The sequence below is a fragment of the Vibrio sp. 10N.261.55.A7 genome, assembly GCF_002877365.1.
Lineage (GTDB): Bacteria > Pseudomonadota > Gammaproteobacteria > Enterobacterales > Vibrionaceae > Vibrio.
Genome location: NZ_MCWZ01000268.1, coordinates 1 through 57,671, shown reverse-complemented (window position 1 = coordinate 57,671; position 57,671 = coordinate 1). Strand labels below are relative to the sequence as shown.

The window sequence follows — 57,671 nt, the reverse complement described above, 5'->3', positions numbered from 1 at the left end:
CGACGCTAGATTTAACGATGAAATCTTTACCAAGGTATTTATTGATTGTTTTTGCCTTGGCTGGTGATTCCACTATAACGAGTGATTTACCCATAATTGACTCAAATGTCCTTTATCGCTGAGCGAATTTATCGCATGACATACTCAAATGCGTGTTCTTTTTTTACTATCGAGCGAGATTACAAGAAGATCAATATCTTTTTTTAAAAAATAAATTCAACTGGTCGACAATTCAACAAAATCGCGAGTTACTCAACTGGAAAGAAAAGACTCATGTCTCAATAAGTTAGCCCATACTAAACGTGCAAGTGATTGTGTTTCTAGTACTTCACATAAAACTTAGTCGTAAATCACAAAATGCAAAGTCACAATTCTGATTGAATTTCCTTTTTTCTGACATAAACTAGGCCTAACTTTGATTTAGCGAAAGAACGAACCATGTCGACTAAAAAGCCAATTGCAAAATTTGAGCTGTTGTTAATTGCCAACCAATTGATTCAAGACCACAAAGACTACATTGAAGGAATGAGAGCCACTTCAGTAGAAGAAAAAGACGAAGTTTTAGTCTTTAAAGGCGAGTACTTTCTGAATGAAGACGGGCTTCCCACCGCCAACACAACCGCAGTATTTAATATGTTTAAATACCTTGCACTCCATCTATCAAAAGAGTTTACCCTGCTAGACTAAAAAGCTTGCCTAAATGGCAAGCTTTCGTTCAGTGTTTATACTTCATAGCTGTGATTAAGAACTTAATTCAGCCAGCTTTTCGAAATAGCCTGGGAAGGTTTTTGAAGTACACTTAGGATCATTTATGGTAACGGGTGTATTACTCAAAGCAACGAGTGAGAAACACATAGCCATACGGTGATCATCATAAGTATCAATTGCGGCATGCTTCAACTCAGGCGTCGGCTTAACAATAATGTAATCTTCACCCTCTTCCACTTCAGCACCAACCTTGCGTAATTCCGTTGCCATTGCAGCCAATCGGTCAGTCTCTTTTACGCGCCAGTTATACACGTTGCGAATTGCCGTGGTCCCTTTAGCAAAGAGCGCTGTAGTGGCAATCGTCATCGCAGCATCAGGGATATGATTGTAATCCATGTCGATACCAACTAACTCACCACAACGAGAGATAACATAGTCGTCACCCCACTCAATTTCTGCACCCATTTTCTCAAGCGCATCAGCAAACTGTACGTCACCTTGAATGCTATTCTTACCAATACCTGTCACCTTAATTTCACCGCCCTTAATTGCTGCAGCAGCAAGAAAATACGACGCAGAAGAAGCATCACCTTCAACAAGGAAATCACCAGGAGCGATGTAAGATTGACCCGATTTAATGACAAATGATTGGTAGTCATTGTTAATCACATCCACACCAAACTGCTTCATAATGTGAAGCGTAATATCGATGTAAGGCTTGGAGACCAAATCACCTTCTATATTGATCGTAATATCGCCTTTCGCAAGTGGCGCAGACATTAAGAAAGCGGTTAAAAACTGGCTTGAAATAGAACCGTCAATGGTAACTGTTCCAGCATTTAAGCCTGTAGCATTAATTTTTAGTGGTGGGTAATCTTCATTTTCAAGGTACTCAATATTGGCACCGGCTTGACGAAGCGCGTTGACCAAGTGTCCAATCGGACGCTCTTTCATTCTAGGTTCGCCTGTTAATACAAACTCCCCGGCTCCAAGGCACAAAGCCGCAGCCAATGGGCGCATTGCTGTACCTGCATTCCCAAGAAAGAGTTCTTGCGCTTGCTCTACGTTAAATGCTTCACCAAGGCCAACCACTTCACAGACGGTTTTATCTTCCGACAACTGATAGCTTACACCGAGTTGTGTCAGAGCATTCAGCATATGCCGAATGTCATCGCTATCGAGTAGGTTGGTTAAACGTGTTGTTCCTTTTGCTAAGGCTGCAAGAAGTAAAGCACGGTTAGACACACTCTTTGAACCCGGTAAATTCACGACACCATTAATTTTATCTATCGGTTGTAACGTAAGGCTTTCCATTAAACTTATTTATCCTTGATTTCATTGCGAAGACGATTAAATCTGAGCAATGTTGAAATTTTTTCGTACTGGCAGACTAACCAAAATAAGGGCTGAACTCCAGATCTAATCCATCAATTGTTAGAAATTATTTACGGTTCAATTTTAACATTTAACCGCCGTACTCTTGACAATACCCTTACACGTTTAGAAACGAGCAATTACTGACAAAGTAAGTAAAAGTGAATACCATGATTAAACGATGATTTTTAAACTATAGAACACCTTATGGCTATCTATTTACCTGAGCTGTCACCTGATAAACTTGAATTTCCTTCTCCACATGAAGCGATGTCAGAACCTAATGGACTTCTAGCGTTTGGAGGCGATCTCTCAGCAGATCGTATTTATACTGCTTATCAGCAAGGTATCTTTCCTTGGTACGGCCCTGGAGAGCCCATTCTGTGGTGGAGCCCAGCCCCGAGAGCCGTATTTGACCCAACGACCTATTCCCCTTCACGAAGCGTAAAGAAGTTTCAGCGAAAGCATCAGTACCAGGTCGGGATTAATCACGCCACTGATCAAGTGATCCGTATGTGTGGCGAAATTAGGCCAATAGAGGAAACATGGCTAAATTCTGATATGCAGGATGCATACGTCGAACTTGCCAGACAGGGAAAATGTCATTCTGTTGAGGTCTGGGAAGATGATGAGTTAATTGGCGGATTGTACGGTATTCAAATCGGACAATTGTTTTGCGGCGAATCTATGTTTAGCTTAAAAGACAATGCGTCTAAAATCGCACTTTGGTACTTTTGCCATCATTTTCAGAGACATGGTGGTAAGTTAATTGATTGCCAAGTGATGAATACTCACCTAGCATCACTTGGAGCGGTTGAGCTTCAGCGAGACGAATTTCTAGATTCGTTGCTATTATTAAAGCATCAATCCGTAGAAAACACCTGTTTCCAAACTCAATGGCTAGTGTCACCCTAGTGAAGGACTTTAGATGAGCTCTGATATTCAACAGATCAGAATTGGTTTAACCGATAGTCACGCATGCAGCTATCTCACGAATAGAGAAGAGCGTGTCGCTGTTGCACTTGATACACAAATGCACTCTGCTTCAAGTTATGAAGTGCTATTAGCCAATGGATTTCGTCGAAGCGGAGACACTATATACAAGCCTCACTGTGATAATTGTAATGCATGCAACGCGTTAAGAGTGTCTGTTCCTGATTTTCGATTATCAAAAAGTCAAAAACGCTTAAAGTCAAAAGCTCAAAACTATACATGGGCACTAAAGGATGAAATGGATGAAGGGTGGTTCACACTATACTCTCGCTATATTAATGAACGTCATCAATCAGGCAGCATGTACCCCCCAAAACGTGATGAATTCGCCCGTTTTTCTAACTGCGCTTGGTTAAATACTCAGTACCTTCATATCTACGATGAAGAAAAGCTTATCGCTATTGCGGTAACCGATGTGATGAGCAATAGCGCCAGTGCCTTCTATACCTTTTATGACCCTGACGTACCGCTTTCTCTCGGAACATTCGCTGTTTTAAGTCAAATCGAATACTGCTCAAAGCAAGGAAAACAGTGGCTTTATTTGGGATACCAAATAGATGAATGCCCAGCCATGAACTATAAAGTCCGATTTCATCGTCATCAAAGGCTAGTAAATCAACGTTGGCAAGGGTAGAATACGCTCCAACTTGACATAATTCCCATTTTTTCGGTGCTTAAAAGCCGTAAAAATTGCCAAATTTCTAAAGAGGATTAAATGGCTAAAGAAGACGTAATTGAGATGCAAGGCACTGTCCTTGATACTCTTCCAAACACAATGTTCCGTGTTGAGCTAGAAAACGGCCACGTAGTTACAGCTCACATCTCTGGTAAAATGCGTAAGAACTACATTCGTATTCTTACTGGTGACAAAGTAACTGTAGAGATGACTCCATACGACCTATCTAAAGGCCGTATCGTCTTCCGTGCTCGTTAATCTCTGACTGCCTAGCGCATTCCGAATTAGTCGAATACAAACAAAAAACGGAGCAATCGCTCCGTTTTTTGTTGCCCGCAATATAAGTCAAAAACTATTTACCAAGCGCTTCTTTATAATGCAGACGGCACACAGATACATAACGGTCATTACCGCCAATCGCTACCTGGTCACCTTCAGCAATGGCATTGCCCGCTTCATCGGTTCTTATCACCATATTGGCTTTTCGGCCGCAATGGCAGATTGTCTTCAGCTCGACTAGTTTGTCAGCCCACGAAAGTAAGTATTTGCTACCCTCAAACAGTTCGCCCAAAAAATCCGTTCTAAGCCCGTAGCAAAGTACTGGAATATTGAGTTTGTCTACAACTTCAGTCAGTTGATAAACCTGTTCTTTTGAAAGAAACTGACACTCATCAATCAAAATACAGTGACGTTTCTCAACCTCATTAAGATGTGTAATTTCTTTATAAAGATTAGTTTCAGAACGAAACAGCTGAGCCTCTGCCTGCAAGCCGATTCGAGAACTTACCTTCCCTATACCATAGCGATCGTCAAGCGCGGCGGTGAAGATTAAAGGGGTCATTCCTCGCTCTTGATAATTAAATGAAGATTGTAATAGCGTTGTTGATTTACCCGCATTCATTGCCGAGTAATAGAAGTACATTTGAGCCACAGAGGTTACCCACCTTGCTTAGTAAATTGGATGCTTTGAAAATTTAGAATGAGGCAGAAAAAAGGGCTAATGAATCAGCCCTATTTACATATTTACTTGCGGCGCCAAGTTGTACCGTCAGCACCATCTTCGAGAACAATGCCTAATTCGTTTAGCTTATCTCTCGCCATATCGGCATTCGCCCAGTCTTTCGATGCACGTGAATCATTACGCAGCTTGATTAGAGCTTCAATTTCAGCAACCTCATCGTTATCGCCAGTGTCACCTTTCAGAAAAGACTCCGGATCTTGATGCAAAATACCAATCACATCGGCCAACTCACGCATCAGGCTACCCAACTCACTGGCTTTCTGAATATTTTCAGTCTTGATGCGGTTAATGTCTCGAGCCATTTCGAATAGCACCGAGTAGGCTTCAGGAGTATTGAAATCGTCATTCATCGCTTCTGAGAATCGAGCAATGTACTGCTCGCCGCCTGCAGCAGGTATAGACAGGTCAAGTCCACGAAGCGAAGTATATAGACGTTCAAGTGAGGCACGAGCTTGATTCAGGTTTTCTTCACTGTAGTTCAGCTGACTGCGGTAGTGACCCGACATTAAGAAATAACGCACCGTTTCCGCATCGTAGTGTGTCAGGACATCACGAATGGTGAAAAAATTGCCCAGTGACTTAGACATTTTCTCTCTATCAACCATCACCATGCCGCTGTGCATCCATGTATTTACGTACTGAGTATCATGAGCACAGCATGATTGGGCAATCTCATTTTCATGGTGTGGGAACTGCAGATCTGAGCCACCACCATGAATATCGAAATGATTTCCAAGAATCGAAGAGTTCATCGCAGAACATTCAATGTGCCAACCAGGACGACCAGGCCCCCATGGCGATTCCCACGTTGGTTCACCTGGCTTAGACATCTTCCACAGAACGAAATCCATACCGCTACGTTTAACACTCGCTTCTTCAAGAGTAACGCGAGAGCCCGCTTGCAACTGCTCAAGATCTTGACGAGAAAGTCGACCATATTCATCAAACTTTTTCACTTCAAACATCACATCGCCATTACTTGCCACGTAAGCGAATCCGCGTTCAATCAGTTTCTCGACAAGCTCAATGATCTCTTGGATATATTCTGTCGCACGAGGTTCAACGTCTGGGCGCTTCATATTTAACGCATCAAAATCATCGTGCATTTCACCAATCAGTCGCTCTGTTAGAGCATCACAAGATTCTCCATTTTCAGCAGCTCGTTTAATAATTTTATCGTCAATATCAGTAATATTACGGACAAATTTCAGATCAAAACCAAGGTAACGTAGGTAGCGAGATACCACATCAAAAGAGACAAATGTACGACCATGACCAATATGACAGAGATCGTATATGGTTACCCCACAGACATACATGCCCACTTTTCCGGCATTGATTGGTTTGAATTCCTCTTTCTGTCTCGTGAGTGAGTTATATATCTTTAGCATGATCTCTATCTAATATTAGGTGAAATAAAATAGTGGCTCAGTATATCAAGTCATGGCTTTTTAGGTAATCCCATGTAACGGAAAAACTCAGCATAAACGAGCATAGTTTGAACGTTTCTATGATAATCCACGTATTAAAATGAACACAGTTGATATAGAATCTTGCCCTAATGTCAAAAACATGAATAAAGGTACAGTCATGATCACTCTTCATACTAATTTTGGGGACATCAAAGTCCAACTCAATGAAGAAAAAGCACCAGAAACGAGTGCTAACTTTTTACAATACTGCCGTGATGGATTTTACGACAACACACTTTTCCACCGTGTTATCGATGGTTTCATGGTTCAAGGTGGTGGTATGGAGTCTGGCTTACGTGAAAAAGCAACTCGCGCTACGATCAAGAATGAAGCTAACAATGGCCTAAGCAACAAAATTGGCACACTAGCGATGGCTCGCACTATGGAACCACATTCTGCTAGCTCACAGTTTTTCATCAACGTAAACAACAACAACTTCCTAGATTTCCGTTCTGAAAGCATGGATGGCTGGGGTTACTGTGTATTCGCAGAAGTCGTTGATGGTATGGACGTTGTTAATCAAATTAAAGGTGTGAGCACCGGTACAATGGGCATGCACCAAGACGTTCCTCTTGAAGACGTTGTCATTACTGGCACAACCATCGAAGAGTAACAGAGATAGGAGAGCACGACTGTTGCTCTCCTTTTTTTCATTATGACGACATTATTTATTTCCGATCTACACCTATCCCCCTCTCGACCAGACATCACTCAGTGCTTTGTTGATTTTATGAGAAATGAGGCTATTCATGCGAAGCGTCTTTATGTTCTTGGCGATCTATTCGAATTCTGGGTTGGTGATGATGACAATACCGAGTTTTCTCTCCACATTCAGCAAGAGTTTCAGCGATTAACGCAACTTGGTGTTCAGTGCTATTTCACTCAAGGAAATAGAGACTTCCTCGTTGGAAAACGTTTTGCGAAAAACACCGGAATGACACTTCTTCAAGATGAAACCGTCATCGAGCTTTATGGAAGAAAGGCCGTCGTTTTGCACGGTGATACCTTATGCACTCGGGATGTAAAATACCTCGAATATAGAAAGAAGGTACATCAGCCTTGGTTACAATGGGTGTTTAATAGAATCCCATTTAGTATCAAAAAGAAAATCGTCTCAAAAGTTCAATCCGATATCAAAGAAGATAAAGAAACGAAGTCGCTTGATATAATGGACGTGACACCCGATGAAGTGGTTTCAGTGATGAACCGACATGACGTTAATCTAATGATTCATGGACACACCCACCGACCAAACATTCACCAGGTAAATGTAAATTCAGGTGACGGTACCCGCATTGTATTGGGAGACTGGTACACTCAGGGGTCGATTTTAGTCTATGATAATAATGGATTTGAGCTAAAAACAAAGCCATTCACTAGTGACTAACTTGATAATCCGGCTATGAACCATCACTTATACTGATATCGCTAACTGATGGCTAACTGTATAAAGAAAGAGAAGACTATTGAAATACTCCTATATTGCTCGTCAACCTATCTTAGATCGAGATAAAAAGACTATCGGGTATGAATTGCTGTTTAGAGATGGACTGAATAACAGCTTTCCAGAAATAGACCCTGATTTGGCTACCAGTCGACTATTATCGGATCACTTTTTATCGACTCACCAGTCGACGCTGGGTGAGCATCTAGGGTTCGTCAACTTCCCTTATCAAAGCTTGATCAATAGAGTTCCGACCCTTTTCCCAGCCGATAACTTAGTGGTGGAGATCCTTGAGGATTGCGAACCTACTCTTGAACTTCTGGAAGCGGTAAAAGAGATGGCTCAACTAGGCTATGTCATCGCACTTGATGACTTTGTGCCCAGTAAGGCTTGGAAACAGTTTCTTCCCTACGTATCTATCATTAAGTTTGATATTCGAATTGTCTCTATAGAGAAATCAAAGCAATTCATTCAAAAAATACCGAAAGGTAAGATTCTATTTTTGGCAGAAAAGGTCGAAACTCACGGAGAGTTTCAACAAGCTAAAGCGGCAGGTTTTGACTATTTCCAAGGGTACTTTTTTAGCAAGCCTGAAGTTATTCAGCGTAAAGCGCTTGAGCCCTCGTTCATTACTCTGATCCAATTGTGTAAAGAAGTGGCTAAAGAAGAGATCGACTTTAAATCGATAGAAGAACTTGTTAGTACCGATTTGTCCCTCTCCTATAAGTTATTGACGTTTGTGAACTCATCTTCCACTGTCAACACTAAAATTGCGTCATTTAAGCAAGCGCTTGTTTATTTAGGGTCAGCACGTTTAAGAAAGTTCATCTCATTGGTTGCCATTGCCTCTACCCAAGAATCTAAGCCTGACTATCTGTACGGTTTGTCCATTCAAAGAGCTCGATTTTGTGAACTGCTTTATACTCAGTACCAAACACGCGAAACGGAAGGGAACGCGTTTCTAACAGGAATGTTTTCATTGCTTGATAGCTTGCTCGATCAATCACTTGAAGATCTTGTCAACGAAATGCCTATCGAAGAAGATGTTAAAGCAGCGCTCAGCCACGAAGCTGGAAACCTAGGCAAAACATTAGCACTTGTCAAAGCGTATGAGAAAGCGGATTGGGACATTGTCTCTTCTTTGGGGGACCAATTGGAATTGACTAACGACACCATTAATCAAAGCTATGATGAAGCGGTAAAGTGGACGGCAGAGCTATTAACGGCTTGCTAATTCACTCGTTTCTTACCCGCTTCTATTCATGCGACTTGCAACCATAACTCATTTCTAATCGAGGCAATTTATGGTTGTGATTTACATCCCTTATTCCACCACCTAAAATGACACTTTCCTTGTTCTGCCTTTATAGAATTCAATATGTCTCATTGTCCTTGTGGTAATTCAGTACCGTATCAATCCTGCTGTCAACCGATTCACGCTAACCCAGCCCTAGCGAAGCAACCTGAGCAGCTTATGCGCGCTCGATATTGCGCATACGTACTTAATCTGGTTGAGTTCGTGATCAGTACTTACCATCCGAGTTGTAACGCAGAAGCATCGCGAGAAGGCATTGTTGAATCAATCCATTCAGATTGGTGCAAACTCGAAGTTATCGGAACTGAAAATGGTGAGAACACGAATGAAGGATACGTATCATTCAAAGCTTACTTTATTGATGATAATCAACAATACTGCATGCAAGAAAAATCACGCTTTGTAAAACAAGATGACCTTTGGTTTTACATAGATGGCGTTGTAGAAGAATCCAAAGACGAAGAATTCTCAACCGTTTCAAAGGTAGGAAGAAACGATCCTTGTCCTTGTGGCAGTGGTAAAAAATCCAAGAAATGTTGCCACTAAGCTTACTGTAGATCGGTTCATATTAGGTACCACCATACCGCGTACACAATATGCAAGCCCTCATCAAGACGGGACTGTTTAGAGTAAAACTCTAGATACAAAAAAGCCGACGATGGATATCGTCGGCTTTTCTATTCTTGTATAACAGCATTAGCCAATATGAGTCGCGCCGCCCATGTATTTTTGTAATACAGTAGGGACAGCAATACGGCCATCTGCTTCTTGATTATTTTCAAGGATAGCAACCATGGTACGACCGACAGCAAGACCTGAACCATTCAAAGTGTGGACCAGCTCAGGCTTCTTTTCCCCTTTGCGGCGGAAACGAGCTTGCATACGGCGAGCTTGGAAGTCCCACATATTTGAGCAAGAAGAAATCTCACGGTAAGTCTCTTGAGCTGGTACCCATACTTCTAAGTCGTAAGTTTTACGAGCGCCAAAGCCCATATCACCAGTACATAGAACCACTTTACGATAAGGAAGCTCTAGCAGCTGAAGTACTTTCTCAGCATGGCCTGTCAGCTCTTCAAGAGCACTCATTGAATCTTCTGGTTTCGTAATCTGTACCAGTTCAACTTTGTCAAACTGGTGCATACGAATCAGACCACGTGTATCACGACCGTAAGACCCAGCTTCAGAACGGAAACAAGGTGTATGAGCTGTCATCTTAACAGGTAGATCAGCTTCGTCAGTAATCGTGTCACGAACCATGTTGGTAACGGGTACTTCTGCCGTAGGGATCAAAGACAGTTTACGTGGCTCTTCATCACTTACTTTTTCAGTAAGAGGTTCTGTGTGGAATAAGTCTTCACCAAATTTCGGCAGTTGACCCGTACCAAACAAGCTATCAGCGTTAACAAGGTATGGTACATACATCTCAGTATAACCGTGCTCATCAGTGTGAAGATCAAGCATAAACTGGGCAATAGCTCTGTGTAGACGAGCAAACTTACCCTTCATCACGATGAAGCGAGCACCAGTAATTTTTGTGGCACTTGCAAAGTCTAATCCGCCACTTAGTTCGCCTAGGTCAACGTGATCTTTTACTTCAAAGTCGTAACGCTTAGGCTCGCCCCAGCGAGAGATTTCAACATTCTCACTTTCATCTTTACCATTAGGAACTTCATCATCTGGCAAGTTTGGTACAGAAAGCGTGATATCTTCTAGCTTGCCTAGAACCTCTACAAGTTCAACTTTCTTAGCTTCTAAATCGCTACCAAGTGTACCGATTTGCTTCTTAATTTCCTCGGCACCTTCTTTATCACCAGACGCCATTTTTTGGCCAATCTGTTTAGAGATGGAGTTACGCGTGGATTGCAAATTCTCAACTTCTACTTGAATGGATTTACGTTGTTCTTCAAGTTGACTAATTGTGTCTACGTCCAGTTTAAAACCGCGACGTGCTAATTTTGCAGCTGTTTCATCCAGCTCAGTGCGAAGTAATTTAGAATCCAGCATTGCTAATCCTATGCCTTATGGTTGTGAAAAACGCATTGAAACTTCACCTTAAAGGTGTGCAATGCGTAGAGAAATTTTAATCGAACAAATGTATCCAAAAACACTCACTTTTCATAGCGCTTTTGTGGGCTTTTTGCGTCTAAACTAACCAAGTAATCTAACTTTTCGCCAATTTTTGTCTCCAAGCCTCTATTTGTTGGTTGGTAGTAACGTACATGACTCATTTCCGGTGGGAGATATACCTCGCCCGCAGCATAAGCGCCCTGTTCATCATGGGCGTAACGGTATTCCGCGCCATATCCCATATCTTTCATCAAACTGGTCGGTGCATTTCTTAAGTGAACAGGCACTTCATATTCCGGATACTCTTTTGCATCTCTTAGTGCTTGTTTCCACGCAGTGTATACCGCATTGCTCTTCGGAGCACAGGCCAAATACACAACAGCCTGCGCTATAGCACGCTCACCTTCTGCTGGCCCAATCCTTGTAAAACAGTCCCACGCGGACATGGCTACTTGCATCGCACGAGGGTCAGCGTTACCAATATCCTCTGAGGCGATTGCGAGCAACCGTCTAGCGATATAGAGAGGATCACAGCCAGCGGCAATCATTCTTGCCGACCAATACAGCGCGCCATCAGGATTGGAGCCTCGAATAGACTTATGAACCGCTGAGATCAAGTCATACCAAATGTCGCCTTTGTTATCGAATCGCGATACTTTCTCACCAGCAACTTCCGCCAATAAAGGCAAAGAGATTTGCTTTACATCGTCCTCTTCTTCGGCCATGTCAAAAAGAAGTTCGAGATAGTTAAGTGACATACGAGCATCACCATTAACCAGTTCTGCCAAACGTGCTAAAACCCCATCATGAAACGTCGCTTTAATCTTCCCTAACCCACGTTCGCTGTCTTCTAAAGCTTGAGTTAACGCGAGTTGAATCTCTTCAACAGATAACGAAGTCAGTTTATACACTCGTGCGCGAGAGAGAAGTGCGTTATTGAGTTCAAAAGACGGGTTTTCAGTCGTTGCGCCAATAAAGGTAACCGTGCCATCTTCAATATGAGGTAAAAAAGCGTCCTGCTGAGATTTGTTAAAACGATGGACTTCATCAACAAACAAAATGGTTCGCTTACCTGCCATTTTGTTTTCACGTGCTTTTTCGATCGCCGCTCGAATATCTTTCACACCAGAAGTCACCGCTGAAACTCGCTCCACTTCCGCATCAGCATAATTTGCTGCCACTTCCGCTAAGGTCGTTTTGCCGGTACCAGGTGGCCCCCAAAGAATCATCGAATGAATCTGTCCAGCTTCTAAAGCTCGCCTTAAAGGCTTACCTACACCCAGAATATGCTGTTGACCGATGTATTGCTCAACCGTTTCCGGCCTCATACGAGCAGCTAAAGGGCGAAAATCCTCATCACCGGAGAAATCTAGGCTTAAGTTACTCATTATTAGTTCCTTTGGTCATCTACCTCTACACCTTCCGGAATAACAAAAGTAAATTTGTTTGAGTCAGGACGCTCCAATTTCACATTTTTAAAAGTAAACAAACCGCGCTGACCATCCTGCTCAATCACATTAAAGCCTTTAACAACCCCTTTGGTATCAATATCAATTTGAAATTGCCCTTGATTCGAATCTACCGCCGTTGGTGTCAAGGTAAAGCGATCTTCTTGTTGGGAAACAGTGTAATTATCCCAGTCACTCTCAACATTTCGAGTAAGAAGTACGAACGGAGTTTGCTCCACGGCTTGTGCTTGCCAATAGACGCTCACTTGCTCAATAAAAGGGCTGTAATACCAAAGCGTTTCACCATCTGATATCAATGCATTTTCATCTGGAAAAGTGGTTTCCCAGCGGAATTGACTAGGGCGTGCGATATCGACAATGCCCTCTCCCTCCATAACGATATCGCCATCAGGGCTCACAATCTTCTGGCTAAATTCGGCACTGAAACCATCGTTGAGAGCAAGACGATCACTGAGTTCTTCTTTGGGTGTTGCCAAGGCAGAGAAACTCGTCAGCAATGAACACTGAACTACAAGCAAAAGACACCAATTTTTCATTAAAATACTCCAAGTTGTTTCAAACAATGACACAAAGTATTGAGACAACAAATTTGGCTAATGTTCACTATAGGCAAAGGTTTCTTTTCCTATAGTAATGAGAGTTTACTGACCGCAGCATTGTTTGAACTTTTTACCACTGGCACAAGGGCAGTCATCGTTACGCCCGATTTCTTTATATGGGTTGACGCTTTGGCTTTTTCCACCCGCTAAAAATTCATCTGCCGCCAACGCAACCTCAGCAACCATGAGATCAATTTGGCCAACAAGATCGTCTAGGGCTGGAGGTGTTTCAATTCCAGCATTTTTCATTTGCTGTTGTGTCTGCTCTTGGTCAATCGCTAGCATAAACGTCGTCAGTAATGCTTGTAACATACGAAGTGAACCATCATTTGGCTGAACGTCGGCCCAGTTCTCTTCAATAATTGGCCAGACCATCATGAAACCCTCTGCAAAATCAGAAAGACTTTCTGTCGTTTCATCCAAATTTAACAGGGCAAACAATTCGTATTCATTACGCTGCAGTCGATTGAACTGTACATGAATCTGTTCTGTAACTTTCCCTACGGCCTCTGGTGTTACTTCGGTGAAAACTTGCCCTAACCATTTTTCTGGTGCAATTGGTTTTACCGCAAAGTTTGCAGCCAAAATTGCCCCCTCTACGTACTCGGATGATTCGTTACAAGGCAAGGTATCTAGATTTAAAAACTCGTAGGTCATGGTATGTCATAAGTCAGAGAAAACAGCGCCCATTATAGCCTGAAGCAAGCGTTTAGTGACAATCTAATCGAGAATCTCTACAATCTCGCATCAAAAATTTTCCTACATACTATTAAAGGCAACCGTGTATGCGTGTCATTCTTGGCCCAATGGAGGGCGTGTTAGATCACCTAATGCGAGAAATTCTTACTGATATCAATGATTACGATCTTTGTGTCACTGAATTTGTTCGTGTCAGTGAGCAAGAACTCCCAGATCACGTATTCCATCGCTTGTGCCCTGAACTTCTGACTGATTCAAAGACGAAAGCAGGGGTGCCAATACACATCCAGTTACTTGGACAGCACCCTGAATGGATGGCTAAAAACGCGATCAAGGCGGCTGAGTTAGGCGCGAAAGGGATTGATTTGAATTTCGGTTGCCCGGCTCGGTTAGTCAACAAAAGTAAAGGTGGAGCCGCGTTATTGCAACACCCTGAACTGATTCATGATGTTGTCAAAGCTTGCCGAGAAGCCGTTCCTCAACACATACCTGTTTCCGCTAAAATTCGTCTGGGCTGGGAAAATCCAGATGATTGTTTCAACATTGTCGAGTCGATTGAGACTGCTGGCGCTGATGAGTTAACCGTACACGCGAGAACAAAAGCAGGCGGCTACAAGGCAAGTGAAATAAAGTGGGAGTACATAAATGATATTCGCAAAAACTCTTCCATACCCATTATTGCCAATGGTGAAATATGGAATTACCAAGATGGGCAACGCTGCATTCAAACAACAGGCATAGATTCATTAATGGTGTGCAGAGGAGCTTTCAATGTTCCAAACCTGGGCAACGTAATAAAATACAACCACCAGCCTCTTCCGTGGAACGAAGTTGTTGATTTACTTCTTGCTTATTCCCGCTATGAGATGGCTGGAGACAAAGGAATGTATTACCCTAACCGCGTCAAGCAGTGGTTTGCTTACTTAAAGCAGCAATACCCACAAGCCAATACGCTATTCAAAGAAATTCGAACCTTTAAAACGGCCGAGCCTATTGTCGAGCATATTAAACACTACCAGCAAGAGTGCCTAATCGCCCAAAATAACTAAGCTCAGATTAGTAAACGAGCTTATTTTTACCGGATGTTTTCGCTTGGTATAACTTTTCATCAGCAGACTTTATGAGCACATCAAAGTTTATACTGCTGCTAGGTGAAGCTATCTCAACCCCTCCTGAAACAGTAAAACCGTTATTAACGACTTTTTGTGAGTCTTCACAGATCGCTTGTTTGACTCTCTCAAGCGCTTTCATTAGCTGCTGTTTATCATTCCCTTGTATATAGACGATAAACTCTTCGCCTCCAAAGCGGGCTGCTGCATCATGGTTTCGTGTATTGAGTTCAAGCTGATCGGCCATGTAACAGATAACATTATCTCCGACGTCATGACCGTACGTATCATTTACCAGCTTAAAGTCATCAATATCAAAAATGGCTAAAGCGAACATCTTGTCGTGCATCGTTCTCGCTAGAAAGGCCTCTAATCCTCTGCGGTTAAGAAGCCCTGTCATTGCATCTTTATCGGCGAGCTCTTTAAAGTGGCTGCGTTCCATGTTGATATTGACGTAGAAAAGCACCAAAACTAAAAAGATATAAGTGAGAAAAATCACGAGCAGTGTGTACTTTTCAATTTCAAAAAAGAATGAGAGCTCTTTTTTTACATCAAGGTCATAAAAAAATACGTGGTTCGCCACAACACCTTCAAAGTCGACTTCTTTTATCCGAATGGCATTGCTAGGCACATCGTCTAGTTCTCTATTTACTATTCGAATTTCACTACTAAGGCTAGTACCTTTATCGAGCAACACATCGATATCGACATTTAAAGATATCACTCCCTGAAATTCATCATCTAGATGGACAGGAACCGTCATCGACATCACCGTTTTTCCTAGCAGCAGAGAGTTAATCGGACCAGATACTGTCACTCGATCTCGGTTGCGAGCAGTTTGCTTCCAATAAGGGCGGCTTTTCAAGGAGGCCAGATACTCTTTTGTTACGTCTTTCACCAAAGTGTCTGGAGAAGAAAAAACATAACCTTCAGTATCGAAATAATGTATACCCAATAAGTAATCGTCTAGGTCATGCAAAAAGGAAAGGACAGGAGCAAGTGAGACCTGCTTAGAAGCGCGCTGAAAGAGTGGACTACTTGGGTCACATATAGAGGCATCCCCCACCAGTCGATAGTCAATATCGACGGCTGTCATTACGTCTGATTTACCGCGGGCTCGAAGTAAGGAGTCAATAGGCCAGACATGGCATAACCCATTAATTATTTGGTTATTATGATCCAATAACAGAACACCATCAGTTTGATAATAGTTAGTAAAGCTATAATCCAGCGCGGCTAGAATCTTAATCGAGCGGGTTAATGATTCATTGAGTCGCTCATATTCAGTAGAAATCCCACGATCTATCACATCATAATGGCTTTTCATGACGAGACTAGCCAATACAAGCGAAACAATCATAGGTACAAAGAAGACGAATTTGAGACTATAGTGTCGCTGAAGTTTCATTAAAACGATTTTACCTATCTATGAAAAAACCATGAAAAAGCCCATTCAGTATTATTAACAAATGGGCTTGTAAAGTATAGACACATGTTGTTCACAGTGGTGAGTTGCTAATTCAGTAACAAGCTATCATCAGATAACTCTTCTCCCCTCACTTTACTAAACATTTCTAGTAAATCCGGCACTCCCATGTTGAGGCGTTGATTGCCCGATACATCCAGCACGATCTCTCCTTGGTGTAGCATGACGGTTCGGTCACCACATGCGAGAGCATCTTTCATTGAGTGAGTTACCATCATAACAGTCAGATTAAATTCTTTAATTATGGTTTTAGTTAGGTCAATAACAAAGGCAGCCATCCGAGGATCTAACGCCGCGGTATGCTCATCAAGCAGTAGCAATTTACTGTCGGACAGTGTGGCCATCACAAGACTCACCGCTTGACGCTGCCCCCCAGATAATAGACCAATGTTATCGCTTAACCGGTCTTCTAAGCCCAAGCCTAAAATACTGATTCTTTCTTGAAATAGCTTACGTCTTTGGGAAGAGAGCGACAGACTCCAACCTCTTTTCTTCCCTCTCATGAACGCCAGTGCCATATTCTCTTCAATCGTAAGATCGGCACAGGTACCTGCAAGAGGGTCTTGAAAAACACGAGCACACTGCCTAGCGCGTTGGTCCACCGTTTGGCGTGTCACATCAAGTTCATCGATGATCACGCTGCCCCCCATCATTGGGGTTTCGCCAGTAACAGCACCTAACAGTGTTGATTTTCCTGCACCATTTGAGCCAATTACCGTCAAAAATTGGTGCTCTGGCACTTCCAAACTGACGCTCTTTAACGCTTGGTTTTCTAAAATTGTTCCAGGGTTAAATGTCACCTGAATGTCTTCTAAGCGAATCATACCGCGTCTCCTGAGTCACTCACCTGCTTAGCTTCACCCTTCAGTTCAGATGAAGAGGCCCTAACAGGTTTAACGGACTTTTTTGATTGGAAGTTTCCTTTTATTTTCGGTGCAATGAGAGCAACTGCAACAAGTACGGCCGTCACTAAATTCAAATCGGATGCTTGCAGCCCAAACATGCCACTACTCAATGCAAATGCGACGGCCAGTCGATAAAGAACAGAGCCAACAATAACAGCTGTTACCGCTACCCATATTTTCCTCCCTGGTATCAACGTCTGCCCTAAAATCACAGCAGCTAAGCCAACGACAATTGTTCCAACCCCTGAGGTTACATCAGCAAAACTATTGGTTTGAGCAAATAATGCACCTGAAAAACCGACAAAACCATTAGAAAGCGCCAGCCCAAAATAGGTGTAAAACGAGGTACTGCCACCTTGTGCAGACACCATTCTAGCGTTAACCCCAGTTGCCCTCAGCCCTAATCCAAAGTCACTATTGAGTAAGCGCACGACTCCCCATGCGGATATGAGTACGATTATCCCAACGGCAATTGGCCTTAAGTACATAGCATCACCTAAGGATTCGAATGGCGTCAGAATAGTGTCTTCACCCAGAAGCGACATGTTCGGGCGTCCCATGATACGAATATTAATAGAGAAAGCCGCAATCATAGTGAGTATTGAAGCAAGTAAATGAAGAATGCCACATCGAACGGCTAGAAACGCCGTCACCCAACCAGTGATAGCACCAGCCATAATAGCCATAGCTGTCGCTAACCACGGGTTTACACCGGCAACAATCGCGGTAGCGGCAACAGCAGCCCCCATTGGAAAGCTGCCATCAACACTTAGATCTGGGAAATCTAAGACCTTAAAGGTTAAATAAACGCCTAAAGCCACTAACCCGTAGACAAGCCCTATTTCTAAAGCCCCAAAAAACGCAAAAGCAGACATCACAACTCCTTTTCTGCCATAAAGCCAGCAACGTTAATCACTGGCTTTATAATGAGTTATTTTACGCTTGTTGCGCGCTCTAAAATTGACTGAGGAATAGCAATGCCCAGTTTCTTTGCCGCCGCAGAGTTGACAACAAGGTCTGAGCCTTGAGCAACTTTTACATCTAGCTCACCAGGATTCTTACCTTCCAAAATCGCAGCGACGTAGTCTGCCGTTTGGTAACCCACTTGATAGTAATCAAAGCCTAAGCTAGCGATAGCCCCTTTATCGACATAAGATGTTGCCCCACCCAAAACAGGGATATTAGCTTGATTCGCAGCAATGATCATTCCCTCGATTGCACTCGCAACCGTATTGTCTGTTGGCGCATAAATAACGTCAGATTTTCCTGCGATAGCCTGAGTGGCAGACTTCACGTCAGCACTTTTTAATGCCGTTGCTTCGACAACAACAAACCCTTGTTCCTGAGCGCTCTGCTTGAGCAATTCAACTAAGGTGACTGCATTTGCCTCACCTGGGTTATAGACCACGCCAATCGATTTGGCATCTGGAAGCAACTCTTTCACTAATTCAACGTGCTGACTAACTGGAGAAAGATCAGACAATCCAGTGACATTCTTTCCTGGTTGCTCTAATTGTTTAACGAGTTTTGCGCCAACAGGGTCCGTTACAGCAGTAAACACAACCGGGATATCTCGAGTTGCTGATACCAATGCTTGTGCGGTTGGCGTAGCAATACCAACAAGTACGTCAGGGCTTTCACCAACAAATTGACGTGCTATCTGTACTGCAATGGCCGGATTACCCTGCGCTGTTTTATAATCAAATTCTAAGTTTTTGCCTTCTTCGTAACCCTTAGCTTTTAGACCATCCAACAAACCTTGACGCGCGGCATCTAAGGCAGGGTGTTCAACTATTTGAGAAACGGCAACTTTGGCTGTTTTGGCCATGATACTTGTTGAAGAGAGTAATGCAGCGCTGGCAAAGAGAGCCGTTGCTAGAATTTTACCTGCTTTCATCTTAACTCCTTGATTTAAGCAACTTAGTGAGGATTGTTGTGTTTGGTTATTATTATCATTGTGCATTTTATATACGCACTCAATATTAGTACCAGTTACTTAAAACAAAGGGAAGAAAGCGTTAACGTTACTTTAACAAAAAAGAGACATTAAGACGGATTAATTGCGATATGCATGCAGTAAGATATTTCGAGGGGTGACTTGGCGCGAACAAAATTGAGATAAAGAAACCGTATAACCATGCTGATCAAGATACAACGCTTTATCAAGAACCAACCATAACTCTAATGGGCGACGAAAGAGTTGCTGTACTAAGCTGAGTCTCTCCATGACCCAAAATCGATTCGTTCCCTTTTCTAGATAATGATCAAAATCGACATCGGATAGCTCTATGCCTTTTACGCTGGAAGCCCAATGACAGAAAAATTCAAAGCCTTTAGAAAGCTGAGATTTTTTAACACTTGGAATGGGTAGATACTCTGTCGAGATATTCTCTTCTCTTAGTAAAATATCGAAGCCTAAACGGTAGCACATCTCCAAAAATCGATGTCGCTTTACACGTTCTCCACCAGTAACGGTCTCTTGTAATGGGATCCTTAACTCACGTTTAACTAACGAAAGTTTTGACGCTTGCCCTTCCGAAGACATAGCTTGATACTTTTCGGACGATATAAGGTGATAGCAACACGGTGATATGGTCACTGCTGGCAAACTTTCCTGTGTCACTTTGTAAAGTAGACTCGAATGCAAGTCACCACATGCATGGAGAGCAACGGCATGTTGATTGCTATTCATAAATGGCATTCTTTGTGGGGCTAGCGCATCCCCTTGAATAAAGTGCATAGGCAAATTGAGTTTGTTTGCACTTTCCTGCCCTGATTCACACAGTTCAGATTGATACTCTAGACTCGTCACTTTTTGCTGAGTACGCTCTGCCAATATACGCCCTAGATAGCCTTTACCAGAACACCACTCTAACCACTCGCTTCCTTTATGTAGTGAGATAGAAGCCTCTCCCATTGAACATATTTGTTCAAGCTTTCGCCCTGGTATACCAACAGAAAGCTTCCTATCCATTTCATTAGCAATGGGTGCACTTTCAGGCAGACTAATTAAGTCCATAACATCGATAAGATCAGGGATAAACAGAGACAAGGGCTCAATGAGCAAGGTAGGGTCTGATTTAAAAGTCTCAATCTCATCTGGGGATAGACTATTGAGCCAAGAGGTCAATGCAGGATGAGTGCGTTCCCAGGGAAATTCTGACTCAAGACTGGAATGAAATGGTTCAAATCGCCAAAAAATGGAATGAGCAATTAGCGATTTATCTAAGCTTTCAAAAGTGGTATTCATAGCTCCCCCTAACGTTTGAGTAGTGTAAGGGGAAGCTTTTAAATTAGAAAGCGCTTATCGAACAGGAAGGTCGATATCTTTAAACATTTCTTCAATTTCAGCATTGGATTTAAGAGAAATCGCGCGTTCGACAACAGGGCGCGTAAGGTGAGGCGCAAACCTCTCCATGAAATCGTACATATATGTTCTCAAGAACGTGCCTCTTCGGAAGCCAATGCTGGTTGTACTAGCACCAAAAATATGGCTTGCATCGATAGCAACCAAATCATCATCCGTTGCTTTATCAATCGCCATACTGGCAATCACACCAACACCAACACCCATTCTGACATAAGTCTTAATGACATCCGCATCCGTAGCAGTAAAGACAACGCGAGGAGTTAAGCCTTCGTTGTTAAACGCGGTATCCAACTCTGAGCGCCCAGTAAAACCAAAAACATAAGTGACAAGCGAATAGCTTGCTAAGTCATGAATAGTCACGGTCTTTTTAGCGGCTAAAGGGTGATCCTTGGTTACAACAATAGATCGATTCCAGTGATAACAAGGTAACATGATCGCATCTTGATAAAGGTGAAGCGCTTCGGTAGCGATCGCAAAATTTGCGGTACCCTTTGCAATAGCTTCAGACATTTGACTTGGCGTGCCTTGGTGCATATGAAGCGAGACTTTAGGGTAACGCGACGTAAAGCCTTTGATAACACTCGGCAACGCATAACGCGCCTGTGTATGAGTCGTTGATATATTGAGTGTGCCTTTCTCAGGGTGCGTGTGCTCACCGGCTACTGCTTTGATACTCTCGACTCGAGACAGAATCTCTTGAGAAATACGAATAATATCGATACCTGCGGGCGTGACCTGAGTAAGGTGCTTACCACTTCGTTCAAAGATTTCTATACCAAGTTCATCCTCAAGTAGACGGACTTGCTTACTAATGCCTGGTTGCGATGTATAGAGACTTTCTGCAGTCGCTGACACATTTAAGTTATGGTTAACAACTTCAACAATATACTTGAGCTGTTGTAATTTCATGAATGACCTCGAAATCCTTGCCGATGGCCTAACAGGCACTAATAATTTATAATTATTAGTTATAACGCTAATGAACAAAAATTGGTAGAGAAATTGGACGCATGGACGCCATTCGTTCAACTGTCGTTCTGAAGTATGGTAAGTTTTGCAAGCTAACCCTCATATTACTGTGCTAAATCTACTTTTTGGTTAATAATCAAGTGACAAACAGTAATAATATATGTGTCGATATATTGATGCCGAAACCGAATGGAATCATGTATCCTGAAATGCTAGCCGACCAAAACACAAAGATTTGGAATTTATGAATATTGGATTAATTATTGCTCTAGTCGCTATCTTGTTAGTGTTGGTACTTGGTTACAACATCATGCTGCAATACAAAGTAAAGGTAGAGACAGCGAAAAAACAAGAGTCTTCACGCTACATCGCCATTATTGATGCTACGGAAGATCTTATTGGCAATGCGCATCACATGCCTTTCAGTAAAGAGTTGCTTGTCTGCCTAAACAATCGAATCCTCGATGCCCTGAGTAACATGTTTGAGCTAGACCCAAAGAATAAGCAACTGGCTCAAAGAATTGAAAACATGAAGCAACAGATCGCTCAACTTAGAGATAACTACCAAGGCGGAGATAGCACTAGCTTTAAAGTACCCAATAGCGATAAGCAAGCTATCGTAATGCTTAAGCTCGTTAAGAGACTTCGTGACACCATTCGCAGCGAACACAATAAAGGGCGCTTTGAAACCCAGGCTTATGTCGCTGAAAATGCTCGACTAGAGTCTATCCAGATCCGCATTAATATAGAAAATGTCATCAAGCGAGCCAATGACGCTATTGTACGTGGTCAACCAGGAACGGCTATACAGTTACTTAAAAAAGGTATCGATGCGCTCAGTTCCAAAAATGATGCGTATTCAAACCAAGCTCGCGAAAAGCTACAAACCATGTTCGATGAACTTGAGCTGAAACGCCAAAACAAAAGTGCAGAAGATCTGCAACATATCGAAGAGAAAGAGAAAGAAGACGATATGGATGCACTCTTTGGCGAAAAGAAAAAGTGGTAATACCCTCATAACACGAAGGCCGCTCTTAAGCGGCCTTTTTTTATTTTAGTGATACAGATATTTAACAAGACACTTATGAATACCCAGAACCTTCTTACACCAATACTTGATTTTTTACACTGCCCAACCCCTTCAGAATGGATAGAACAGGCCAAGCGCCCCGAAAACTTGAGTAATATCCTCATTGACCATTTATTGTGTGAGTTAAAGGCAGGCCAGTCAGCTATGTACCTTCTGAGAAAGTACGCTGTGGATAAAGATAGTGCGGATCTCCTTTTAGAATGGTTTAAGCCGTTTGAAGCATTTGCTTATAAGAAGCAAGGAACAATTGAAACTCTAAAAGGAAAAAGTCAGATTAGCAAAAATCTCACGCCAAGAGATGACTCTGAATATAATCAAGATCTTATCGATAAGATGGTATTACTTATTAAGGAAGAGCTTCATCACTTTTATCAAGTCCTAGAAATCATGACAGACAGAGGAATAGAGTATAAGCCGATTCCTGCAAGCCGCTACGCTAAGGGTATGCTAAGTAAGGCGGCAACTCACGAACCTCAAACCCTCGTCGATAAATTAATTATAGGTGCGTACATTGAAGCGCGTTCCTGCGAGCGTTTTGCTCTGCTTGCTCCTCACCTTGATAGTAAAATGGAGAGTTTTTATGTCTCGCTTCTTCGTTCAGAAGCAAGGCATTACAAAGATTATTTAACTCTGGCTCGAAATATTGCTGGCGAAGACATCACAAAACGAATTTCGTATTTTGGCGGAATAGAAGCAGATCTTATCCTTACAAAAGATACCGATTTCAAGTTCCACAGCGGCACTCCTGCATAGAATAGAAAAAGGTCAGCAGTATTGCTGACCTTTTGAAACCGTATTGAGGCTAATCTTAAGCGAGAGAGTTATTAATTTCAGCCAATACTAACGTAGGGTCAGCAGCTTGTGTGATAGGGCGACCAATCACCAAGTAATCTGATCCTGCTTGTATAGCGTCTACTGGTGTCATAATGCGTTTTTGGTCACCAACAGAAGCGCCGACAGGTCGGATCCCTGGAGTAACAAGCTTGAATTCCTGACCGAGATCCCCTTTCAGCATCGAAGCCTCTTGTGCAGAGCATACCACACCATCCAAGCCTGCATTTTTTGTCAATGACGCTAAACGAATGACTTGCTTTTGGGGCTCTAAGTCAAGACCAATTCCAGCTAGATCGCTCTGCTCCATACTGGTTAAAACCGTAACACCGATGAGTAATGGTCTGTCTTTACCATAGGGTTCCAAGATTTCGCGAGAGGCAGTCATCATACGCTCCCCTCCGCTAGCGTGGACATTTACCATCCACACACCAAGCTCAGCCGCAGCCCTAACTGCCTTTGAGCATGTATTGGGAATATCATGAAACTTTAGGTCTAGAAATACTGAAAACCCGCGCTTATGAAGCTCTTTCACAAAATCCGGTCCGAACAAAGTGAACATCTCCTTACCCACTTTAAGACGACAAGAGCTAGGGTCGATTCTATCGACAAATGCCAAAGCATCTACTTGCTTGTCATAATCTAGTGCAACGATCACTTTCTGGTCGGTCATGTTTTTTCCTCAGTATTGATAGATTAACTAAATAACAAATCACAGTCTTTAGATTCAAATAGCCTCGCTAATTTGCGAGGCTATTGTATCTATTTTTTTATCTAAAACTAGCTTATTCGCCGTCTAGCCCTCTAATAGGCTTAATCACACCCCACCCCTTACAGGATGGACAATGCCAATGCATAGAATGTGTGGAAAAACCGCACTTACGGCAACGGTAATGAGGCTTGAGTTTCAGTTGTTCACCCACTAACTTTTGCAGGGTACTCAAGCTCTCCTTAGCACTCCCTTCTTCAGCATTCGCTAAATGGTAGTCCATCAATCGATAAAAACCCTTCATCGTTGGGTTCTTTACCAACTGGCGTGTAAGTAATTCTTGAGCTGATGCCGTACCTTCGTGTTTAGCCACTAATTGTGCGAGCATCAATTCAGCTGATACACCCGCTTTCTGGGAAATACATCGCCTTAGGAACTCAACCAAACCATGTTCATTACCAAGGTGATAGTAGCAATCCGCTAAGATTGGCAACACCTCTCCAATAAAATCACTGTCTTGTTCAAGGACATTTTCTAGGTGCTCAACTGTTAACTGGTAATCTTCAGATTCTAAATACTGTTTACCAAGGAGAATACTTGCCCGAACACAATTAGCATCTTCGCTCAATGCCCTTTGATAGTATTGAATTGACTTGCTCACATTCCCGTCTTGCTTTTCCTGAATCGCAAGTTCACACCAATAGTGCGCAATAGTTGAGCTAATTCTAGGTTTGCCGAGTTTCACCAAAAGACCAGCTAAATGAATCGCTTTCGCCCATTCTCTCGTCTGTTGGTAAATAGAAACAAGTTGCTGTAGTGCAGCTTCTCGATGGTCAGGCTCTTCAATCAGTTGTTCAAATATCTTTTCCGCTCGATCCAAGAAACCAGATACCATGTAGTCTTTCGCAAGCTGCTGAAGCGCTATATTTTTTTGATCTATCGTCAATCCAGAACGAGATATTAAGTTCTGATGAATGCGAATTGCACGATCAACCTCACCTCTGGAACGGAAGAGGTTTCCTAAGGCTAAATGGGTATCTATCGTGTTGTCATCAACTTGGAGTAGTTCGATGAAGTGATCAACCGCTTTGTCCGATTGATCAGAAAGAAGTAGGTTAAGACCTGTAACGTATTGACGAGATATTTGGTTTGACTGTTTCTGCTTGTCTTGCTGCGCACTGCGATTACCCATATACCACCCGTAGGCAGCTGCAATTGGTAATAACAAGAAAAGTATCTCTAACATCTAAAGGAGTCTACCGTGTCTAGGCTTTTGGCTGAACTGGGACTGTATCAACCGTCACTTTCTTCAGTTTCTTCGTCAGTTTTCTAACTTGAAGTTGTGACTTAAAATGAAGGCTGCCAAAAATTATCCAAGCTAAAGCAAAACCCGCTACAAAAACGCCACCTAACAATGTAGATAAGTGAAAGTCGCCTTGTGCCAACAAATAATTAAAGGTCACTACCGCTTGGTTTTGAGATCCTAAAGCTAAAGCAATAAGAAAGAGTGCAAGAACTACAACGATTTTTAGAATTTTCATAATCTGTTACCCTCAATATTTATAGCAGGTACGATTATGCAGGAAAACAACCTTACAAACCATGTCTATTCTTCATATTATTTTGTAAAAAAAAAACGGCGAACATCAGTGTTAGCCGTTTCTTAACAAACATCTAATTTGCTGATTAAGATATGTTAACTCGCTCGCGTAGCTCTTTACCAGGCTTGAAGTGAGGAACATATTTACCTTCTAACTCCACTTTATCGCCAGTTTTAGGGTTACGACCTACACGTGGCTCACGGAAGTGCAACGAAAAGCTACCAAAGCCACGGATCTCAATTCGATCTCCGTTCTCAAGAGTCGTAGCCATATGCTCTAATATATCTTTAACAGCATCTTCTATTTCTTTCGCAGACAAGTGTGTTTGCTCAGAACAGAGTCTTTCAATCAATTCAGACTTAGTCATAGTTTTCCTCGTTCACTTTTCTTTTTAGAAATTATAGACCTATCGAGAAATTTAGCAAAAAAAAAAGGAGCCTTTAGGCTCCTTTCTTATCTAATAGCTAATATTCTCTTAACGAGATGCTATTATTCGCCTTTCGCAGCTTTGAATGCGTCAGCCATAGCATTACCAAACCCGCCGTCTTCAGACTTGTTCAGTGAAGCCATTGCTTCTTGCTCTTCAGCTTCATCTTTAGCTTTGATAGATAGGTTGATTACGCGGTTCTTACGGTCTACACCAGTGAACTTAGTTTCAACGCTGTCACCAACGCTTAGGATTAGAGAAGCATCTTCGATACGGTCACGTGAAACTTCAGAAGCGCGGATGTAACCTTCTACGCCATCTACAAGCTCAACAGTAGCGCCTTTAGCGTCAACTGCAGTAACTGTACCAGTTACTAGAGTACCTTTCTTAGTATCAGCAACGTATGCATTGAACGGGTCGTTTTCCATTTGCTTAACGCCAAGAGAAATACGCTCACGCTCTGCGTCTACTGCTAGAACTACAGCAGAGATTTCGTCGCCTTTCTTGTATTCGCGAACAGCGTCTTCGCCAGTTGCGTTCCAAGAAATATCAGATAGGTGAACTAGACCATCGATGCCGCCGTCAAGACCGATGAAGATACCGAAGTCTGTAATAGACTTGATCTTACCAGTAACTTTATCGCCTTTAGCTTGCGCTTCAGCGAATGACTGCCATGGGTTAGCTTTACACTGTTTCAGACCTAGAGAGATACGACGACGTTCTTCGTCAATCTCAAGAACCATAACCTCAACTTCGTCGCCTACATTAACAACTTTAGAAGGGTGGATGTTCTTGTTAGTCCAATCCATTTCAGAAACGTGTACTAGACCTTCAACGCCTTCTTCGATTTCAACGAAGCAGCCGTAGTCAGTTAGGTTAGTAACACGACCAGAAAGCTTGTGACCTTCTGGGTAACGCTTAGCGATTGCTACCCATGGATCTTCGCCAAGTTGCTTAAGACCTAGTGACACACGAGTGCGCTCACGGTCAAACTTAAGAACTTTAACTTGGATCTCGTCACCTACGTTAACGATCTCTGATGGGTGCTTAACACGTTTCCACGCCATATCTGTGATATGTAGTAGACCGTCAACACCGCCAAGATCAACGAATGCACCGTAGTCAGTAAGGTTCTTAACGATACCTTTAACTTCGCTGCCTTCTTGTAGAGTTTCAAGAAGCTCATCACGCTCAACACTGTTCTCAGATTCGATAACAGCACGGCGAGAAACAACAACGTTGTTGCGCTTCTGGTCAAGTTTAATAACTTTGAACTCTAGCTCTTTGTGTTCTAGGTGAGCAGTGTCACGGATAGGACGTACGTCTACAAGAGAGCCAGGAAGGAAAGCACGGATACCGTTTAGTTCAACAGTGAAACCGCCTTTAACTTTACCGTTGATGATACCAACAACAGTTTCAGCTTCTTCGTAAGCTTTCTCAAGAACGATCCAAGCTTCGTGACGCTTAGCTTTCTCGCGAGAAAGTTGAGTCTCACCGAAACCATCTTCAACAGCGTCTAGAGCAACGTCTACTTCAGCACCTACTTCAACTTCAAGTTCGCCAGCAGCGTTCTTGAACTGTTCAGCAGGGATAGCAGATTCAGACTTAAGGCCAGCGTCAACAAGAACGAAACCGTTCTCGATAGCTACTACAGTACCTTTAACGATGCTGCCTTGTTGGAATTCAGTTTCGTTTAGAAACTCTTCAAAGAGTTGAGCAAAAGATTCAGTCATTATTTAATCTTCAATTAATTAAACGTCCATGGGTATCCTACCGCATGGGGTTGATAAATTCGCCAGTCATCATCCTTGCGACCAACGTTCTCAGTTGACAGAGTATAGACTACTCTGCCAATTTAGATTCTATAAACTTCATTGCTGACTCTACAACTTCATCGATATTCATTGAAGTAGAATCAAGCAAGAGCGCATCATCTGCGGGACGTAACGGAGCAACAGCACGGTTGCGGTCACGATCATCTCGCTCTTGGATCTCGCTCAAAAGGTCGCCAAATTTAACATCTAAACCTTTATCTTGCAACTGTTTAAGGCGTCTATTCGCTCTCTCTTGGGCACTAGCATCGAGGAATATTTTTGCTGTCGCTTGTGGAAAAACCACAGTGCCCATATCTCTACCATCAGCAACTAGACCATGACCTTCAGCGAAAGCACGCTGCCTTCGTAATAGCGCTTCTCGTACTCTTGGTAGTGCAGCGACTTTAGAGGCAGCCATCCCCGTCTCTTCTTTACGAAGTTCATGGGAAACGTCCTCACCTTCAAGAATAACCTTAACGAGATCTCCTTCCGCTATAAATTGCACATCTAAGTGTGTGGCAAGCGGTACAAGAACATCTTCTGATTCAGTATCTAAACCATGATGAATAGCGGCTAATGCAAGCACTCGATAGATAGCACCGGAATCCAACAACTGAAAACCTAATTTTTCCGCCAATAACATACATAGGGTGCCTTTTCCGGCTCCACTAGGTCCATCTACCGTTATGACTGCTGTATCAAGGGGCATGCTTAACTCCACGTTAGTATTCGCGCCAAATTATTCCATTGGCATTATCGCGGCAAATTATAAAGCTATTGGAAGGGCTTCGCTAGTTAGATTAGGTGTTTCTAACAAAGAAAGAGAAAAGAGGTCACGCTTACCTAATATAGGTAAGCGTAGAATTTATAATAATAGTCTTGTTCGATTTTTTTCTAAGATAGAGTTCCCTATTCCTTTTACATTTACCAATTCATCCAACTCTTTGAATTGACCAAACTCTTCACGATAATCAACGATTGCCTGAGCTTTTTTTAGCCCGACTCCTGTCAAAAGTACGGCTAACTCCTCAGCTGTCGCCTGGTTAATATTAACGGTAATTTCTATACCTTCATATTTTTCAGAGCTAGATGCGAGAGCTTGAGTGATAGGACATAGCACGAGAAGTAGAGCTAAACAAATTGATTTAATGAACATAGTAGTCTCCTTTTGTTGTCAGTGAGTTCACCCTACTGATTGAAAGCTACTCATGTCTTCTTATCCTCCAAAAAACAAAACGAGCCGCTAATGCGGCCCGTTTTAACTAGATTATCAATTACATCATATATCTATTGCGAAACTATGTAGTAATCAATATCCGTATTCGCTCTAAGAATACTCAATATCCCAGAAAGATCTTGTTGAGTATTCAGTTGAGTAAGCTGAGCGTCAACCTGTGATACATACTGAGAATCAATTTCGGCATAAACTTTATCTAACGCCACTATCACTATGTTGCCTTCAAAGTCCTTTGCTTGACCATACACGGATTCACCAGTACTTGGCTTAGCCATAGCAAACACGGTATCAGCTAAAGGATTACGACGGTCAATCGTTTCAGGGGCACTAAACTGTAAGTTATTGCTTTCTAGAACAGTGTCATTACCGCTGTTCAAGCCTTCTAATACTGTGTCGGCTAACTCTAGAGTTAACTGCTCACCTTTAACTTGTTTCAGAGCTGTTGTTACCTCTTCTGCTACTTCTTCAAGAGGTAATACGGTCTCATCACGAATATCATCAACGCGCACAACAATAATATGTTCAGGGGCGACTTCAATTGCCTCAGAGTTCAAACCATCTTCTGCCACTTCAGGGCTAAGGATTGCTTGCATTACTGCTGCTGATTTCAAAATCTCAGGAGCATCTTGAGCAGAAATAAAGTCTGTCACTTGAATTGGCTGACCTACCGCTTCCGCTGCATCGTCTAAAGAGTCTGGATATTCAAATGCAACTCGCTCGAGTTCATTCTGAAGTTCATAAAACTCATCAACCGCTTTTTGTTCAGCAAGTTCTGTTGCTATCTCAGTTTTCACTTCATCGAATGGCTGAGCCACAGAGTCTCTAAGGTCATCAAGCTTGATGATGTGGTAACCAAAGTTTGATTGAACAACACCAGAAAGGTCGCCAATGTTAACTAAACCAAAAGCAGCCTCTTCAAATTGCGGGTCCATAACATCGCGCTCTATCCAACCTAAAGAGCCACCTTCTTCAGCACTACCAAAGTCTTGTGATTGCTCTTCAGCGAGTTTCGCAAAATCAGCACCAGCCTGAAGCTCAGCCAACAAAGCGTCAGCTGTTACTTTGTCGCCCTGGACAAGGATATGGCTCACTTTACGTTGCTCATCTGTCGAGTACTTATCTAGGTTTTCTTGATAATACTGATTTATATCCTGTTCAGAGATTTGAATTGAGTCTTTAAGCTGCTCCGCAGACAGTTCAATATAACCAACCTTAACTTGTTCAGGTCGAGTGTAACGAACCGAGTTTTCCTGATAGAAAGTTTCTATCTCAGCGTCTGTTAGCTCGATACCTTCCGCCATTTCAGCGACAGGCAGTGTTACTGTACGTACTTCACGACTTTGCATGACAAGTTCACTTTGCGCTTGAACTTCGCCTTCCAATGAGAAGTCACTGCTTTGAAGAGCGTTTAGAAGTTGATTACGAATCAGATCACGACGAAGGTAAGCTACAAAACCTTCCGCAGAGAATCCCGCACGACGAAGCGATGACTGGTAAATTTCTTGGTCGAATTTGCCTTCATTTTGAAACTGTGGCATTTCCAAGATCATGGTTCTGATTTGTGCATCACTCACACGAAGCCCTAGTGATTCAGCATGCTGCTCCAATAGTAGATCGTTAACCATTCTATCTAGAACAGATTTACGGAACGACTCTACATAAGCAGGGTCAGCGAGCATACTTGAAAAGTATTCACCTAGCTGCGCCTGCATTCTATTACGTTCATTTTGGTAAGCTTGTTCAAAGTCACCACGAGTAATTTCAGCATTACCAACTGTCGCCGCTGAATTTGCGTTCCCACCTACGATATAACTACCGACACCAGCGAAAACAAAAGAAAGGATAATTAGCCCAAGGACTATTTTAACAAAAGGGCCATTCACGCCTTCGCGAAACCGTTCCATCATAATTTAATTGCTCTCTGAAGACGAAGTACCGAACTTCGACATGAAAAATTATTTGCGTGATGATACCAGAAAAAGAAATGCGCATCAGTAGGATGCGCATAAATATCGTGGTCTATAAATACAATCTTTGAATTTACAGAAGTTGGCTCGAAAAAAGCCTTAATTGCAAATCTTAGTTACAAGCATCTTTAAGTGCTTTACCCGCTTTAAATGCTGGTACTTTTGCTTCTGCAATTTGAATCTCTTCACCTGTCTTAGGGTTACGGCCTGTGCGTGCAGCACGTGTGCGAACACTGAATGTACCAAAACCGACTAAAGCAACCTGATCGCCAGATTGTAGCGTACCGCCTACTGCTTCGATAAATGCATCTAGTGCACGACCTGCTGATGCTTTAGATAGGTCTGCGTTTTCTGCAATCTGTTCTACTAGTTGTGTCTTATTCACTGTGATTCCCCTTTGTGTTACCTGTTATTATTGTATAGGTAACTTTCGTTCCATTTACGTTTTTGAATATAGCTTAGGCCTTGATATATCTAGCTTAAGCCTTAGTTGATAACGTTAGCGTCCAAAAAAAACGCTGACAAGCCTTTTTAGGCTAATCAGCGTAATCTTTTACTTATTTTTGCTACACATCACTATTTTAAGCGCTGATTTCGACTCCTGAAGGGTCACGCTCTAGTGCAACTTTCAATACATCATCGATCCACTGCACTGGAATCACCTTCAGATCGGCAATCACATTATCTGGAATTTCTTCCAAATCACGTTCATTATCTTTAGGAATCAGCACCGTAGTTATGCCACCTCGATGCGCTGCTAACAGCTTCTCTTTCAGGCCACCAATAGGTAAAACTTCACCACGAAGCGTGATTTCACCCGTCATTGCGACTTCGGCTTTAACCGGGTTGCCCGTTAGACTAGAGACGAGTGCCGTGCACATTGCAATACCTGCACTTGGTCCATCTTTTGGCGTCGCACCTTCTGGCACGTGTACATGAATATCACGCTTCTCATAGAAGTCATTGTTGATACCCAGTTTCTCTGCACGTGAGCGAACAACCGTCATCGCTGCTTGAATAGACTCTTGCATTACATCCCCAAGAGAACCCGTCTGTGTCAGTTTACCTTTACCTGGCATAGACTCTGTTTCAATCGTGAGTAAGTCACCACCAACCTGAGTCCAAGCTAGCCCGGTCACCTGACCAACGCGATTACTTTCGTCTGCTTTACCGAAATCATGACGTTGGACACCCAAGTACTCTTTAAGGTTATCCATTGAAACAACGACTGACTTAAGATCTTTATCAAGCAAGATATTCTTCACTGCTTTACGGCAAATCTTAGATATTTCACGCTCAAGGCTACGAACACCGGCTTCACGAGTATAGTAACGAATGATTCCGATGATTGCAGAGTCTTCAATTGTGATTTCATTTGCTTTCAGTCCATTGCGTTGTACTTGTTTATCAAGTAGGTGACTCTTAGCAATATTGAGTTTTTCGTCTTCGGTATAGCCAGACAAACGAATCACTTCCATACGGTCAAGTAGTGGCCCTGGAATATCCATCGAATTAGACGTTGCAACGAACATGACATCGGACAGATCGTAGTCAACTTCCAAATAGTGGTCGTTGAACGCGTTATTCTGTTCTGGATCGAGTACTTCCAGTAGCGCAGATGACGGGTCTCCACGCATGTCTGATGACATTTTGTCAATTTCATCAAGCAAGAACAGTGGGTTCTTAACCCCTACTTTCGACATTTTCTGGATTAACTTGCCCGGCAATGAACCAATGTAAGTACGACGATGCCCACGAATCTCGGCTTCATCACGGACACCACCTAACGCCATGCGTGTATATTTGCGCCCTGTAGCCGCTGCAATTGAACGTCCTAACGAGGTTTTACCAACGCCTGGAGGCCCCACTAAACAAAGAATTGGGCCTTTGAGTTTATTGATTCGGTTTTGAACGGCGAGGTACTCTAAAATGCGTTCTTTCACGCGCTCTAGACCGTAGTGATCCTCATTCAGTGTCTCTTCAGCTTTAGCGAGGTTTTTCTTAACCTTCGAGCGTTTGGCCCAAGGAACACCAACCATCCAATCAATGTAGCTACGAACAACCGTTGCTTCTGCAGACATTGGAGACATCATCTTAAGCTTTTGAAGTTCTTGCTCCGTTTTCTCTTTAGCCTCTTGAGGCATTTTTGAGTCTTCAATTTTCTGTTTTAGAACTTCAAACTCATCAACACCATCTTCAGTCTCGCCGAGTTCTTTTTGAATAGCCTTCATTTGCTCATTCAAGTAGTACTCACGTTGAGATTTTTCCATCTGCTTCTTCACACGCCCGCGAATGCGCTTTTCAACCTGAAGAATGTCGATTTCTGATTCCATTTGTCCCATCAAGAATTCAAGGCGCTGAATGACATCCAGAATTTCTAGAACTTGCTGCTTCTCTTCGAGCTTAAGAGGCATGTGAGCCGCGATGGTATCCGCTAATCTCGCCGCTTCTTCGATTCCATTAAGAGAGGTAAGAACCTCAGGTGGAATTTTTTTGTTGAGTTTGATAAAGCCTTCAAATTGATTGATCGCGCTTCGAACAACGACTTCCTGCTCTTTTTCATCAAGATCTGGCGTTGGCAAAAACTGTGCTTCTGCTAAAAAGAAATCGTTTTCTTTAAACTCTGTAATCTCTGCACGCTGCTGACCTTCAACAAGAACTTTCACAGTGCCGTCAGGAAGTTTCAATAGCTGCAAAATGGTAGCAACTGTACCAACGGTGAACAGGTCTTCTTGCTCTGGCTCGTCTGTATCTGCTTGCTTTTGGGCAACCAGCAATACTTGTTTGTTGTTGTCCATTGCTGATTCTAAGCAAGTAATGGACTTCTCTCGACCAACAAATAAAGGGATAACCATATGAGGATAAACCACTACATCACGTAGAGGCAGGACGGGGATCTCGATACGCTCGGAACGTTCCAAGTTCATATTATTCTCTCTTCCGCTTTCATATTTACGTATGACTGATTATGAATATATGGGGATTATTATTTTGGATTCAATAACAGATACAAAAAAAGGAGGTAAATGATTACCTCCTTTTAAAACAATTGCCTAGTTTAATTTAGTCAGCACCAGCGGCTTGATTATCCGTATTGCTATAGATAAGCAATGGCTCGGATTCACCATTAATCACTGTTTCATCGATAACGACTTTGCTTACGTCCGTTACCGAAGGTAATTCGTACATTGTTTCTAGTAGAACACCCTCTAAAATAGAGCGTAAACCACGAGCACCAGTCTTACGAATCATCGCTTTCTTGGCAATGGCTCTTAGCGCATCTTCTCGGAACTCTAACTCTACATTTTCAAGGTCAAACAAAGCACCGTATTGTTTAGTTAGTGCGTTCTTTGGCTCACATAGAATTTGAATCAGCGCTTCTTCATCCAGCTCAGTCAGAGTCGTCGTCACTGGAAGACGTCCGATAAACTCTGGAATCAGACCATATTTCACTAGATCTTCAGGCTCTACTTTCTTAAACAGCTCACCGACAGTACGAGTTTCATCTTTAGAGCGAACGTCCGCTCCAAAACCAATACCACTGCCTGTTTCTACACGCTGCTCTATAACCTTATCTAATCCAGCGAATGCTCCGCCACAAATAAACAGGATCTTAGAAGTATCCACTTGAAGGAATTCTTGTTGTGGGTGTTTACGTCCACCTTGTGGCGGTACAGAAGCCACCGTGCCTTCAACAAGCTTTAGCAACGCTTGTTGTACACCTTCACCAGATACATCACGAGTAATTGATGGATTCTCTGCCTTACGAGAAATCTTATCGATCTCATCAATGTAAACAATACCGCGCTCTGCTTTTGCAACATCATAGTCACACTTTTGCAGTAGCTTTTGAATGATATTCTCTACATCTTCACCCACATAACCGGCCTCGGTTAGAGTGGTCGCATCAGCCATCGTAAACGGTACATCTAGGAAGCGCGCTAGGGTTTCGGCTAACAATGTTTTACCACTACCCGTAGGGCCGATAAGCAAGATATTACTCTTACCTAGCTCAACACCTTCACTGGTGGTATCACCATTACGTAAACGCTTGTAGTGGTTATATACCGCTACAGCTAACACTTTTTTCGCGTAATCTTGGCCAATTACATAATCATCTAGGTGTTCACGAATTTCTTTCGGCGTTGGTAACGCTTCAGATTGCTTCTTAGGAAGAACATCCTTGATTTCTTCACGGATAATGTCGTTACATAAATCGACACATTCGTCACAGATGTAAACGGAAGGGCCTGCGATTAGCTTGCGAACTTCGTGTTGGCTTTTGCCACAGAAAGAACAGTAAAGCAGTTTACTGCTACCACTCTCTTTGCTTTTATCTGTCATTCGCTAACCTCTTAGCCTTTACTCTTTATGTTTGAGTGTATATCAAATCTACTCGAAATGCGTGAAACAATTCGGATTAAATCACTCAGCATTTCGTGTTAATACAGAATCAACTAAGCCGTATTCTACTGCCTGATCCGCTGACATGAAATTGTCGCGATCGGTATCACGTTCAACCACTTCTAAAGGTTGACCGGTATGCTCAGCAAGCAGCTTATTAAGCTTTTGTTTAATCGTTAGGATTTCTTGCGCATGAATTTGAATATCAGAAGCCTGGCCTTGGAAGCCGCCTAATGGCTGGTGAATCATAACGCGAGAGTTTGGAAGCACGTGACGCTTACCTGGTGCGCCACCAGCGAGTAGGAATGCGCCCATTGAGCATGCTTGACCCATACATACTGTACTTACATTTGGCTTGATGTACTGCATTGTGTCGTAGATCGACATACCCGCCGTCACGCTACCGCCTGGAGAGTTAATGTATAGGAAAATGTCTTTATCAGGGTTTTCAGATTCAAGAAACAGCAGTTGAGCAACAACAAGGTTAGCCATTTGATCTTCAACTTGACCCGTCAAAAAGATAATACGTTCTTTTAGTAAGCGAGAATAAATATCATAAGAACGCTCACCGCGGGAAGTTTGTTCAACTACCATTGGTACCAAAGCGTTTAGAATCGGTGACATTGCATTTTGTTCTTGTAAGCTCATATTATTATGTCCCTAAAATAAATGGTCCGGATGACAAGTATCATACGGACCATTGTTAGCAGAATAGTTCACGCTAAGTCAACTACCTACGCAATATTATGCTTACTGAGCTGGTTGCTGTTGGTTCATTAGCTCGTTAAAGCCAACTTCTTTTTCAGTAACCTGAGCTTTTGCAATGATTGCGTCGATTGCTTGCTCTTCTAGAGCAACGTTACGCATGTTGTTCATCATCTGCTCGTTTTGCTCGTAGTAAGAAACAACTTCAGATGGATCTTCGTAAGCCGTCGCCATTTCTTGGATGATTGCTTTCACTTTCTCATCGTCAGCTTTTAGCTCTTCAGTCTTGATTACTTCACCAAGAAGAAGACCAACCACTACGCGACGCTTAGCTTGCTCTTCGAACAATTCACGTGGAAGTTGTTCAGCTGCTTCAGGGTTACCGCCAAAGCGTTGAGCTGCTTGTTGACGTAGAGTAACGATCTCTTGGTCAATAAGTGCAACTGGTACGTCGATGTCGTTTTGCTCAACAAGGCCGTCGATTGCTTGTTCTTTGATGCGGTTTTTAACAGCTTGCTTAAGTTCACGTTCCATGTTCTTGCGAACTTCAGTCTTAAGTGCGTCAACGCCACCTTCAGCTACGCCAAACTTAGAAACGAACTCATCGTTGATTTCTGGTAGTTCACGAGCTTCAACTTTGTTTACTTTGATAGCAAACTTAGCGGCTTTACCTTTTAGGTTCTCAGCGTGGTAATCTTCTGGGAAGTTTACGTCGATTTCGAATTCCATACCCGCTGTTTTACCAGTGATACCGTCTTCAAAACCTGGAATCATACGACCAGCACCCATTTCTAGTGGGAAGTTCTCAGCTTTACCGCCTTCAAACTCTTCGCCGTCGATAGAACCAACGAAGTCGATAGTTGCGCGAGAACCTTCTTCAGCAGCTGTGTCAACTTCAGTCCAAGTCGCTTGTTGCTTACGTAGAGTATCGATCATCTCTTCTACGTCGCCATCTTTAACTTCTACTGCTGGTTTTTCAACAGAGATGCTTTCTAGGCCTTTAAGCTCAACTTCAGGGTAAACTTCAAAAGTTGCAGTGAAAACTAGATCTTCACCCGCTTTATTTTCAACTGGAGCAAATGTTGGTGCGCCTGCTGGATTCGTTTTTTCTTTAACGATAGCTTCGATAAAGTGACGCTGCATCACTTCACCAAGAACATCTTGACGTACCGCTTGGCCGTACATCTTAGCGACCATTTTCATTGGTACTTTGCCTTTACGGAAACCATCGAAACGACGATTTTTAGCGATGTTACGTAGTTCAGCCGTAACAGCATCTTCGATGTTCGCAGCAGGAACAGTAATATTAAGACGGCGCTCTAGGCCTTCTAGCGTTTCAACAGTAACTTGCATTATTTTTAAACCTCAAAAATGGCTCAGTAATCTGAGCAGGTGAGCCAACATCATAGAATCTCTATCAGTGGCTGCATCTTTGCACGGAAATAGACCGTACTTAGTTAAATTGAGCATCAATACCAGGAAAACCTAGCATTGGACTAATCAGCGATATCTTCTTTACCTTTATCAACGAACAAGATAGCACCATAGCTAACTTCGTTATCAATCTAGGCGAAGGTATCTCCTATTAGTCTCAAGACAAAATTTTAGACGCAGCATTCTAACGGGCGAAATCAACACTGTCGAGATTTTCACGGCGATAGGATGATGCATAAGTCTAATTTCTTGACTGACTGCTTTAATTTCCACCATTGGAAATCCATCTTTGAGTTAATTTGGGGGCTTTAGATTCGATTTCAAGAGAAATAGCCGGTTTTTTTGGTAAAAATGGTAAAAAGAGATCTTCCTCCTGTTTCACACCACATATTCACTACGATTTTCACTCAACTTTTACATCAACCATTAATCTAGAGAATGTGATCATAGGGAATGAACATTGAGAATACGAAACATAAATATCACCTTCATCGCACTCTTCATTATTTGTGCCATCATTGGTAGTAAAATAGTCTGGGACCAACGAACCCAAGTGGTCTACGAAGGACATAATGCGCAACTGGAACGATTTTCAGAATACATCACATCAAAATTAGACAAGTACAACCATATACCGCAATTGTTATCCAAAGATAAAGAGCTACAAGACGCCCTTCTTGCGCCAAGCAATAGCGCACAGATTGAGGTGACAAATCGCTATTTGGAGCAAGTGAATAAGGTCATTCAAGCGGCTGATACCTATTTGCTAGACAAAGATGGTACGACAATCGCGGCCAGTAACTGGAATATCTCGCGCTCATTTGTTGGCCGTAATTTCGCTTGGCGACCGTATTTCATCAATGCTATTCAAGGCTCCACCAGCCAGTATTTCGCCTTAGGGTCTACGTCTGGCTTGCGTGGCTACTACTATTCGTACCCCATTTCTCACGCTGGTGAAATCATTGGAGTGACCGTCGTGAAAATGGACCTTTCTCTCATAGAAGAGAGCTGGAGAGGCAAAGATAACTTTTTTATTGTCACCGACAAAGACAACGTTGTATTCATGTCAAACCAACCTGATTGGTTGTTTAAGAGCCTAACGACTCTCAGCGATGCCCAACGCAGTCGAATCAAGAATAGTCGCCAGTATCTAGATACAAACATCCGTTCATTAGGATTTAGCGGCCTACTCTCGGCTCATCAGGGCAAACTTACTAATCCTCATAAAAGTGATTTGCTAGGCAGTTACCTCTACTCATCAAATACACTGTCTAAACTGCCATTAACCATCCGTGTACTGACCTCTCAACGCGCGATTGTTTGGAGTGTTCTAGGGTTCATCATCATTCTGGCGTTAGTGTTCAGCGTGATTTACCTTGCAACTTTGTTGATTCATAACAGACGACTGAAGCACCGACAGCTTGAGCAATTACAAAATGAAGCGAAGCAAAAACTAGAGTTTCAAGTTATGTCACGAACCGCTGAGCTGCATGCTGAAATCGCGGAACGTGTTCGAACCGAGACCACGTTGAGACACACTCAAGAGGAGCTCATTCAAGCAGCCAAGCTAGCGGTTCTTGGTGAGATGTCAGCCAGTATCAGCCATGAGCTCAATAACCCGTTAGCCGCAATTCGTAGCTTTGCTGATAATGGGAAACAATTCTTGAGTAAGCAGAAGCTCGACAGAGTTGATGACAACCTCACTCGGATTTCATTATTAACAGAGCGTATGGCGAAAATTAGCGATCAATTGCGCTCATATGCACGTAAAACCGAACTGGACGATCAATCTTTATTACCCGTCGAGCCCGTTTTAAGTGCCGCAGTGGAGCTGATGTCGCCACAGTTAAAAGCCAATATGATCAAATTTTCACGTTCGACTCAACCTAATCTTCCAGAGGTTAGTATCAATCGAATTCAGTTGGAGCAAGTGCTTGTAAATCTGCTCACCAACGCGATACAAGCGTTGGACGGACAAGCTATAAAAAGCATCTCAATGAATGCCTCATTTGATGCGTCGTCCGTGACGATTACTATTGATGATGATGGGCCTGGAATTGATGCCCAGACAGCAGACCAATTATTCGCCCCATTTTTTACCACTAAGAAAAATGGATTAGGATTGGGGCTTTCTATCTCGCAGCAGATTATCGAAGCGATGAACGGAAAGTTAAGTTACCTGCCTTCGCATTTAGGTGGCGCGTGCTTTTCCATTAAGATCCCACGCTCACAAACCCTCACTATAAACTCAACACCAGAAAGGAACGGCGATGAGTGATGTATTTTTTATCGACGATGAAATTGATATTCGCATTGCTATCGAGCAAAGCTTTGAACTAGAAGATATTAGTGCCAGTTTTTTTGCCTCTGCCGAAGAAGCGTTGCTTGCTATTAAATCCGCGGGCTCGCCAAAGGTCATCATCAGCGATATTTGTTTACCGGGTATTTCAGGAGAGAACCTGCTTTCCACAATTTTGAAACAAACCCCAGACATTCCCGTCATCCTAATTACGGGTCATGGGGATATTTCAATGGCGGTGTCTGCGATGCAAGCTGGCGCCTATGACTTCATCGAAAAGCCATTCTCAACCGCAAGGCTAATAGAAACCGTTAATCGAGCTATCGATAAACGCAATCTCACCATTGAAAATGAAGAACTCAAGCGCTCTCTTAAAGCCAGCCAAATCCTAGGCCCTAGAATTATTGGGGACACGCCATCGATTAAAAACCTGAGAGACACCATTAGTCACGTCGCCGATACTCAGGCAGACATCCTGTTGTTTGGAGAAACGGGAACAGGCAAAGAGTTGGTTGCCCGCTCACTGCATGAACAAAGCGGACGTAGAGAAGAAAACTTTGTCGCCATTAATTGTGGCGCGGTTCCTGAGAATCTCATCGAGAGTGAACTCTATGGGCATGAAAAAGGCGCGTTTACTGGCGCCGATAGCCACCGGATAGGCAAACTCGAGCACGCTCATAACGGTACTTTGTTCTTAGATGAAATTGAATCCATGCCGATGCAAGCTCAAATTAAGCTCTTAAGAGTATTGCAAGAACGCCAATTTGAACGAGTAGGGTCTAATACGCTGCATTCACTGAATATTAGAGTGATTGCCGCGACGAAAGTCGATCTTAAAAAAGCGGCCAAACTTGGCTCATTTCGAGAAGATTTATACTATCGACTGAACGTTGTCACTCTCGACTTGCCGCCGCTACGTGAACGAAAAGAAGACATCCCTTCCCTCTTCCACCATTTTCTTCTAGTGGCCGCTGCGAGGTTTGGCAAAGCCGCTACCGCACTCCCCAATGCAGAACTCGGTAAAATCATCAACCATGATTGGCCGGGGAACGTTAGAGAGTTACGAAACACCGCAGAAAGGTTCGTATTGCTTGGGCAATTAGGGTTACTCAATGAAAATGATATTCAAACCAGCGACGCTTCATCATTGTCCCAGCAGGTAAGCGAGTTCGAAAGAAGTGTGATAGAGCAAACTTTGATTCAAACGAATGGCAGCATCAAGGAAACAATGGCTCAATTAGAGCTGCCCAGAAAAACGCTTTACGACAAAATGCAGCGGTATCAACTGACAAAAGAAGAGTACAAATCGGATTGATTCCGGAAATTAGACATTCGCGAGATACAAAAAAAGAGCAGTAACACCTTAGCGTGTTGCTGCTCTTTCTACATCGGTTAGCCATGGGCTAGATACTTATCAGTGATGCAGCAGTGCGTCTAGTTGGCCAACGACTTCCGCCCAATCCGCGTCCTCTTCTACCGCTACTTTAAGAAAGTCTGCTTGAGACTTCGACCAAAACGCCGCTTCATGTATCACCTGCCCAGCCGTCATTCCATTATGTTCCGCAATAAAGTCTTGGATTTCAATTTTAGAGCTACCAAGCCCCAACTGGTTGAACAGCTCCGTTATCGAATGTTGATGCATTTCCATAGGTTCACCTGTCGTTTGCCCAAGAGCACATAAAGTTAACTATAGAACAGTCCTATCTAGAAAACCGACGGCTCAAATGATAAAAAGCCCCTACTAAATTCGTAGAGGCTCATAAGGGTTTACCCGTCGTTATTTGGTTATGATTTCAGGCCCCATTAACGTTGTTGGTAGCCAGGTTGAAACCCAAGGAACGTAAGTAACAATAATAAGGAATAAGAACATAACCCCTACCCAAGGTAGCGCCGCTTTGACGACATTCATCATCGACATTTTAGCCACCCCAGCGGTCACAAATAAGTTCAACCCAACAGGCGGGGTGATCATCCCTATCTCCATGTTCACCACCATCATGATACCTAGGTGAATAGGGTCAATACCAAGTGCAATCGCAATAGGGAAAACCAGTGGTGCCACAATGATTAACAAACCTGATGGCTCCATAAACTGGCCGCCGATCAAGAGCAGTACGTTAACCACAATCAAGAAAGCGATTGGGCCCAGACCGGCAGATAGCATAGACTCAGTGATCATTTGTGGAATACGTTCTTCGGTTAGAACGTGCTTTAAGATAAGTGCGTTGGCGATGATAAACAATAGCATTATCGTCAGTTTACCCGCGTCATAAAGGGTATGCTTCGTGTCTTTATGAACAAACGTCTGGAAGATTTTGACTAGGACGGGTTTGGTATTATTTTTGTCAGCAAACGGCCCCATGTCTTTATAAATAAAGTTCGCAATGAAAAAGGCGTAGACCGCAGCGACCGCAGCCGCTTCTGTTGGCGTAAAGATACCACCGTATATCCCGCCAAGGATGATAACGATCAACAGTAAGCCCCAACTCGCGTCTTTTGCAGCGGCGAAAGTTTCTCCCCAACCCACAAAAGGTTGCGCCGGAATTTTCTTAATACGAGCCGTAATGTAGATCGCGATCATCAGCATGACGCCCGCCAACAGTCCAGGTATAACACCACCGAGGAACATTCGGCCGACCGAAACATCCGTCGCCGCGGCGTACACCACCATAACAATCGATGGTGGGATCAAAATACCCAGCGTACCCGCATTACAGATAACCCCTGCTGCAAACTCTTTGGTGTAGCCATTTTTCACCATACCAGCGATAACAATACTACCAATTGCAACAACGGTTGCAGGTGATGACCCAGAGAGTGCCGCGAACATCATACAGGCAACAACCGAAGCCATGGCTAGACCACCACGGAACCAGCCCACCATCGCGATAGCGAATCGAATGATCCTTTTCGCCACGCCACCTGTCGACATAAAACTAGAAGCCAAAATGAAGAACGGTATTGCTAGCAAGGTATAGTGCCCAGCAAAGGCGTTGAATAAGGTTTGTGCCACAGACGCAAGTGAAGCATCAGAGTGCATCAACAGGAAAAGGATGCTCGATAAGCCTAAAGAAATTGCGATTGGCACACCCACCAACATGAACGCAATCACCATTAAAAATAGAAATAACATGGCCATTGATCAGTCTTCCTTTCCGTTTGATTTAATATCAGATTTCGATTGATTACTTGAATCAAGTGGCGCGGTGGCCATCTCATCAGAACCCGCCAAAACATCCGCTTTCAATGCTTCGAGATCTTCTTCGGCTTCATGCCCAGCGATCATACGATCCAAGCTTCCGTTGAAAATCTGGTAAGCGATCTGAATGAAACGAAAAGTCAGCAATGCCATACCTATCGGTAACGCCATATAAGGGATAAACCTTGGGAGTTTCTCGTATCTCTCGCCTTCATTTAGCCAATCAGATAAAAACTGAAGCATTTCGGGCATTGGAATATCATCGGTCTCGTACCAAGCTCTTTCCGTGGCAAACGGGTACCAGTAATTCCATGAACCGATGAGCAGTAAAATTGAGAAAGCAAGGCAGGAAACAACCGCGATCACAGCATACGCCTTACGCAGTTTTTCAGGCGCCATATTGATGACCACATCGACGCCAATATGAAAGTGCTTTTTAACGCCATAAGACGCGCCCACAAGGACCATCCAAGCAAACATGAAGACGGTGAGCTCTAATGCCCACAAAATGTTGTCATTAAAGGCATATCGAAAGACGACATTGGCAAAAGTAAGGAGAGTCATGGCCCCCAAGAAAAAGGCGATTAATGTCTCTTCAATGGCATCTGTCACGTTGCCTATTTTTTGTAACCGAGTCGGTTTTACAAGATTGGTCTGTTCCATGAGATTGTTCTATTCCATGAGATTAGGACTTACACTCACTGCTAATAATAAAGCAGCAAGAAAATGCGCCTACAACACGTGCAGGCGCAATGGCTTAGTTGTTTGAAGCAATAGCGGCTTCAATGAGATCTGAGCCAATATCTTTTTCGAATTTATTCCACACTGGTTTTAGCGCTGTCACCCACTCTTGACGCTGTGCTGCCGTTAGAGTGCGAACCTCACCACCGGCTTCGATGATATTGTTACGGTTAGCAAGGTTAACTTCTGACGATTTTGCATTACGTGTCGCCGTCACTTCTTGGATGATCGTGCCCAGTTGATCTCTGACATCATCAGGTAGGCCCTTCCAGAAATCGTTTGATGTCACGACAAGGTAATCCAAAATACCGTGATTGGTTTCCGTCACACCGTCTTGAACTTCGAAGAATTTCTTACCGTAGATATTTGACCAAGTGTTCTCTTGACCATCGATAACTTTGGTTTGCAAACCACCATACACTTCTTTAAATGACATCTTTTGTGGGTTTGCGCCTAGCTGTTCAAACTGTGCAACAAGTACGTCTGACGCCTGTACGCGAAACTTCAGGCCATCCGCATCTTGAGGTGAGATAAGTGGTTTATTAGCCGACATTTGCTTCATGCCGTTATGCCAAAAAGCAAGACCTTGAAGGCCACGTCGTTGCATTGCATTCTTAAGCTTGTCACCCGATTCTGAGTTTTGGAAGCGGTCAACCGCTTCTACGTCTTCAAACAAAAACGGCAAGTCAAAAATACGGAATTTCTTCGTGAATTTCTCAAACTTAGACAAAGAAGGCGCAGCAAGTTGAACATCGCCATTTAGCATCGCCTCCAGCACTTTATTGTCGTCATACAGTGTTGAGTTAGGGAAAACCTGCATACAAGCTTTACCATTCATTTCCGTGTTTACACGCTCTTCTAGCAAGGATGCAGCAATCCCTTTCGGGTGCTTGTCTGTATTCGTCACGTGGCTGAACTTGACCACGATTTCGCCTGGATCACAATTTGCGGCAGCATTAAAACTGGTCAGTGCCAGAGCAGAGACAGACAGTAGGGTAAGAGGTTTAAACATTATTATTCTCCTTAGTTATAAACAGCACCATCTATGGGCTGATACCTATCTAAAGAGCAATTAGCGCGCCAACTGATAACAATTTCTTTACACGCCTTTATTTACAAGGCATTAACAAATATTCAACCGTCTAACTATTGGTTTTTGAAACTCAAGCATTGGAAAAGTGGGTGGAAAATGACCCATACTTTTCGTAAAGATGGGGCAGAAATGACTCAAGCAACAATGAACAATGAGCAAAACCATTGACGGAAACACGTTATGAGTAAGCACGTTACGAATAGGCACAAAAAAGGTGAAAGCTGGGAAGGAGAACCAACTTTCACCTAGTTTTAGGTGTTTTGCCCTGTGTTTGTTAGACACCGTTATTTTTATGGGCACCCTATAGTATTAACGCTATTTACGCTTTTATCATTAGGATTTTCTTGTCCTTTTAAATAACGCGACGATTAAAGCGAAGTGCACCTTCCCCCAAGCATAAAATACCTGAAAACTCCCCCGAATATTTCAGCCATGACATACTGAGGAATACCTCACGACCAATTTGAAGGTGCACCTCTAAAACGAACTCTCTACTTAATGTTATGTCTTTTAAAAATCGATGCGTTGCTCGGTATTCGCATCAAAGAAAACCGCCTTTGAAAGGTCAAAGTGCAGCGGCGCAGTTTGACCCACGCTCACTTCGCATTCAGGAGAGAGGCGACAAGCGACTTCTTGATCATTCACTTTGATCATCGCAATCGTATCGGGCCCTGTCGGCTCTAGAACTTCGAGTTTCAGATCCAACAGCGTTGAAGCCGTTGTATCTTCACTTTGTGAGTCACTGATATGCTCAGGCCTTAAACCAATCACCACCTCTTTGCCATCTTGCTCACGCATCGATTGTGGTAGCTTAATATGATGCGCCTGATCGTTAGACCCGGTCACACGGATGATTGGCTGATTCTCATCATCCAAATCGACCACGGTTTTGATAAAGTTCATCGACGGTGAGCCCATGAAGCCAGCCACAAACATATTATTCGGTTTGTTGTAGATCTCTTTAGGCGTACCCAACTGCTGCAACTCACCGTCTTTCATTACCGCAATACGGTCGGCAAGGGTCATCGCCTCAATCTGATCGTGAGTAACATAAACGATGGTCGTGTTGAGTTTCTGGTGTAAGCGTTTAATTTGGTGACGCATCTCAACACGCAGTTTTGCATCAAGGTTCGATAGCGGTTCATCAAAAAGGTACAACTTAGGTCGACGAGCGAGTGCACGCCCCATCGCGACACGCTGTCTCTGTCCACCTGATAACTGTGACGGTTTTCGGTCAAGAAGCTGTTCGATTTGCAGCATCTCAGCCACGCGATTCACTTCTGCATCGATCTTAACTTGCGGCATTTTTCGAATCTTCAAACCAAAGGCAATATTGCCTCGTACGGTCATATTTGGGTACAACGCATAAGATTGAAAAACCATTGCGATATCACGATCTTTGGGTTCGACACTCGCAACGTCTGTTCCATCAATAACAATTTCACCTTCATTGATGCCTTCAAGGCCAGCGATGGTGTTCATCAGTGTCGATTTACCACAACCTGACGGCCCGACTAAGATTAAGAATTCACCCGAGTCGATACTGATATCGATGCCTTTTAGTGTTTCTTGGTCCGCTTTTGGGTAGGTTTTGCGGATCTGCTTGAGTTCTAAAGTTGCCATAATAATTATCCTTTTACCGATCCCGCCGTTAGGCCTCGAACAAAGTATTTTCCTGCTAAGACATACACGACTAATGTCGGCAGTGCTGCGATGATGGCCGCAGCCATATCAACGTTATATTCTTTAATGCCTGTACTGGTATTCACCAGGTTATTCAAAGCCACTGTGATAGGTTGAGTTTCAGAGCCTGAATAGACCACACCAAATAGGAAGTCATTCCAGATTGCGGTGAATTGCCAGATAACCGTGACCATGATGATCGGCGTAGAAAGCGGTAACAAAATCTTGAAGAAAATGGTGAAGAAACCAGCCCCATCAAGTTTCGCCGCTTTAACCAATTCATCAGGAATACTCATATAGAAGTTTCTGAAGAATAAAGTTGTGAATGCCATGCCATAAACCACGTGAACAAACACTAAACCTGTTGTGGTGTTGGCTAAGCCCAATTTGCCTAACACGGCAGCCATTGGAAGTAGAACGACCTGAAACGGAATGAAGCATCCGAATAGAAGCAGACTAAAAAATAGGTTTGAACCTCTAAATTGCCACTTTGTCACCACGTAACCATTGAACGCGCCAAGCAATGTTGAAATCGCGACTGCGGGTACAACCATTTGAAAAGAATTCCAAAAATAGCCTTTCACCCCTTCACATTTCACGCCTGTACACGCGCTGTCCCATGCTTTATACCAGGCATCGAATACCCATTCTTTTGGCAGACTCATTAGGTTACCCGCCTTAATGTCAGGCAAGGTCTTGAATGAGGTGATCACCATGACAAACAGTGGCATCAAGTAAACTAAACAGAAGAAAATAAGTGTCGAGTAAATAAACAGGCGACCAAAATTGAGTTGGTTACTCATGATTTTTTCTCCCTAAGTTCAGAATAGAGATAAGGCACTAGAATCGCTAAAATACCTGCAAGCATCATCATTGCACTTGCCGCCCCTAACCCTATCTGGCCACGAGTAAATGAGTGCGCATACATGAATAACGCCGGTAGATCTGAAGAATAACCAGGGCCACCTGCGGTCATCGCCGTGACTAAATCAAAGCTCTTAATCGCAATGTGCGAGGTAATGATCACCGCACTGAAAAACACAGGTCGTAAGCAAGGCAATACAATTTTTAGGTAGATAGAGGGTAGCCCTGCACCATCAATCTGCGCCGCTTTAATAATGGATGAATCAATGCCACGTAGACCGGCTAGAAACATCGCCATCACGAAGCCTGACGATTGCCAAACCGCTGCGATAACTAAGGTGTAAACCGACATTTCAGAGTTTACGAGCCAATCAAATTTGAAATCGATAAAGCCCCAATCGTGCATCATTTTTTCGATACCCAGGCCTGGGTTCAAAATCCATTTCCAAGCGGTACCCGTGACAATAAATGACAGGGCCATTGGGTAGAGATAGATCGTTCGAATCGCGCCTTCACTGCGTATATTCTGATCAAGGAATATCGCCAGCCCGACTCCAAGTAAAATCGCAACCAACATGAATAACACACCGAAGAGACCAAGATTGGTGATCGATGTAATCCAGCGGTCGTTTTCCATTAATTTTTCATACTGAGCCCAACCAACAAAGTTGAAGCTGGGTAAAAATCGAGAGTTAGTGAATGAAAGTGTGGCTGTCCAAAAAATGTAACCGTATATGCACACCACAGTGACGAGCATTGTCGGGGCAAGTACAATCTTTGGTAGCCAATTCTGCAGCCTATCGGCAAAGCTAGGCTTTACTGCTGGCTTCTTAGTTGACTGAGTCAAAACATGCTCCATAACGTTTCCTTGTTATATAACAACCCAAACCGCTCTTGTTTACACAGACAAAAAGCGCTTTGAAGAAGCGTGAATAGGTCATCACAACCTATCCACACTTGGGGGTATTACTGAGGCCTTTCATACTGAATGATTCAGCAGTAAGGCTACGGAAATGTTAGATAGCTGCTTTCACAGCTTTAGCTAGCTTGCCAGCCGCTTCTTTTGGATCCGCTTTTGGATCATTAAAGAAGTTCGTGACGACGTCATAGATCGCGCCTTGAGCGTAGCTTGTTGTGGATAGGCCGTGCGCCATACTTGGTACTAGATCACCCGTGTCGGCACTGGCTTTGAAAGTAGACATAGAATCCAGAGCACACTGGTCAAACTTAGACATGTCCATATCTAAACGAACCGGAATTGAGCCCTTGTTCAGGTTGAACACTTCTTGGAAGTCTTTGGTCAGAATGGTTTTTGCTAGATCTTGCTGTGCTTTCTGATTTGGACCTTCACCGAGTTCGAAGAACGCAAAACTATCGATGTTAAATGTGAACTGGCCATCCGTCCCTGGAGCAGGCGCACAGATGTAATCTTTACCTGGCACTTTACCTGCTGCCGTAAATTCACCCTTAGCCCAGTCACCCATGATTTGCATTGCGGCTTCACCATTAATCACCATCGATGTGGCTACATTCCAATCTCGGCCAGGTGAATTCGAATCAATGTAGTCACGCATTTTCTTAAACTTCGTGAAAACCTGTGTCATTTTGTCGCCTGACAACACATCCATATCAAGGTCAACAAATGCTTTGTTGTAGTCTTCGCTGCCCAATACTTCTAGTGCCACCGCTTCAAAAACAGTCGCGTCCTGCCAAGGTTGACCACCGTGTGCAAGAGGAATGAAACCGGCTGCCTTGATTTTGTCTGCCGCGACGAAGAACTCGTCAAGTGTTGTCGGTACAGAAACGCCTGATTTTTCCAGTACTTCTGGGTTTGCCCACAACCAGTTTACACGATGAACGTTGACAGGAACCGCCACATACTCGCCATCAAACTTCATGACTTTAGTGACAACCGAAGGAAGAATCGAATCCCACTGCTCTGCTTTTGCCGTATTGTCTAATGTCGTTAAGAAGCCTAATCCGCCCCACTCCTGAATATCGTGGCCTTTAATTTGAGCGGCAGAAGGTGGGTTACCTGATACTGCACGCGTTTTAAGTACGGTCATCGCACTTTCACCGCCACCACCAGCAACGGCGAAATCTTTCCAGGTGTGGCCTTGCTCTTCTAGCATTTCTTTAAGAACTGCAGCGGATTTTGCTTCACCACCCGCAGTCCACCAGTGAAGTACTTCAACTTCACCAGCTTGAGAAAAAGGAGTAGCAGCTAAGAGGGATAAAGTAAGTAGGGTTTTATTAATTTTCATTTTTATCTTCCATGTATTGGATTAGACGTCACTCTTCAAGAGTGTTACTTAACTTAAGTAAACGAGCATTCATGCCCGAACACTATTGAGTCTATCCAACTCATTCAAAAACTCTGAAACAAACCGTAACCTCAAGGTAACAAGTTTGTTACATTAAGCTTCTAACCCTCGTGGTATATAGATTTGTGCTTTTAACCCGCCTTTTACATCATTGCTAATTATGAGATCTCCGCCATGTCCGTGGAGTATATTTCGACAAATACCTAGGCCAAGGCCATGCCCACTGTCATCTGTTGCAATGCGGAAATAGGGTTCAAATACGGCTTCAAGCTTGTTTTCTGGTATTCCTTTGCCTTGGTCAGTGACCACTATTTTTATCCACTCTGCGGTTTGTATTGTGACTACCTCAGCCCTTTGGCCATACTTTACGGCGTTATCAATGATATTGGTCAGCACACGCTTAATCGCCAGCGGTTTTGCCACAATAGGCCTCAACTCAATCGGATAGAAAGTCACTTTCTCTTCATGTTGATTATGCACCTCAATCACAGACTGAATCACTTCTGCTATTTCAATATGGGCGTTATTTTCATGCAGGTCGGTATCTCTGACGCACTGCAGAGCGCCTTTCACCATGATTTCCAACTCATCCAAGTCTTTATTGAACTTATTTCTTTTCATATCACTTTCAAGTAGTTCTGCGCGTAAACGAAGACGAGTAATCGGTGTTTTAAGATCATGGGATATGGCAGAAAAAAGGTGCTCTCGATCGGATACGTAACGACGAATTCGACTTTGCATGCGATTGAACGCACGAGTCGCCGTCACCAGTTCACTCGCGCCTTCTTCTTTTAACGGTGGCTGATCGATGTCCATGCTCATTTCGTTAGCGGCTTTTGCCAACCTTTTAAGGGGTTTGACCTGCCGCTTCACAAGCAAATAAGTCAATAACAGCAAGATAAAGGTAGACAGTAATAAGAAGATAATCTGCTCTCGACCCAAAATCGTATCATCCAGTGTGACGTAAGGGGCAGGAAGCAAGGCTGCAATGTAGAGCCATTCATTCGTCGCAAGTTCAATCTGCACCACCAGAATAGGCGGCTTAATAGAACCCAGCGTTAGGGTATGGTGAGCCCAAGACTTAGGTAAATCACTCAAGTAGATGTCATTTTTGAGCAACCTTAAATGCTCTGGGCGCGAAAAATCAACGGAAACAGATGCCACCTTATTGAGCTTACTTTCAAGAACCTCTGTCACCGCGTTCACAGAAGTCAGCTTTAAGCGAGTATTAGGGATGGGGTCGACCGTCAGTTTTTCTTTGTTGAACGAAACAAAAAATCGCGTTCCACCCATATTTCGTATCTGGTCAAGCACGATGTGGCGATAATTAAAGGGAAGAGATTGGAAAAAGGTCACGGTTGAGGCAAACATCGTTGCCATACTCGAAGAAGCAGAATGTATCCCTTCTATCTCTTTCTGTTTCGATTCAGAATACCAAATAGAAGTGGCAATACCCTGCGCTATAACGACGGCTAACAACGTCAGCAACAACGTTCTCGCCACAAGTGAATTTGGTTTTACGCGTTGTTCTAAACCCATAACTGTCTCTAATTGTCGAAAAAGGCGACACCTTTAACTTTCGTGATGAACAGGCACAGCAAGAATGTAACCATTGCCTCTCATGGTTTTAATGTAGTGTGGGTATTTGGCACTGTCTCCCAAACGGTTACGCAATCGACTTAACTGCACATCAATACCTCGCTCGAAAGGCAGTGACTCACGCCCCCGCGTGGCGATGGATATGGTGTCACGATCAAGCACTTCATTAGGGCGACTGAGAAATAGCATCAACATTGAAAAATCACTGCCTGATAAATCGTGTGATTGTTGAGTCACCATGTTCTCAATTCGATGCGCTAACGTGTCTAACACCCAGTCACCGAATGATATCGATTTTGAAACGGCCTCAGACGCAGGCTCACTGCTCTGCACTCGTCTTAGCACTGCTTTTATACGGGCGATCAACTGCCTTGGATTGAACGGCTTGGCAATGTAATCATCCGCACCTATCTCCAACCCAATAATTTGGTCGGTCTCATCCGACACCGCGGTCAGCATAATAATGGGCACCGTAGAGGTTCGACGTAACTGCTGGCAAAGAGAGAAGCCATCATCGCCAGGCAACATTACATCAAGCAAGATCAGATCAGGGTATCCCTCATTCTCAATATACGCATGCAGGCTTTCACCATCTTCGACAGTAGAAACCAAGAACCCTGATTTATTTAAATATTCTTCTAATAACTCGCGAATCTCCAAATCATCATCGACGACGAGGATATGCATTTTTGTTCGCATCTTTGTTACCTAAGGTCAACAAAAGTTTTACGTAGTGTATAGATTAGACCGCTCATCACTTATTGATATTTCTATAAAGTTTGATTGCGTTACAGATACGGATCACATCTCTAACCTACCACTTACCATCAAGCTAACAGCTCACTTTAATGATGGAACTATACCCGCCTAAAGTAAAATCAATGATTCAACTAAGCCCTTTTTTCATATATGAAATAGGCACTTACACCCAGGATATATAGGAGAACTCGCACCTTAGTGAACATTAACCCATCGCTTTTCTGGCTGTTACTTCATCAAAAAGCATTTGTCGGGACAAAAATGAGAAACTCTGAGCACGAATGAAATTGAGAAGATGGATCTACTTTGAAGATAATTGTAATGGCTTGATCTTTTACCATTTTGTCGGGTTCTTATATCGAGCTATTTGGTTAGAAGCATTATCAGTAGGAGGAAACGGAGGTGTATGAGCGAAACGAAATACAAACTTGGAGACTTGGAGACTTGGAGAGAAGATACCTAAAATGATCAAACATTCATAATAGGCTTCTCCTTATCTTTACCACGTTCTTTACAACGTTGATTTTGCTAATGAAAACTTGAGCAATTAGATCGCAATCAGAACGGCAGCGATAGAAAATAGTGCAAAGAGACACGTACGGCTAACAACGCCTAAATTTGTTGGTTGAATCATTTCTTGATGTTCCATAGACACTCCGAGTTTTATTACAAGACCATTACAATATGATGAATTTCGGAAAACTTCTCAACCATATTAAGATTAACTTTTTATGACAGTGACTTAATTCATTGTAATTTTTTCTCTCGCTGTCGCATTTTTGACCCAAAACCGTTACGACCACCACGCTAACTCTCTTAAATATAAAAATGAAAATAATCGTGTATTGATGCACTTCTTCAATAGCTGCAGCAAGATTTGCTATTCATAAGGGTTTTTACCTACTTCCAATTCGCTGGATAGAAAACGGTGAAATGGCTACTGACAGGCTGATAACACTGATAAGCACCACACGGAAGTGTTGGGAAAAATACAAGCGCTTGAAGAAGCGATGACTCGACAAATAACAAAAGAGTCAAAAGAGACCAGAGAACTGCTGGACCTAAAAGCAGAGACATCGAGTACAGCAGAGAAAGCAGCGAGCTTAAACCTTGATACAGAGCTTACAACGGCGGCCGAAGCGCTCACCTCATTGACTTGGTCAACACCCAAGCAAGAGAATTCGCTGATTGAAAAGCTATGCACGCAGCAAAATCAATTGATTCTATCTAACTCTTACCAGGCCCCTGGGGCCAGTACATACCCTTTATTTCGAATGGTTTTAAACCTTGGACTCACATGATCGGTATCTTGGAGTTTTTTCCTTAGCTGGCTAATTCTGTTATCAATCCCTCTCTCTAAACCGTCAAAATCTCTACCAAACAATTCAATAGAAATCTGAGTTCTTGATAGAACCTGACCTGCATTTTTGGCTAGAATTTCCAACAAATCAAACTCTGCACTCGTTAAGCTTACGTCTGTTTCACTTAGAGTGACGGTGCGATTGACCGAATCTATCGACAACGATCCAAACTGGATCAGTGACTGAGTGGATTGAGCAGGAATGGATGTGCTTCGGCGCAAGAAAGCCTTAATTTTGGCTAACAGAAGTCGAGGTTTCACTGGCTTTATCAAGTAGTCGTCTGCGCCAACCTCTAACCCAACGATTTGGTCAATGTCATCTTCTTTGGCTGTGAACATCAGGATATAGCCACTGTAAAAAGGACGAACATCGCGGCAAATGCTCATACCGTCTTTACCTGGTAGCATCACATCGAGTAAAACTAGCGAAGGTTGATCCGACAATATTTTCTTCTCGGCCAGCAGTCCATTCGCTTCATATACCGCATTAAAGCCTTCTTGCTGTAAGTAGTCACATATCGACTCTGCGATATCGATATCATCTTCAATAACTAGAATACTTTGACGGTTCATTGATACTTCCACTTAGCCCATAACATCACACTTTGAAGGGAAGTGTAATCTTAACACTTACGCCCCCTGATGGACCATCCTCAATCCATACATTTCCATGATGCCAGATTACAATTTGCTTCACAATTGCCAGGCCTAATCCCGTTCCGCCAGAGTTCCTAGAACGAGAGTGATCCAATCGAAAAAAGGGTTCAAACACTTTTTCTTTATATTCGTCATCAATTGTCACACCGTCATTTTCAACGGTAATACAGCACTGCCCATTCAGTACCTGCGTGTAGACATTAATGGTTTTATCTGCGTATTTACTCGCGTTTCTTACCACGTTATCAATCATTCTTCGAAAGTAGAACGATTCGATAGGGAGATGAATCGCTCCCGATAAATGGTCTACCCTAATAGCGACTTCAGGTTTACCACCCACCCACTCTTCACTGATACGATCAAACCAAGAAGTCAGCTCCGTAGACTCCAACGTAAAGTCAGGTCGCTCTTGGTCAAAACGCGCGTATAACGCCATTTCTTCCGACATGACTCTCAGTTCTGATATGGCATTTTCAATGCGGTGTATCTGTTTCTCTTTATTTTTTGCCAATGGTGATCTGAGCAATTCAATAGAGAATTCCATTCTCGTCAGAGGTGTTCGCAACTCATGGGATACCGCACTGTTTAGCAATATATTGTTCTCATACAGTGTTTCAACTTTTTTCGCCATCTTGTTAAAAGTCGTCGCTAGACCATTTAGGTTACTGCCTTTTACGATATCAGCACGGCTAGACAAGTTGCCATCACCAAAACGTTTTGTCGCTTTGAGCAAAGAAAAAGATGTCGTCCACGATGGATGCAACCAAAGGATCAAGGGTAAGAATATCGACAACCCGAAAAGAAGGACAAAACGCACCAATAATGGTTCATTGATGATTTCTTCGATTAGACTGTTTAGCGGCCCAATCACAATAACACTGTCGTTATTGGGCATTTTCTGAAAAATATATTCTGGTATATCACTCTGATCCATCGGGTCTAGGTATTCAGACACCAGTTCATGACGACTTAGAGCATCACGTTGACGTTGTGAAAATCGCTCATCATTGAGCGTCATCATTTCAATCGAGACGGAAAAGTAATCATTTATTTCTGACACTCTGTCGGGCCAATGCGTTGATTTTACTGACATTAAATCTTGAGTAATGAGATTAAAAACAGCACTGATCTCGTCTTTTTGGGGCGTTCGATGAATAGGGGCTGCAGTATCGAGATCATCAATGACTAACGTCGTACCCGCATCGTCAATTTGGTGGTAAAGCTTCGATGAACTTGTATCATAAAGTGATTCTCCTTTCGCTAATCGTTGAGATTGCTGGTCTGTAAGAGCTAACAGAGTTTTATCTTTCAGCACCATCGAAGAGTAGAATTGTTTTTTCAGCCCAGCCAATGCTTCCGCCTGTTTATCCTTTTCAATCGAGGTTAGGTAATCCTTCAATAAATGAACAACGCCCGCAGATCGATAGGCTTCTATCTCTTGAGCAGTCCCAGAATAAGATCGCCAAAGTGAATTGAGGGTGGGAAGAAGGAAAGTAAAGCTGATAAACGCAGAAAGCGACACAATCAGAACGAGCTGAATCAATAGATTACGAAAGAACATTGGGCACCTCCAACATGACTGAGCAATTCAAATGATCATGTAATACTTGCCCTTTGTAATGTTGAGCAAGCAAAAAAAGAAACTCCTCATTCATACCCTTCAGCGTGTCAGTGTCGGCTCTCTCTTCACATTGGTACACCTTAATTTGTGTATGTGTGAGATTAGCCGTCACATAAAGCTCAAGTGGGTATGGCGAAGGTTTTGCAATACTCAACAGGCTCAAAATGGCCTGCTCGAAGAAGTAAGGGTCGATACAGGTCTGCATGCTCGAAAAATACTGTTTCTCAGAGAGGTCGACAAGCGTCACTTCCCTATCAAGCCTAATCTGCCAGTGTGCTATTTTTCTATTAATCCAGTCACTCAGTTCAATCGTTACGCGGTGGCTATTATCTTTTTCTCGGTTAAATTTCCCGATCAGTAAAATCAATGACGTCAAATCGCGCATATCGTTAAGCAGAAGCTCCATTTGATCGAGCCTATCTTCATTCCCTACCTCTTTTTTGTAGAGATCTAATTGATGCTCAATTTCATCAACGGGTTGACTCAAAGCATTAGAAAAAGTGTAAATTAGCTGCTGGTTGTCATGAAAAAGCTGCTCAGTTCTGTCTGCCATTTTGTTAAAGGTTCGTGCTTGGGGATTGAGCAAACTGGCAAATAAGATGGGTATTCGACTGGTATAGATTTGCTCACTGATCCGTTTCGTCGCAAGATCCAGACATTTCGCAGTGCGCCAGGTAGGTAACAGCCACAAAATCAACATCAAAGCATTGAACAAACCTAGCGCGAGTAAAACTGAGGTTATTCCAATCGCTAACTTATCTGAAATGAAGGGTGCAATCGGGCCACCAACCAAAACACGCCCATTTGACAATTGTTGATAAAAGCGATCAATGCCTGAGCCATACTCATGATCTCCTTGCACCAGCTCTGTCATGAGTTCTCCTTGCTTAAGTCGCTCCTTTTGTTCACTCGATAAGACGATCTCATCGAATGATTGGATGTCTATTGGGTAACGAAAATGAACCGTCAACTCTTCGGCCAATTCGTTCCATTGATCCATCGGTGTCTGCTCAAACCGCTGCGTTAATAAAAAAACCGTCCCCATGATTTCTCGTTGCGCGTACGACATCGACGATGTCTTGGGAATATCAGGATTACCGATGACCAGTACTCGTTCTGCATCCACGATTTTATAAGAATTAAGCGATTCAGGGTCGACCATGAAACCGTCTTCTTTCAGTAGGCTCACTTCAGCGCCAGTCAGATTGAGGTCGTTGAATCTTTTCATCTCAACTAAATAAGGGAAATTATCCAAACTTACTGGGGTTGATTGTTCATTCGTTGAATGGGCATTCAATTGCTCAGCCAATAGCGTTGCCACCCCTTGGCTTCTAAGTGTCTGGAATTTAACCATCGCAGGCTGCAACCAAACAGGCTCGAACATCGGCATGAGATAATTGGGAACAGAATAAAAGAGCAGCAACACGATGGTTAACAGCTGTACGATAAAAAAACGACTCAATATTTGTTCCTCACACCCTTAATATTCATCAATCCTATCATCACAATACAAGTAATTGACGAAATATATCGATTTTTGTCTTTTTTAAAAACACCTAAAACGTTTAATATCAATA

Annotated in this window: 53 protein-coding genes (1 of these 53 running past the window's edge); 13 read left to right on the top strand and 40 right to left on the bottom strand. The window is 43.0% G+C overall.

Going from position 1 to position 57,671, the window contains the following annotated elements; all coding sequences use genetic code 11:
- Window positions 1–94: the 5' end (the start) of a type I DNA topoisomerase gene (topA, locus tag BCU12_RS11780; RefSeq protein WP_102404442.1), read on the bottom strand. 2,549 nt of this gene lie to the left of the window's left edge; only the first 94 of its 2,643 coding nucleotides appear in the window; it begins with the start codon at window positions 92–94; its stop codon lies off the left edge, out of view.
- A 344-nt stretch (window positions 95–438) separates the two neighbouring features.
- Between topA and BCU12_RS11775 the strand changes: the two genes are divergently transcribed.
- Complete coding sequence (locus tag BCU12_RS11775) at window positions 439–687, top strand: YciN family protein (RefSeq protein WP_102404441.1); 249 nt, start codon at window positions 439–441, stop codon at window positions 685–687.
- Between the two features lie 54 nt (window positions 688–741).
- Here the strand turns inward: BCU12_RS11775 and aroA are convergent, their stop codons facing one another.
- The gene (gene aroA, locus BCU12_RS11770) at window positions 742–2,022 is read right to left on the bottom strand and encodes a 3-phosphoshikimate 1-carboxyvinyltransferase (RefSeq protein WP_102404440.1); all 1,281 of its coding nucleotides are present in this window, start codon (window positions 2,020–2,022) and stop codon (window positions 742–744) included.
- Window positions 2,023–2,289: 267 nt separating this feature from the next.
- On the opposite strand from aroA, the gene aat reads away from it, so the two are divergent.
- The 3 genes from aat to infA all read left to right on the top strand — a co-directional run bounded on the left by aat (window position 2,290) and on the right by infA (window position 4,009).
- Window positions 2,290–2,997: a leucyl/phenylalanyl-tRNA--protein transferase gene (aat, locus tag BCU12_RS11765; protein WP_102404439.1), complete on the top strand. Its 708-nt coding sequence runs from the start codon at window positions 2,290–2,292 to the stop codon at window positions 2,995–2,997.
- Window positions 2,998–3,010: 13 nt separating this feature from the next.
- Complete coding sequence (locus BCU12_RS11760) at window positions 3,011–3,709, top strand: arginyltransferase (protein ID WP_102404438.1); 699 nt, start codon at window positions 3,011–3,013, stop codon at window positions 3,707–3,709.
- Window positions 3,710–3,790: 81 nt separating this feature from the next.
- Window positions 3,791–4,009, top strand: a complete 219-nt coding sequence (gene infA, locus BCU12_RS11755) for a translation initiation factor IF-1 (protein WP_001040192.1) — start codon at window positions 3,791–3,793, stop codon at window positions 4,007–4,009.
- A gap of 94 nt (window positions 4,010–4,103) precedes the next feature.
- Here the strand turns inward: infA and BCU12_RS11750 are convergent, their stop codons facing one another.
- The gene (locus BCU12_RS11750) at window positions 4,104–4,682 is read right to left on the bottom strand and encodes a thymidine kinase (RefSeq protein ID WP_102404437.1); all 579 of its coding nucleotides are present in this window, start codon (window positions 4,680–4,682) and stop codon (window positions 4,104–4,106) included.
- A 92-nt stretch (window positions 4,683–4,774) separates the two neighbouring features.
- Window positions 4,775–6,163: a cysteine--tRNA ligase gene (gene cysS / locus BCU12_RS11745; RefSeq protein ID WP_102404436.1), complete on the bottom strand. Its 1,389-nt coding sequence runs from the start codon at window positions 6,161–6,163 to the stop codon at window positions 4,775–4,777.
- 199 nt (window positions 6,164–6,362) lie between these two features.
- On the opposite strand from cysS, the gene BCU12_RS11740 reads away from it, so the two are divergent.
- From BCU12_RS11740 to BCU12_RS11725, 4 genes are all read left to right on the top strand, one after another.
- Window positions 6,363–6,857: a peptidylprolyl isomerase gene (locus BCU12_RS11740; protein WP_102404447.1), complete on the top strand. Its 495-nt coding sequence runs from the start codon at window positions 6,363–6,365 to the stop codon at window positions 6,855–6,857.
- A 42-nt stretch (window positions 6,858–6,899) separates the two neighbouring features.
- Window positions 6,900–7,631, top strand: a complete 732-nt coding sequence (gene lpxH / locus BCU12_RS11735; protein ID WP_102404435.1) for a UDP-2,3-diacylglucosamine diphosphatase — start codon at window positions 6,900–6,902, stop codon at window positions 7,629–7,631.
- 79 nt (window positions 7,632–7,710) lie between these two features.
- Entirely contained in the window at window positions 7,711–8,922 is a 1,212-nt protein-coding gene (locus tag BCU12_RS11730; RefSeq protein ID WP_102404434.1) for an HDOD domain-containing protein, read from the top strand.
- Between the two features lie 144 nt (window positions 8,923–9,066).
- Window positions 9,067–9,549, top strand: coding sequence for a YchJ family metal-binding protein (locus tag BCU12_RS11725; protein ID WP_102404433.1), 483 nt, complete (start codon window positions 9,067–9,069; stop codon window positions 9,547–9,549).
- Between the two features lie 150 nt (window positions 9,550–9,699).
- Here the strand turns inward: BCU12_RS11725 and serS are convergent, their stop codons facing one another.
- The 4 genes from serS to BCU12_RS11705 form a co-directional block, all read right to left on the bottom strand.
- Window positions 9,700–11,007, bottom strand: coding sequence for a serine--tRNA ligase (gene serS, locus BCU12_RS11720; RefSeq protein ID WP_102404432.1), 1,308 nt, complete (start codon window positions 11,005–11,007; stop codon window positions 9,700–9,702).
- A 104-nt stretch (window positions 11,008–11,111) separates the two neighbouring features.
- Window positions 11,112–12,458 (bottom strand): replication-associated recombination protein A, encoded by a 1,347-nt coding sequence (locus tag BCU12_RS11715; RefSeq protein WP_102404431.1) that lies wholly within the window; start codon window positions 12,456–12,458, stop codon window positions 11,112–11,114.
- A 2-nt stretch (window positions 12,459–12,460) separates the two neighbouring features.
- The gene (lolA, locus tag BCU12_RS11710; protein WP_102404430.1) at window positions 12,461–13,075 is read right to left on the bottom strand and encodes an outer membrane lipoprotein chaperone LolA; all 615 of its coding nucleotides are present in this window, start codon (window positions 13,073–13,075) and stop codon (window positions 12,461–12,463) included.
- 105 nt (window positions 13,076–13,180) lie between these two features.
- Window positions 13,181–13,795, bottom strand: a complete 615-nt coding sequence (locus BCU12_RS11705; protein WP_102404429.1) for an SEC-C metal-binding domain-containing protein — start codon at window positions 13,793–13,795, stop codon at window positions 13,181–13,183.
- A 128-nt stretch (window positions 13,796–13,923) separates the two neighbouring features.
- On the opposite strand from BCU12_RS11705, the gene dusC reads away from it, so the two are divergent.
- Window positions 13,924–14,886 carry a tRNA dihydrouridine(16) synthase DusC gene (gene dusC / locus BCU12_RS11700; RefSeq protein WP_102404428.1) on the top strand — a complete coding sequence of 321 codons (963 nt, stop codon included), beginning with the start codon at window positions 13,924–13,926 and terminating at the stop codon, window positions 14,884–14,886.
- Window positions 14,887–14,893: 7 nt separating this feature from the next.
- Here the strand turns inward: dusC and BCU12_RS11695 are convergent, their stop codons facing one another.
- The 6 genes from BCU12_RS11695 to cysB form a co-directional block, all read right to left on the bottom strand.
- On the bottom strand, window positions 14,894–16,273 hold the full coding sequence (locus BCU12_RS11695) for a diguanylate cyclase (RefSeq protein ID WP_241909817.1): 1,380 nt from the start codon (window positions 16,271–16,273) through the stop codon (window positions 14,894–14,896).
- 188 nt (window positions 16,274–16,461) lie between these two features.
- Window positions 16,462–17,256, bottom strand: coding sequence for an ABC transporter ATP-binding protein (locus BCU12_RS11690; protein WP_102404426.1), 795 nt, complete (start codon window positions 17,254–17,256; stop codon window positions 16,462–16,464).
- Window positions 17,253–18,212 carry an ABC transporter permease gene (locus BCU12_RS11685; protein ID WP_102404425.1) on the bottom strand — a complete coding sequence of 320 codons (960 nt, stop codon included), beginning with the start codon at window positions 18,210–18,212 and terminating at the stop codon, window positions 17,253–17,255. The genes BCU12_RS11690 and BCU12_RS11685 overlap by 4 nt, the downstream gene beginning before the upstream one ends.
- 56 nt (window positions 18,213–18,268) lie before the next feature.
- The gene (locus BCU12_RS11680; RefSeq protein WP_102404424.1) at window positions 18,269–19,234 is read right to left on the bottom strand and encodes an ABC transporter substrate-binding protein; all 966 of its coding nucleotides are present in this window, start codon (window positions 19,232–19,234) and stop codon (window positions 18,269–18,271) included.
- A gap of 159 nt (window positions 19,235–19,393) precedes the next feature.
- Entirely contained in the window at window positions 19,394–20,587 is a 1,194-nt protein-coding gene (locus BCU12_RS11675; RefSeq protein WP_102404423.1) for a methyltransferase, read from the bottom strand.
- A gap of 54 nt (window positions 20,588–20,641) precedes the next feature.
- Window positions 20,642–21,616, bottom strand: coding sequence for an HTH-type transcriptional regulator CysB (gene cysB / locus BCU12_RS11670; protein WP_102404422.1), 975 nt, complete (start codon window positions 21,614–21,616; stop codon window positions 20,642–20,644).
- A 304-nt stretch (window positions 21,617–21,920) separates the two neighbouring features.
- Here cysB and BCU12_RS11665 point away from each other — a divergent pair, with 304 nt between their 5' ends.
- On the top strand, window positions 21,921–22,685 hold the full coding sequence (locus BCU12_RS11665) for a DNA repair protein (RefSeq protein ID WP_102404421.1): 765 nt from the start codon (window positions 21,921–21,923) through the stop codon (window positions 22,683–22,685).
- A gap of 75 nt (window positions 22,686–22,760) precedes the next feature.
- Window positions 22,761–23,519, top strand: a complete 759-nt coding sequence (gene miaE, locus BCU12_RS11660; RefSeq protein ID WP_102404420.1) for a tRNA isopentenyl-2-thiomethyl-A-37 hydroxylase MiaE — start codon at window positions 22,761–22,763, stop codon at window positions 23,517–23,519.
- Window positions 23,520–23,574: 55 nt separating this feature from the next.
- On the opposite strand, the gene pyrF is transcribed toward miaE, so the two are convergent.
- From pyrF to tig, 13 genes are all read right to left on the bottom strand, one after another.
- Window positions 23,575–24,270, bottom strand: a complete 696-nt coding sequence (pyrF, locus tag BCU12_RS11655) for an orotidine-5'-phosphate decarboxylase (protein ID WP_102404419.1) — start codon at window positions 24,268–24,270, stop codon at window positions 23,575–23,577.
- 112 nt (window positions 24,271–24,382) lie between these two features.
- Entirely contained in the window at window positions 24,383–25,552 is a 1,170-nt protein-coding gene (gene lapB, locus BCU12_RS11650) for a lipopolysaccharide assembly protein LapB (RefSeq protein WP_102404418.1), read from the bottom strand.
- A 19-nt stretch (window positions 25,553–25,571) separates the two neighbouring features.
- A complete protein-coding gene (locus tag BCU12_RS11645; protein ID WP_102404417.1) occupies window positions 25,572–25,847 on the bottom strand; it encodes a lipopolysaccharide assembly protein LapA domain-containing protein in 276 nt (91 codons plus the stop codon).
- A gap of 145 nt (window positions 25,848–25,992) precedes the next feature.
- Complete coding sequence (ihfB, locus tag BCU12_RS11640) at window positions 25,993–26,274, bottom strand: integration host factor subunit beta (protein ID WP_102404416.1); 282 nt, start codon at window positions 26,272–26,274, stop codon at window positions 25,993–25,995.
- A 122-nt stretch (window positions 26,275–26,396) separates the two neighbouring features.
- The gene (rpsA, locus tag BCU12_RS11635; RefSeq protein WP_102404415.1) at window positions 26,397–28,067 is read right to left on the bottom strand and encodes a 30S ribosomal protein S1; all 1,671 of its coding nucleotides are present in this window, start codon (window positions 28,065–28,067) and stop codon (window positions 26,397–26,399) included.
- Window positions 28,068–28,176: 109 nt separating this feature from the next.
- Window positions 28,177–28,857, bottom strand: coding sequence for a (d)CMP kinase (gene cmk / locus BCU12_RS11630; protein WP_102404414.1), 681 nt, complete (start codon window positions 28,855–28,857; stop codon window positions 28,177–28,179).
- A gap of 156 nt (window positions 28,858–29,013) precedes the next feature.
- Window positions 29,014–29,304 (bottom strand): helix-hairpin-helix domain-containing protein, encoded by a 291-nt coding sequence (locus BCU12_RS11625; RefSeq protein WP_102404413.1) that lies wholly within the window; start codon window positions 29,302–29,304, stop codon window positions 29,014–29,016.
- 131 nt (window positions 29,305–29,435) lie between these two features.
- Window positions 29,436–31,292, bottom strand: coding sequence for a peptidylprolyl isomerase (gene ppiD, locus BCU12_RS11620; protein WP_102404412.1), 1,857 nt, complete (start codon window positions 31,290–31,292; stop codon window positions 29,436–29,438).
- A 172-nt stretch (window positions 31,293–31,464) separates the two neighbouring features.
- Complete coding sequence (locus BCU12_RS11615) at window positions 31,465–31,737, bottom strand: HU family DNA-binding protein (RefSeq protein ID WP_102404411.1); 273 nt, start codon at window positions 31,735–31,737, stop codon at window positions 31,465–31,467.
- A gap of 196 nt (window positions 31,738–31,933) precedes the next feature.
- The gene (gene lon / locus BCU12_RS11610; protein ID WP_102404410.1) at window positions 31,934–34,279 is read right to left on the bottom strand and encodes an endopeptidase La; all 2,346 of its coding nucleotides are present in this window, start codon (window positions 34,277–34,279) and stop codon (window positions 31,934–31,936) included.
- Window positions 34,280–34,415: 136 nt separating this feature from the next.
- Window positions 34,416–35,696: an ATP-dependent protease ATP-binding subunit ClpX gene (gene clpX / locus BCU12_RS11605; protein ID WP_102404409.1), complete on the bottom strand. Its 1,281-nt coding sequence runs from the start codon at window positions 35,694–35,696 to the stop codon at window positions 34,416–34,418.
- 81 nt (window positions 35,697–35,777) lie between these two features.
- Window positions 35,778–36,404, bottom strand: a complete 627-nt coding sequence (gene clpP / locus BCU12_RS11600; RefSeq protein ID WP_102404408.1) for an ATP-dependent Clp endopeptidase proteolytic subunit ClpP — start codon at window positions 36,402–36,404, stop codon at window positions 35,778–35,780.
- A gap of 102 nt (window positions 36,405–36,506) precedes the next feature.
- Window positions 36,507–37,814, bottom strand: coding sequence for a trigger factor (tig, locus tag BCU12_RS11595; RefSeq protein WP_102404407.1), 1,308 nt, complete (start codon window positions 37,812–37,814; stop codon window positions 36,507–36,509).
- Between the two features lie 541 nt (window positions 37,815–38,355).
- On the opposite strand from tig, the gene BCU12_RS11590 reads away from it, so the two are divergent.
- Both BCU12_RS11590 and BCU12_RS11585 read left to right on the top strand, forming a co-directional pair.
- Entirely contained in the window at window positions 38,356–40,173 is a 1,818-nt protein-coding gene (locus tag BCU12_RS11590; protein WP_102404406.1) for an ATP-binding protein, read from the top strand.
- The gene (locus tag BCU12_RS11585; protein WP_102404405.1) at window positions 40,166–41,509 is read left to right on the top strand and encodes a sigma-54 dependent transcriptional regulator; all 1,344 of its coding nucleotides are present in this window, start codon (window positions 40,166–40,168) and stop codon (window positions 41,507–41,509) included. Before BCU12_RS11590 ends, BCU12_RS11585 begins: the two co-directional genes overlap by 8 nt.
- Window positions 41,510–41,608: 99 nt before the next feature.
- Here the strand turns inward: BCU12_RS11585 and BCU12_RS11580 are convergent, their stop codons facing one another.
- The 13 genes from BCU12_RS11580 to BCU12_RS11520 all read right to left on the bottom strand — a co-directional run bounded on the left by BCU12_RS11580 (window position 41,609) and on the right by BCU12_RS11520 (window position 57,556).
- Entirely contained in the window at window positions 41,609–41,842 is a 234-nt protein-coding gene (locus BCU12_RS11580; protein ID WP_102404404.1) for a DUF2789 family protein, read from the bottom strand.
- A 129-nt stretch (window positions 41,843–41,971) separates the two neighbouring features.
- Window positions 41,972–43,333, bottom strand: a complete 1,362-nt coding sequence (locus BCU12_RS11575) for a TRAP transporter large permease (protein ID WP_102404403.1) — start codon at window positions 43,331–43,333, stop codon at window positions 41,972–41,974.
- A gap of 3 nt (window positions 43,334–43,336) precedes the next feature.
- Window positions 43,337–44,056, bottom strand: coding sequence for a TRAP transporter small permease (locus tag BCU12_RS11570; RefSeq protein ID WP_102404402.1), 720 nt, complete (start codon window positions 44,054–44,056; stop codon window positions 43,337–43,339).
- Between the two features lie 94 nt (window positions 44,057–44,150).
- Entirely contained in the window at window positions 44,151–45,146 is a 996-nt protein-coding gene (locus BCU12_RS11565) for a DctP family TRAP transporter solute-binding subunit (RefSeq protein WP_102404401.1), read from the bottom strand.
- A gap of 591 nt (window positions 45,147–45,737) precedes the next feature.
- Window positions 45,738–46,850, bottom strand: a complete 1,113-nt coding sequence (ugpC, locus tag BCU12_RS11560) for a sn-glycerol-3-phosphate ABC transporter ATP-binding protein UgpC (protein WP_102404400.1) — start codon at window positions 46,848–46,850, stop codon at window positions 45,738–45,740.
- Between the two features lie 5 nt (window positions 46,851–46,855).
- On the bottom strand, window positions 46,856–47,713 hold the full coding sequence (locus BCU12_RS11555; protein ID WP_102404399.1) for a carbohydrate ABC transporter permease: 858 nt from the start codon (window positions 47,711–47,713) through the stop codon (window positions 46,856–46,858).
- Window positions 47,710–48,633, bottom strand: coding sequence for a sugar ABC transporter permease (locus BCU12_RS11550; protein WP_102404398.1), 924 nt, complete (start codon window positions 48,631–48,633; stop codon window positions 47,710–47,712). Before BCU12_RS11550 ends, BCU12_RS11555 begins: the two co-directional genes overlap by 4 nt.
- Before the next feature lie 157 nt (window positions 48,634–48,790).
- Window positions 48,791–50,038 carry an ABC transporter substrate-binding protein gene (locus BCU12_RS11545; protein WP_102404397.1) on the bottom strand — a complete coding sequence of 416 codons (1,248 nt, stop codon included), beginning with the start codon at window positions 50,036–50,038 and terminating at the stop codon, window positions 48,791–48,793.
- 153 nt (window positions 50,039–50,191) lie between these two features.
- Window positions 50,192–51,637: an ATP-binding protein gene (locus tag BCU12_RS11540; protein WP_102404396.1), complete on the bottom strand. Its 1,446-nt coding sequence runs from the start codon at window positions 51,635–51,637 to the stop codon at window positions 50,192–50,194.
- A 33-nt stretch (window positions 51,638–51,670) separates the two neighbouring features.
- Window positions 51,671–52,396 carry a response regulator gene (locus BCU12_RS11535; protein WP_102404395.1) on the bottom strand — a complete coding sequence of 242 codons (726 nt, stop codon included), beginning with the start codon at window positions 52,394–52,396 and terminating at the stop codon, window positions 51,671–51,673.
- A 1,294-nt stretch (window positions 52,397–53,690) separates the two neighbouring features.
- The gene (locus tag BCU12_RS11530) at window positions 53,691–54,389 is read right to left on the bottom strand and encodes a response regulator (RefSeq protein WP_102404394.1); all 699 of its coding nucleotides are present in this window, start codon (window positions 54,387–54,389) and stop codon (window positions 53,691–53,693) included.
- Between the two features lie 25 nt (window positions 54,390–54,414).
- Complete coding sequence (locus tag BCU12_RS11525) at window positions 54,415–56,034, bottom strand: ATP-binding protein (protein ID WP_102404393.1); 1,620 nt, start codon at window positions 56,032–56,034, stop codon at window positions 54,415–54,417.
- The gene (locus tag BCU12_RS11520) at window positions 56,021–57,556 is read right to left on the bottom strand and encodes a hypothetical protein (protein ID WP_102404392.1); all 1,536 of its coding nucleotides are present in this window, start codon (window positions 57,554–57,556) and stop codon (window positions 56,021–56,023) included. Before BCU12_RS11520 ends, BCU12_RS11525 begins: the two co-directional genes overlap by 14 nt.
- Between the last annotated feature and the right edge of the window lie 115 nt (window positions 57,557–57,671).

Bases quoted from the DNA above. Each gene is read 5' to 3' on its own strand.
- aroA (WP_102404440.1), bottom strand. From the start codon at position 2,022: ATGGAAAGCCTTACGTTACAACCGATAGATAAAATTAATGGTGTCGTG.
- BCU12_RS11565 (WP_102404401.1), bottom strand. From the start codon at position 45,146: ATGTTTAAACCTCTTACCCTACTGTCTGTCTCTGCTCTGGCACTGACC.
- BCU12_RS11580 (WP_102404404.1), bottom strand. From the start codon at position 41,842: ATGGAAATGCATCAACATTCGATAACGGAGCTGTTCAACCAGTTGGGG.
- BCU12_RS11575 (WP_102404403.1), bottom strand. From the start codon at position 43,333: ATGGCCATGTTATTTCTATTTTTAATGGTGATTGCGTTCATGTTGGTG.
- BCU12_RS11585 (WP_102404405.1), top strand. From the start codon at position 40,166: ATGAGTGATGTATTTTTTATCGACGATGAAATTGATATTCGCATTGCT.
- ugpC (WP_102404400.1), bottom strand. From the start codon at position 46,850: ATGGCAACTTTAGAACTCAAGCAGATCCGCAAAACCTACCCAAAAGCG.
- dusC (WP_102404428.1), top strand. From the start codon at position 13,924: ATGCGTGTCATTCTTGGCCCAATGGAGGGCGTGTTAGATCACCTAATG.
- ihfB (WP_102404416.1), bottom strand. From the start codon at position 26,274: ATGACTAAGTCTGAATTGATTGAAAGACTCTGTTCTGAGCAAACACAC.
- clpX (WP_102404409.1), bottom strand. From the start codon at position 35,696: ATGACAGATAAAAGCAAAGAGAGTGGTAGCAGTAAACTGCTTTACTGT.
- BCU12_RS11550 (WP_102404398.1), bottom strand. From the start codon at position 48,633: ATGGAGCATGTTTTGACTCAGTCAACTAAGAAGCCAGCAGTAAAGCCT.
- ppiD (WP_102404412.1), bottom strand. From the start codon at position 31,292: ATGATGGAACGGTTTCGCGAAGGCGTGAATGGCCCTTTTGTTAAAATA.
- BCU12_RS11530 (WP_102404394.1), bottom strand. From the start codon at position 54,389: ATGAACCGTCAAAGTATTCTAGTTATTGAAGATGATATCGATATCGCA.
- BCU12_RS11695 (WP_241909817.1), bottom strand. From the start codon at position 16,273: ATGAAAAGCCATTATGATGTGATAGATCGTGGGATTTCTACTGAATAT.
- infA (WP_001040192.1), top strand. From the start codon at position 3,791: ATGGCTAAAGAAGACGTAATTGAGATGCAAGGCACTGTCCTTGATACT.
- lolA (WP_102404430.1), bottom strand. From the start codon at position 13,075: ATGAAAAATTGGTGTCTTTTGCTTGTAGTTCAGTGTTCATTGCTGACG.
- clpP (WP_102404408.1), bottom strand. From the start codon at position 36,404: ATGAGCTTACAAGAACAAAATGCAATGTCACCGATTCTAAACGCTTTG.
- BCU12_RS11725 (WP_102404433.1), top strand. From the start codon at position 9,067: ATGTCTCATTGTCCTTGTGGTAATTCAGTACCGTATCAATCCTGCTGT.
- BCU12_RS11760 (WP_102404438.1), top strand. From the start codon at position 3,011: ATGAGCTCTGATATTCAACAGATCAGAATTGGTTTAACCGATAGTCAC.
- cysS (WP_102404436.1), bottom strand. From the start codon at position 6,163: ATGCTAAAGATATATAACTCACTCACGAGACAGAAAGAGGAATTCAAA.
- BCU12_RS11535 (WP_102404395.1), bottom strand. From the start codon at position 52,396: ATGCGAACAAAAATGCATATCCTCGTCGTCGATGATGATTTGGAGATT.
- BCU12_RS11645 (WP_102404417.1), bottom strand. From the start codon at position 25,847: ATGAAAATTCTAAAAATCGTTGTAGTTCTTGCACTCTTTCTTATTGCT.
- cmk (WP_102404414.1), bottom strand. From the start codon at position 28,857: ATGCCCCTTGATACAGCAGTCATAACGGTAGATGGACCTAGTGGAGCC.
- BCU12_RS11705 (WP_102404429.1), bottom strand. From the start codon at position 13,795: ATGACCTACGAGTTTTTAAATCTAGATACCTTGCCTTGTAACGAATCA.
- BCU12_RS11555 (WP_102404399.1), bottom strand. From the start codon at position 47,713: ATGAGTAACCAACTCAATTTTGGTCGCCTGTTTATTTACTCGACACTT.
- rpsA (WP_102404415.1), bottom strand. From the start codon at position 28,067: ATGACTGAATCTTTTGCTCAACTCTTTGAAGAGTTTCTAAACGAAACT.
- BCU12_RS11715 (WP_102404431.1), bottom strand. From the start codon at position 12,458: ATGAGTAACTTAAGCCTAGATTTCTCCGGTGATGAGGATTTTCGCCCT.
- aat (WP_102404439.1), top strand. From the start codon at position 2,290: ATGGCTATCTATTTACCTGAGCTGTCACCTGATAAACTTGAATTTCCT.
- BCU12_RS11540 (WP_102404396.1), bottom strand. From the start codon at position 51,637: ATGGGTTTAGAACAACGCGTAAAACCAAATTCACTTGTGGCGAGAACG.
- BCU12_RS11545 (WP_102404397.1), bottom strand. From the start codon at position 50,038: ATGAAAATTAATAAAACCCTACTTACTTTATCCCTCTTAGCTGCTACT.
- BCU12_RS11690 (WP_102404426.1), bottom strand. From the start codon at position 17,256: ATGATTCGCTTAGAAGACATTCAGGTGACATTTAACCCTGGAACAATT.
- lon (WP_102404410.1), bottom strand. From the start codon at position 34,279: ATGAACTTGGAACGTTCCGAGCGTATCGAGATCCCCGTCCTGCCTCTA.
- BCU12_RS11775 (WP_102404441.1), top strand. From the start codon at position 439: ATGTCGACTAAAAAGCCAATTGCAAAATTTGAGCTGTTGTTAATTGCC.
- BCU12_RS11665 (WP_102404421.1), top strand. From the start codon at position 21,921: ATGAATATTGGATTAATTATTGCTCTAGTCGCTATCTTGTTAGTGTTG.
- pyrF (WP_102404419.1), bottom strand. From the start codon at position 24,270: ATGACCGACCAGAAAGTGATCGTTGCACTAGATTATGACAAGCAAGTA.
- BCU12_RS11625 (WP_102404413.1), bottom strand. From the start codon at position 29,304: ATGTTCATTAAATCAATTTGTTTAGCTCTACTTCTCGTGCTATGTCCT.
- BCU12_RS11525 (WP_102404393.1), bottom strand. From the start codon at position 56,034: ATGTTCTTTCGTAATCTATTGATTCAGCTCGTTCTGATTGTGTCGCTT.
- lpxH (WP_102404435.1), top strand. From the start codon at position 6,900: ATGACGACATTATTTATTTCCGATCTACACCTATCCCCCTCTCGACCA.
- tig (WP_102404407.1), bottom strand. From the start codon at position 37,814: ATGCAAGTTACTGTTGAAACGCTAGAAGGCCTAGAGCGCCGTCTTAAT.
- BCU12_RS11675 (WP_102404423.1), bottom strand. From the start codon at position 20,587: ATGAATACCACTTTTGAAAGCTTAGATAAATCGCTAATTGCTCATTCC.
- BCU12_RS11570 (WP_102404402.1), bottom strand. From the start codon at position 44,056: ATGGAACAGACCAATCTTGTAAAACCGACTCGGTTACAAAAAATAGGC.
- cysB (WP_102404422.1), bottom strand. From the start codon at position 21,616: ATGAAATTACAACAGCTCAAGTATATTGTTGAAGTTGTTAACCATAAC.
- BCU12_RS11740 (WP_102404447.1), top strand. From the start codon at position 6,363: ATGATCACTCTTCATACTAATTTTGGGGACATCAAAGTCCAACTCAAT.
- lapB (WP_102404418.1), bottom strand. From the start codon at position 25,552: ATGTTAGAGATACTTTTCTTGTTATTACCAATTGCAGCTGCCTACGGG.
- serS (WP_102404432.1), bottom strand. From the start codon at position 11,007: ATGCTGGATTCTAAATTACTTCGCACTGAGCTGGATGAAACAGCTGCA.
- BCU12_RS11685 (WP_102404425.1), bottom strand. From the start codon at position 18,212: ATGTCTGCTTTTGCGTTTTTTGGGGCTTTAGAAATAGGGCTTGTCTAC.
- miaE (WP_102404420.1), top strand. From the start codon at position 22,761: ATGAATACCCAGAACCTTCTTACACCAATACTTGATTTTTTACACTGC.
- BCU12_RS11680 (WP_102404424.1), bottom strand. From the start codon at position 19,234: ATGAAAGCAGGTAAAATTCTAGCAACGGCTCTCTTTGCCAGCGCTGCA.